The 47483-nt window shown below is 62.6% G+C and carries 38 protein-coding genes and 1 pseudogene; 29 read left to right on the top strand and 10 right to left on the bottom strand.

Annotation, left to right across the window (positions count from 1 at the left end):
• The 4 genes and pseudogenes from AEYBE204_RS0120400 to AEYBE204_RS32035 all read left to right on the top strand — a co-directional run.
• A pseudogene (locus tag AEYBE204_RS0120400) lies at positions 1 to 203 on the top strand (magnesium chelatase); the annotation flags it as partial.
• 217 nt (positions 204 to 420) lie between these two features.
• A complete protein-coding gene (locus tag AEYBE204_RS32045) occupies positions 421 to 1749 on the top strand; it encodes a DUF58 domain-containing protein (RefSeq protein ID WP_023462651.1) in 1329 nt (442 codons plus the stop codon).
• Entirely contained in the window at positions 1746 to 2765 is a 1020-nt protein-coding gene (locus tag AEYBE204_RS32040) for a stage II sporulation protein M (protein WP_023462650.1), read from the top strand. The genes AEYBE204_RS32045 and AEYBE204_RS32040 overlap by 4 nt, the downstream gene beginning before the upstream one ends.
• Entirely contained in the window at positions 2749 to 3672 is a 924-nt protein-coding gene (locus AEYBE204_RS32035) for an RDD family protein (protein ID WP_023462649.1), read from the top strand. Before AEYBE204_RS32040 ends, AEYBE204_RS32035 begins: the two co-directional genes overlap by 17 nt.
• Before the next feature lie 5 nt (positions 3673 to 3677).
• Here AEYBE204_RS32035 and AEYBE204_RS32030 read toward each other — a convergent pair whose 3' ends face one another.
• Positions 3678 to 4439, bottom strand: a complete 762-nt coding sequence (locus AEYBE204_RS32030) for a hypothetical protein (protein ID WP_023462648.1) — start codon at positions 4437 to 4439, stop codon at positions 3678 to 3680.
• A gap of 67 nt (positions 4440 to 4506) precedes the next feature.
• Complete coding sequence (locus AEYBE204_RS32025) at positions 4507 to 6195, bottom strand: EAL domain-containing protein (RefSeq protein ID WP_023462647.1); 1689 nt, start codon at positions 6193 to 6195, stop codon at positions 4507 to 4509.
• Between the two features lie 157 nt (positions 6196 to 6352).
• On the opposite strand from AEYBE204_RS32025, the gene AEYBE204_RS32020 reads away from it, so the two are divergent.
• The 6 genes from AEYBE204_RS32020 (at position 6353) to AEYBE204_RS31995 (ending at position 14939) form a co-directional block, all read left to right on the top strand.
• On the top strand, positions 6353 to 6937 hold the full coding sequence (locus AEYBE204_RS32020) for a TetR/AcrR family transcriptional regulator (RefSeq protein WP_023462646.1): 585 nt from the start codon (positions 6353 to 6355) through the stop codon (positions 6935 to 6937).
• A 139-nt stretch (positions 6938 to 7076) separates the two neighbouring features.
• The gene (locus AEYBE204_RS32015; RefSeq protein ID WP_023462645.1) at positions 7077 to 9866 is read left to right on the top strand and encodes an EAL domain-containing protein; all 2790 of its coding nucleotides are present in this window, start codon (positions 7077 to 7079) and stop codon (positions 9864 to 9866) included.
• Positions 9867 to 9944: 78 nt separating this feature from the next.
• On the top strand, positions 9945 to 10574 hold the full coding sequence (locus tag AEYBE204_RS32010; protein ID WP_023462644.1) for a TetR/AcrR family transcriptional regulator: 630 nt from the start codon (positions 9945 to 9947) through the stop codon (positions 10572 to 10574).
• Between the two features lie 254 nt (positions 10575 to 10828).
• A complete protein-coding gene (locus AEYBE204_RS32005; RefSeq protein ID WP_023462643.1) occupies positions 10829 to 13957 on the top strand; it encodes an efflux RND transporter permease subunit in 3129 nt (1042 codons plus the stop codon).
• A gap of 68 nt (positions 13958 to 14025) precedes the next feature.
• Positions 14026 to 14466: an antitoxin Xre-like helix-turn-helix domain-containing protein gene (locus tag AEYBE204_RS32000; protein WP_023462642.1), complete on the top strand. Its 441-nt coding sequence runs from the start codon at positions 14026 to 14028 to the stop codon at positions 14464 to 14466.
• Positions 14463 to 14939 carry an RES family NAD+ phosphorylase gene (locus tag AEYBE204_RS31995; protein ID WP_023462641.1) on the top strand — a complete coding sequence of 159 codons (477 nt, stop codon included), beginning with the start codon at positions 14463 to 14465 and terminating at the stop codon, positions 14937 to 14939. The genes AEYBE204_RS32000 and AEYBE204_RS31995 overlap by 4 nt, the downstream gene beginning before the upstream one ends.
• On the opposite strand, the gene AEYBE204_RS31990 is transcribed toward AEYBE204_RS31995, so the two are convergent.
• Both AEYBE204_RS31990 and AEYBE204_RS31985 read right to left on the bottom strand, forming a co-directional pair.
• Entirely contained in the window at positions 14929 to 17280 is a 2352-nt protein-coding gene (locus AEYBE204_RS31990; protein ID WP_023462640.1) for a glycoside hydrolase N-terminal domain-containing protein, read from the bottom strand. The two genes, AEYBE204_RS31995 and AEYBE204_RS31990, sit on opposite strands and share 11 nt — an antisense overlap.
• 300 nt (positions 17281 to 17580) lie before the next feature.
• Positions 17581 to 19155, bottom strand: coding sequence for an alpha-N-arabinofuranosidase (locus tag AEYBE204_RS31985; RefSeq protein ID WP_023462639.1), 1575 nt, complete (start codon positions 19153 to 19155; stop codon positions 17581 to 17583).
• 334 nt (positions 19156 to 19489) lie between these two features.
• Here AEYBE204_RS31985 and otsB point away from each other — a divergent pair, with 334 nt between their 5' ends.
• Genes otsB through otsA form a run of 3 tightly spaced genes read left to right on the top strand, consistent with a single transcriptional unit; the run spans position 19490 to position 23527 of the window.
• Entirely contained in the window at positions 19490 to 20236 is a 747-nt protein-coding gene (gene otsB, locus AEYBE204_RS31980) for a trehalose-phosphatase (protein WP_023462638.1), read from the top strand.
• A complete protein-coding gene (locus tag AEYBE204_RS31975) occupies positions 20229 to 22091 on the top strand; it encodes a glycoside hydrolase family 15 protein (protein WP_023462637.1) in 1863 nt (620 codons plus the stop codon). Before otsB ends, AEYBE204_RS31975 begins: the two co-directional genes overlap by 8 nt.
• A 29-nt stretch (positions 22092 to 22120) precedes the next feature.
• Positions 22121 to 23527: an alpha,alpha-trehalose-phosphate synthase (UDP-forming) gene (otsA, locus tag AEYBE204_RS31970; RefSeq protein ID WP_023462636.1), complete on the top strand. Its 1407-nt coding sequence runs from the start codon at positions 22121 to 22123 to the stop codon at positions 23525 to 23527.
• Positions 23528 to 23670: 143 nt separating this feature from the next.
• Here the strand turns inward: otsA and AEYBE204_RS31965 are convergent, their stop codons facing one another.
• The 3 genes from AEYBE204_RS31965 to AEYBE204_RS31955 all read right to left on the bottom strand — a co-directional run bounded on the left by AEYBE204_RS31965 (position 23671) and on the right by AEYBE204_RS31955 (position 25990).
• A complete protein-coding gene (locus tag AEYBE204_RS31965; protein ID WP_023462635.1) occupies positions 23671 to 24120 on the bottom strand; it encodes a hypothetical protein in 450 nt (149 codons plus the stop codon).
• A gap of 333 nt (positions 24121 to 24453) precedes the next feature.
• Positions 24454 to 25068, bottom strand: coding sequence for an FMN-dependent NADH-azoreductase (locus tag AEYBE204_RS31960; RefSeq protein ID WP_023462634.1), 615 nt, complete (start codon positions 25066 to 25068; stop codon positions 24454 to 24456).
• An 88-nt stretch (positions 25069 to 25156) separates the two neighbouring features.
• Positions 25157 to 25990: a pirin family protein gene (locus AEYBE204_RS31955; protein WP_023462633.1), complete on the bottom strand. Its 834-nt coding sequence runs from the start codon at positions 25988 to 25990 to the stop codon at positions 25157 to 25159.
• 291 nt (positions 25991 to 26281) lie between these two features.
• Between AEYBE204_RS31955 and AEYBE204_RS31950 the strand changes: the two genes are divergently transcribed.
• A complete protein-coding gene (locus tag AEYBE204_RS31950; protein ID WP_023462632.1) occupies positions 26282 to 27181 on the top strand; it encodes a LysR family transcriptional regulator in 900 nt (299 codons plus the stop codon).
• A gap of 215 nt (positions 27182 to 27396) precedes the next feature.
• Here AEYBE204_RS31950 and AEYBE204_RS31945 read toward each other — a convergent pair whose 3' ends face one another.
• A complete protein-coding gene (locus tag AEYBE204_RS31945; protein WP_023462631.1) occupies positions 27397 to 28131 on the bottom strand; it encodes an SDR family oxidoreductase in 735 nt (244 codons plus the stop codon).
• Between the two features lie 192 nt (positions 28132 to 28323).
• On the opposite strand from AEYBE204_RS31945, the gene AEYBE204_RS31940 reads away from it, so the two are divergent.
• Entirely contained in the window at positions 28324 to 29235 is a 912-nt protein-coding gene (locus tag AEYBE204_RS31940; protein WP_023462630.1) for an AraC family transcriptional regulator, read from the top strand.
• On the opposite strand, the gene AEYBE204_RS31935 is transcribed toward AEYBE204_RS31940, so the two are convergent.
• Complete coding sequence (locus tag AEYBE204_RS31935; RefSeq protein ID WP_023462629.1) at positions 29228 to 29425, bottom strand: hypothetical protein; 198 nt, start codon at positions 29423 to 29425, stop codon at positions 29228 to 29230. The genes AEYBE204_RS31940 and AEYBE204_RS31935 overlap by 8 nt on opposite strands.
• A gap of 207 nt (positions 29426 to 29632) precedes the next feature.
• Between AEYBE204_RS31935 and AEYBE204_RS40355 the strand changes: the two genes are divergently transcribed.
• The 14 genes from AEYBE204_RS40355 to guaD all read left to right on the top strand — a co-directional run bounded on the left by AEYBE204_RS40355 (position 29633) and on the right by guaD (position 46288).
• Positions 29633 to 29794, top strand: coding sequence for a hypothetical protein (locus AEYBE204_RS40355; RefSeq protein WP_023462628.1), 162 nt, complete (start codon positions 29633 to 29635; stop codon positions 29792 to 29794).
• Positions 29791 to 31110 carry an AtzE family amidohydrolase gene (locus AEYBE204_RS31930; protein WP_023462627.1) on the top strand — a complete coding sequence of 440 codons (1320 nt, stop codon included), beginning with the start codon at positions 29791 to 29793 and terminating at the stop codon, positions 31108 to 31110. Before AEYBE204_RS40355 ends, AEYBE204_RS31930 begins: the two co-directional genes overlap by 4 nt.
• A complete protein-coding gene (locus AEYBE204_RS31925) occupies positions 31107 to 32681 on the top strand; it encodes a gamma-glutamyltransferase family protein (protein ID WP_023462626.1) in 1575 nt (524 codons plus the stop codon). Before AEYBE204_RS31930 ends, AEYBE204_RS31925 begins: the two co-directional genes overlap by 4 nt.
• The gene (locus AEYBE204_RS0120395; protein ID WP_031230786.1) at positions 32675 to 34030 is read left to right on the top strand and encodes an allantoate amidohydrolase; all 1356 of its coding nucleotides are present in this window, start codon (positions 32675 to 32677) and stop codon (positions 34028 to 34030) included. Before AEYBE204_RS31925 ends, AEYBE204_RS0120395 begins: the two co-directional genes overlap by 7 nt.
• Positions 34023 to 35255: an alanine--glyoxylate aminotransferase family protein gene (locus tag AEYBE204_RS31920; protein ID WP_023462624.1), complete on the top strand. Its 1233-nt coding sequence runs from the start codon at positions 34023 to 34025 to the stop codon at positions 35253 to 35255. The genes AEYBE204_RS0120395 and AEYBE204_RS31920 overlap by 8 nt, the downstream gene beginning before the upstream one ends.
• A 181-nt stretch (positions 35256 to 35436) precedes the next feature.
• Positions 35437 to 36333, top strand: a complete 897-nt coding sequence (puuE, locus tag AEYBE204_RS31915) for an allantoinase PuuE (RefSeq protein WP_031230784.1) — start codon at positions 35437 to 35439, stop codon at positions 36331 to 36333.
• Entirely contained in the window at positions 36323 to 36703 is a 381-nt protein-coding gene (hpxZ, locus tag AEYBE204_RS31910) for an oxalurate catabolism protein HpxZ (protein ID WP_023462622.1), read from the top strand. Before puuE ends, hpxZ begins: the two co-directional genes overlap by 11 nt.
• A complete protein-coding gene (uraD, locus tag AEYBE204_RS0120390) occupies positions 36700 to 38697 on the top strand; it encodes a 2-oxo-4-hydroxy-4-carboxy-5-ureidoimidazoline decarboxylase (protein ID WP_023462621.1) in 1998 nt (665 codons plus the stop codon). Before hpxZ ends, uraD begins: the two co-directional genes overlap by 4 nt.
• A complete protein-coding gene (uraH, locus tag AEYBE204_RS31905) occupies positions 38694 to 39023 on the top strand; it encodes a hydroxyisourate hydrolase (protein ID WP_023462620.1) in 330 nt (109 codons plus the stop codon). Before uraD ends, uraH begins: the two co-directional genes overlap by 4 nt.
• Before the next feature lie 142 nt (positions 39024 to 39165).
• Positions 39166 to 40599 carry a xanthine dehydrogenase small subunit gene (gene xdhA / locus AEYBE204_RS31900; protein ID WP_023462619.1) on the top strand — a complete coding sequence of 478 codons (1434 nt, stop codon included), beginning with the start codon at positions 39166 to 39168 and terminating at the stop codon, positions 40597 to 40599.
• Positions 40592 to 42871, top strand: a complete 2280-nt coding sequence (gene xdhB / locus AEYBE204_RS31895) for a xanthine dehydrogenase molybdopterin binding subunit (RefSeq protein ID WP_023462618.1) — start codon at positions 40592 to 40594, stop codon at positions 42869 to 42871. Before xdhA ends, xdhB begins: the two co-directional genes overlap by 8 nt.
• Entirely contained in the window at positions 42868 to 43821 is a 954-nt protein-coding gene (xdhC, locus tag AEYBE204_RS31890; protein ID WP_023462617.1) for a xanthine dehydrogenase accessory protein XdhC, read from the top strand. Before xdhB ends, xdhC begins: the two co-directional genes overlap by 4 nt.
• Positions 43796 to 44821 (top strand): adenosine deaminase, encoded by a 1026-nt coding sequence (locus AEYBE204_RS31885; protein ID WP_023462616.1) that lies wholly within the window; start codon positions 43796 to 43798, stop codon positions 44819 to 44821. The genes xdhC and AEYBE204_RS31885 overlap by 26 nt, the downstream gene beginning before the upstream one ends.
• A gap of 120 nt (positions 44822 to 44941) precedes the next feature.
• Positions 44942 to 46288, top strand: a complete 1347-nt coding sequence (gene guaD, locus AEYBE204_RS31880) for a guanine deaminase (RefSeq protein ID WP_023462615.1) — start codon at positions 44942 to 44944, stop codon at positions 46286 to 46288.
• A gap of 50 nt (positions 46289 to 46338) precedes the next feature.
• Here the strand turns inward: guaD and rbsK are convergent, their stop codons facing one another.
• Complete coding sequence (rbsK, locus tag AEYBE204_RS31875; protein ID WP_023462614.1) at positions 46339 to 47256, bottom strand: ribokinase; 918 nt, start codon at positions 47254 to 47256, stop codon at positions 46339 to 46341.
• Positions 47257 to 47483 lie beyond the last annotated feature (227 nt).

Raw genomic sequence — 47483 nt, 5'->3', positions numbered from 1 at the left:
GGTCGGGGGCGCTGCTGGCCCGCGCGGCGCGGGCGCGTGCCACGCTCGATGGCCGCGACTATGTGCTGCCCGACGATATCAAGGCGCTGTACCTGCCCGCCATGCGCCACCGCGTGTTGCTGGCCCCGGCAGCCGAAATCGAAGGCCAGACGGTCGACGGCGTCTTGCAGACCCTTCTCGAACGCATCGAGATTCCGAGATGAGGATAAGGTCAGCCCTTTCTTATACCTCCCCAGCTTGCTGGGGAGGAGGACCGCGCCCGAAGGGCGGGGTGGTGGGGGCCTGCGCGGTTATTCAGCGTATACAAGGGCTAGCCAGGTTTTCTTTGTCGCCTACACGAGCCCCCCTCCGTCTTTTGTCACTTCGTGACAAAATCCACCTCCCCCAGCAAGCTGGGGGAGTAGATAGGGTGGTGTACCCATGATCTATCCCACCCCGCGACTGATCTGGCTGATGATCGCCGGTGTCCTTCTGGGCAGCGGTGTGGTCTTCGTCGCGCCCGCCCTGTGGTGGGTGGCGCCGGTCGCGATGGTGGTCCTGATCCTCAGCGCCCTGTTCGAGGGCGTCTTCGCGCCGGTGCCTTCACGCGTGAAACTCGATGTGCCTCTGCCGCGCCGGATCGGCGTCGGACGCGACTATGTGTTTCCCTATGCCCTCAGCTTCAAGGGCCCCAATTCATCAAGCAGGGGCCCGGCTAAACTGGACGTCCGCTGGGGCATTACGGCGCGACTGAAAACGCCGCAGGCAGGCGTCACCCTGATGCCGGACGACAACGGATACTTCAAAGGCGACCTGCCGCTGCGTGCGTCATCGCGCGGCGCGGCGGCGGTCGAGGCCGCCCATGTGCGCTGGAGCGGCTGGCTGGGGCTCGGTTACGTGCAGCGGGTGATCCCGCTCGACTGGCACCTTGTCGTTACGCCCGATCTGGAAGGCGTGCAACAGGACGCCTCGGCGCTGTTTTCGCGGGACTCGGTGTACGGCATCCGCGTGCAGAACCAGCTTCACAACGGTTCCGAATACCATGCCCTGCGCGAATACGACTCGTCGCAGGATCACCGACGCATCGACTGGCGTTCCTCGGCGCGGCACCTGAAACTGCTGTCACGCGAATTCCAGACCGAGCGCAACCACCATATCGTACTGGCCTTCGATACGGGGCGTCTGATGGGCGAACCGCTGCTCAACATCAAGAAGATCGACCGCGCCCTCTATGCCGGTCTGCTGCTCGGCTATTGCGCGTTAAAAGTCGGCGACAATGTGCGCAGCTTCGCCTTTGCCGCGCGGCCTTATCACAACGCGCCGCTCTTGTCGGGGACCAATGCTTTCGAGGGGCTGAAGGCGCAGTTGTCGGGCCTCGACGACGTGGCCGAGGAATCGAACCACACGCTGGCCCTGGCCGATCTGGGCTCGAAGATCGGGCGGCGGTCGCTGATCGTCCTGTTCACTGACTTCATCGACGAGATCAGCGCCGATCTGATGGTCGAGTCCCTGCAACGCCTGTCGAAAAAGCACCTGATCGTGTTTGTGGCCTTCCGCGACGAGGTGCTGGAAGGTCTGGCTGCCGACGTGCCGCACGAGGCCGACGACGTAACGCGCGCCATCTTCGCGCGGCGGCTGCTCAACCGGCGCGAGACGGTCTATGCGACGCTCAGACGCATGGGGATCGAGGTGCTGGAGGCGACGACCGAAGCCATGGCGGTGCATGTGGTGCTGAAATACCTCGAACTGAAACGGGAGGACCGGCTGTGAGCGACACGCCGCCGCTGCAACTCAAGAGCCAGAAATTCCGCGAAACGCGCGAAAAGGAATGGCGCGCTCTGGCGCGTCAGGTGGATCGCGCCGAAAAAGGGCAGGTGGGCAGCTTCACGACCGAGGAACTGCTCGAACTGCCGGTGCTGTACCGCGCCACGGTGTCGTCGCTGTCGATGGCGCAGTCGATCTCGCTCGACCGCAACCTGATCACCTATCTTCAGGCCCTGTGCGGCCGCGCCTATGTCTATATGTACGGTGCCCATGCCCGTCCGTGGCAGGTCGTCAAAGGCTTTTTCCTGCGCAGCCTGCCGCAGAGTTTTCGCACGCTCGGCATCGAGATGTGGCTGTCCTTTGCCTGTTTCTTTCTGGGGGCGCTGGGCGGCTGGCTGATGTGCGCCTTCGACCCCAGCTGGTACAATGCGCTGTTGGGCCAGTCGGCGCAGGGCCGCGACACCTCGGCGACGACCGAAGACCTGCGCAAGACCCTGGGCGGCGACGGAGATACGCCTCTGGCCGTCTTTTCGGCCTTCCTCATGTCGAACAATACGCGGGTGACCCTGCTGGCCTTTGCCGTCGGCGTCATCGGCGGCGTGCCGACGGCCTTCCTGATGATCTATAACGGCATGATGCTGGGGGCCATGATGTGGCTCTTTACGACGAAGGGTCTGGGGATCGACTTCGCCGCCTGGCTGTCGATCCACGGCACGACCGAGATCATGGCCATCATCATCGGCGGCGGGGCAGGGTTCCATCTCGCGCGGCGGCTGATGTTCCCCGGTCACCTGACGCGCAAGGCGGCTCTGGCCAGTGCCGGCCGCACGGCGGGGACGGTGATGCTGGGGGCCATGCTGATGCTGATCATCGCCGGGCTCATCGAAGGCATCGGCCGTCAGACCATCACCGATACCGTACTGCGCTATGCCTTCGGCGGCACGATGCTGGTGGGGTGGCTGGTCTATTATCTGGGGCTTGGACGCGACCGGAAGGGGGCGGACGATGGCCAAAAAGCCTAAACAGGACCTGATGAAGGGCGGCAGCGTGCCGCAAAGCGAGGGGCCGACGACCAGCGTCACCACCCCCGAAGGCGTCAGGCTCAGCTTCCGCACGGCGTCGTTCGGGACGCGGCTGGGAGCGCTGCTGATCGATCTGATCATCATGGCCCTGATCCCGGTCGCCCTGATCCTCATCTTCGTCCTGCTGCCGCTGGAAGACCTGCGTATCACGCAACCCGATCATCCGTTCTGGCAGATCATGGGCGTCATCTTCGTCCTGACGCTGTTCTTCGCGCGGACGGGCTATTTCATGTTCTTCGAGATGGGGCCGCGCGCTGCGACGCCGGGCAAGCGCGTGATGAAAATTCGCGTCATTTCGCACGACGGCGGTCACCTGACGCCCGCCGCGGTGATCACCCGCAATGCCCTGCGCGAAGTCGAGCTGTTCCTGCCCCTGACCCTGTCGGTTCAGGCGGCGGCGGGGGGCGGCTGGCTGGGGCTGATCGCGTTTCTGTGGGCGCTGGGGCTGGCGCTCCTGCCGTTGTTCAACAAGGCCAAGGCTCGGCTGGGCGACTTTCTCGGCGGGACGCGCGTCGTCCACGTGCCGCGCGAAGCCCTGAGTTTCGACCTGGTCGATCAGGCCGCCGTTTCGTCGTGGCTCGTGTTCACGCCCGAACAGGTCGCGGCCTATGGCGAAAAGGAACTGGGCGTGCTGGAGGAGGTGTTGCGCGAGCGCCGCGCCTCGACCATGCAGGCCGTGGCCGCCCGCATTAAGGCGCGCATCGACTGGACCGGGCCGAAGGCCGAGGCGGATATGCCGTCGGACGAGTCGTTCCTGCGCGCCTATTACGCGGCACTGCGGGCACATCTGGAAGGTCGGATGCTGATGGGCCGCCGCCGGAAAGACAAGTTCGATCCGACGGTGTGATCCCGTCAGGCGAACACGTCGGCAGCGGATTCTGGCGTCTTGCCTTCCTTGCTTTCGCGCAGAAGGACGTAGCAGGTGACGCTGAACACCAGGGTAATCGCGTTGACCGCGACGCCGACCAGGGTAGTCAGGCCCAGAAAGAGCGTTGGCGACAGGCTGGCCGACATGAACAGGAACGGCGCCTGCACGATATTCGACAGGATGCCGGTGGCGATTCCGACCAGAAGGCTGATGAAAAACAACGCCCAGCGATGGTTTTCAGTCAACGCCCAGCTTTTCGACACGGCGCCGGTAATGCCAATGCCGCGCTCGGCGATATAGATGGCGAAACAGGGGCTCATCGCGACCATGATGATGATGCCGGGGATGATGAGCAGGATCATACCGACGGCAACCGCCAGAAAATAGATTATACCGATGACGATCAGCGGCAGGATATTGGCAAAGGCCCGACCGATGGCCGCGCCGAGCTCGAATTTACGCCCGACCAGACCCGTCACCGCCAGTTCGGTCAGCATGGAATAGTTGATCAGGGACAGAATGATGGACACCAGACCCAGTACGAGCCCGGCTGAGCTGCCGGTCGGCAGGGTGAATCCGAAGCCGTCCGTATCGAGCGGTGCCTGACCCAGTATTTCGACCAGATAGGCGCTGAACGCAAAGGTCGGGATACCGACCGTGACGATGGCCATGCCGAAAATCAGCGCGAAATGCCGGCCCATCAGATCGAAGGCACGGCTGAAGACATTACCGATCGTGAATTTCATGACATCCCCCTGAATGACCAACCCTCAGGGTAGAGGTAACACCACGCTGCGCTTGATGACAAGCGCTTTAACCCCAACAGTCCTTCGCGCCCTTGCGGCGGGCGATGGCATGGGCGATGGCGTTGTTGCGCGGCGGGATCGTCGCGGCGGGCTTGCCGAACAGCCAGCCTTGACCGTGTTCGATGCCCAGATCGAGCGCCAGCCGCGCGATGTCCTCGTTCTCGATCATTTCCCCGATGCAGGCGCATTTCAGCTCCTTGCTGAGGACACTGATCGAGTGGATAAGGGCCTTCTGGCGCGGATGGGTAAGAGCGGTTTTCAGGAACGGCCCGTCGATCTTGATGAAATCGACATCGAACCGGCGCAGGTAATTATAGGCCGCAGCCCCGGCACCGAAATCGTCGAGGCAAATCTTGAATCCGCGACGGCGTACATCGGCGAGGAAACTGGCCGCCTCATCGAGGTTCTCGACCAGATGCGATTCGGTCAGTTCGAACATCAGCCGCCCGCGCAGGGACGGAACGTTGCGCAACATGCCGCTCAGGCGGTCACGGAACTGCGCGTCCTGCACCGACAGGCCCGACAGATTGACCGCGATCGACTCCGCCGGATAGAGGTGCAGGGCCTCGATGCCCTTGGCGCAGACGGCCAGGTCGAACTCCATCGCCAGCCCGACCTGCTCGGAAAAACGCACCGTGTCGAACGCGTCCATGCCACCGGTGAAACGCAACAGGGCTTCGTAGTGCTGGACATCGCGGGTTTTCAGGTCAACGACCGGCTGAAAATGCAGGGCAAACTGACCGGCGGCCAGCACCGCCTTGACCTTCGCGTATTGATCGACGGCGGCGGTCATGGCCGCACTGAGGCAGGCCTGTAACCCGCGCGCGTCGATGCTGGCGTTCTTCGTGAAATTGTCCATCACGTAGGACAGGGCCTTGGCGACGCTTTCCTCGTCCAGATGCGCCGTATCGAGCGACAGGGTGACGACCGACGGCGACACCGCACCGTCGCGGATTCCCGCCTTGCTCAGCGCCTGACCGATATCGGCATTGAGTTGCGCTTCGGCCTTTCCGTCGGCGTCAGGGGCGGCGAGAATACCGAACTCGTCGTCGCCGAGTTGCGCCGCCAGACCGCTGGGGCCGGACGAGGCCCGCAGCAAGGCGCCGATTTCGCCCATCAATTGCTCCGACCGCGATTGCGGCATATTTTCCATGGCCCCGCTCAGGCCGTTCAGGCGGACAAGCTGCATTTCGCGCAGCATGGCCGCGCCGGAATCCGGATCGGTCGGCTTGATCTGTTTGGCGGCCATGTGCTGAAAATCGCCCGCGCTGATCAGGCCGCTGACATCGTCGCGGTCGGGCAGGGCGCGGGCCAGCATATCCGACAGCACGGTGACCGTCACATAGGTATAGCCGGGGTTATTGTCCGGGCCGGGCAGATAACAGGCGCCCAGATTGACCTGCATGGCCTTGCGGTCTTCGGGTTGCAGCCTGACGGTGGCCGGGTCCAGCCGCCCGATATCGCGGGCGCGCTTCAGCAGGCGCGAAATCAGGGCGCGTTCGGAAGCGGGGAACAGGTCGGTGACGGGCTTTTGCTTCAGGCTCTGGGCCGTGCCGCTCAACAGGGCATTGGTGGCCCCGACGGTGCGCACAATGCGGTCTTCGGCGTTGATTTCAATCAGTAAATCGGCCGCCGCCAGAGAAAAGGCAATATAGCGGTCGCGTTGTGCTTTGTAGTCATCTACGCGATGGGGCATTCCGTCCTCGTGTCCGGCGCGCAAGTCGGGTGCGCCGGTATCCTCATGATTTAACCAGATAAAGTTTAATAAAGCCTCTGCGTAGGCGTGTTATATGACGATTGACAAGACAGACAAGTCTGTCACTATCGAGCGTGGTATCATACAGGGGACGGATATGAACAAGCCCGGCGTCAAGGATCGTATTTTACAGACGGCCCTGCCATTATTTGCTGCGTCGGGCTTCAAGGCCACCGGCATCGACCGCATCATCGCCGCGTCCGGCGTCGCCAAGGCCAGCTTCTACCGCCATTTTCCGTCCAAGGACGATCTGGTTCTGGCCTGCCTCGAAGGCTGGCACGTGTCGCAATTCGCGGCCCTCAAGATGAAGGTCGAGGAAAGCGACGACAAAAGCCGGCCTCTGGCGGTGTTCGAGGTTCTGGCGGGGGACAATGGCTTTCGCGGCGATCTGCTGATCACGGCCCTGATCGAATTGGGTGAAGACAAGGCCGCCGTGACCGCTATGGTCGCTTTGGCGCGGCGTCAGATGCGCGAATGGTTCGAAGCTCTGCTGCGCGCCGCCGATTTCGCCGACATGGCCGAAGTCCTGTCGCACGAATGGCTGCTGCTGTACGAGGGCGCGATGATCGCCACGGTTCGCGCGCCGCAGGAACACCCGGCCCGCCGCGCCCGCGCCGCCGCCGAACGCAGCCTGCAACAGATACAACTGAAACGGTTGCTCAGCAAAACCCTGCCGCAGTAAGCCGGGTTTATATCCGGCGCGAAGGGCGGCGCAATCACCGGTTGCCAATTCCTTAACCCAAAAGAAATCAATATATTGGAAATTACGGTACGCGCGTGAGTCTCACGTGCATAAATTCTGTCTGCCGGATACCGTAACCATGTTCAGAGTACTCACCTGCCTGCGCGATCAGCACAATTGGGCGCTGGTCTTGCTGGCCGCCGTCGTATGCGTGTCGGCGTCGCTTACCGCCATGACGCTAGTGCGGCGGGCGAAGAAAAGCGCGAGCGGCGAGCGGATGCGCTGGGTGCTGACGGCGGGTGCCGCCACCGGTTTCGGGATCTGGGCGACGCACTTCATCGCCATGATGGCCTACGATCCCGGCGTCGTCGCAGGGTACGATCTTGTGAACACTCTGGTCTCTCTGGTCGTCGCCGTGACGATCACCGCCGCGGGTATCGGTCTGGCGGCGATGGAATCGAAGCTTGTGTGGCGATCCGTCGGCGGGGCGCTGGTCGGGCTCGGGGTGGCGGGCATGCACTATACGGGCATGCTGGCGCTGGAGGTTCCGGCCCATATCCACTGGGCGAAGGATCTGGTGGCCGTCTCCATCCTGCTCGGCATGGCGTTCGGCGCCGCCTCGCTGTCTGTAGCCACCAGCGAGGCGAAGCACGGTCTGTGGGCCGGGGCCGGTCTGCTGGTGCTCGGCATCGTCGGCCATCACTTCACCGGCATGGGCGCGATAAACATGATCGCCGATCCGACGCGTCAACTGAGCGGCCTGACCCTGTCGCCCGACAGCATGTCCCTGACGATCGCCGCCGTGGCGCTGGCGGTCCTCGGCCTCTGTGCCGCGACCATCCTGCACCGTCAGAAGCTGGAGGATCTGGCGGAGGCCAATGAGCGGCATTTCGGCGCGCTGGTCGATGCCATTCAGGACTACGCCATCTACATGCTTGATCCGAATGGCCGCGTCAGCAACTGGAACACCGCCGCCCAGCGCTTCAAAGGCTACAGCGCCGAGGAAATCGTCGGGCAAGGCTTCGAGGTCTTCTATCCCGAAGCCCAGCGCCGCGCCGGTAAACCGCAACGCGCCCTGCAAACCGCCGTCGAGCAGGGGCGTTTCGAAGAAGAGGCGCTGCGTGTGCGCAAGGACGGTTCGCACTTCTACGCGCACGTCGTCCTGACCCCGATGTTCGAGCCGAACGGTCGGCTGCTCGGCTTCGCCAAGATCACCCGCGACGTCACCCAGACCAAGGCCGACCGCGAACGCCTGCGTCAGACGACGCACAATTTCGACACGGCGCTGCGCCACATGTCGCAGGGCCTGTGCCTGTATGATGCCGAAGAACGCCTGATTCTGGCCAATCCGCGCGTGATGGAAATCTTCAATTCCGACCCCGAAAAGGTTGTGCCCGGCGTTTTGTTCCGCGATCAGGTGATCCGCATCATGCAGGCGCGCGGCGCATCGCCGGAGATGATCGAAGAGCGTTATCGGGCGCACCGGGCCCTGATCGACCAACCCGGCGGCGGCAGCATGATCATCGAGGCCGGCGGGGTCGTCCTGTCGGTGTCGCACCGGCCCATGCCCGATGGCGGCTGGGTTTCGACCTATGACGATATCACCGAGCGCCGCCGCGATGAGGCGCGCATCGCGCATATGGCTCGCCACGACGGTTTGACGGGCTTGCCCAACCGCGAGCACTTCAACGCTCATCTCGATCAGGATCTGGAGCGGGCGGCGCGCCAGGGTCAGAAGGTCGCAGCCATCGCCATCGACCTCAACCGCTTCAAGGAAATCAACGATCTGCGCGGTCATGCGGCAGGAGATCAGGTGCTGAAAACCATCGCCGACCGCCTGAGCGGCATCTGCGGCGAAGCCGAGTTCACGGCCCGTCTGGGCGGCGACGAATTCGCCTGCGTCAAACGCTTTACCGAGACGCGCGACCTGACCGACTTCATTGCGCGCCTCCAGACGGCGCTGAACGCATCGATCGATCTCGACGGCTTCGAGGTCGCCCCCGGCGGATCGGTCGGCGTGGCCATCTATCCCGAAGATGCCGCCCAGCGCGAAAGCCTGATGAACAATGCCGATCTGGCGCTCTATCGCGCCAAGTCGAGCCCCAAATCCAGTCAGAGCGAAAACGTCTGCTTCTACGAAGCCCGCATGGACGAAGCCGCCCGCGACCGCCGCGCCCTGGCCAAGGACCTGTGGCAGGCCATCGCCCGCGACGAATTCACCGTCCACTATCAGGTCCAGAAGGCCGTCGATACGCAGGAGATTACCGGCTACGAGGCCTTGCTGCGCTGGAAACACCCCGAACGCGGTCACGTAAGCCCGGTCGACTTCATCCCGGTGGCCGAAGAATGCGGGGCCATCCTCGATATCGGCGAATGGGTCCTGCGCACCGCCTGTGCGGAGGCCGCGCGCTGGAACAATCAGGCCAAGATCGCCGTCAACCTGTCGCCGGTGCAACTGGGGCACGTCGATCTGGTGCATATGGTTCATTCGATCCTCATCGAGACCGGACTTTCGCCGCGGCGTCTGGAGCTGGAAATCACCGAATCGACCATCATCGGCGACAAGGCCCGCGCCCTGCACATCCTGCGTCAGATCAAGGCGCTGGGGGTAACCATCGCCATCGACGATTTCGGTACGGGCTATTCGTCGCTCGATACGCTCAATTCATTCCCCTTCGACAAGATCAAGATCGACCGTTCCTTCCTGATGGAGGCCGAACACAGTCCTCAGGCGCGCGCCATCATCCGCGCCATTCTGGCCCTGGGTAAAAGCTTGCAGGTACCGGTACTGGCGGAAGGCGTGGAAACTCTGACCCAGCTCGAACTGCTGCGGTCGGAAGGCTGCGACGAGGCGCAGGGTTACTATTTCGGCCGACCGGCGGCGCTCGTTCCGGATGAAGCCCCGGACAAGATCGCTCGCAGCGCGTAAAAGCCACAGAAAATATAGGGTAAAAGGCGTTGGTCTTCTAAAAGAACTATGCTATGCCGCCGCCTTCGGAGGGGCAGGATGACCAGTACAGTAACCGGCACGCCGTCAACGGCGGTCGAACGGCGTAAGCGTATTCTCGAAATCGCCCGCGATGCGTTTTTCCGCGACGGCTTTGCCGCGACCACCATGTCGGCCATCGCCGCACAGGTCGGCGGCTCTAAGACCACCCTCTACACCTATTTTCCGTCCAAGGAAGACCTGCTGGAGGCCTATATCGCCGACCTGTGTCAGCGGCTGCACGAGCTGGTCGAGTTCAGTGCCGATCCCGACAATCTCTCCGAAGCTCTGACCGTCATCGGCACGGGCGCCTTGCGCTTTCTGGGCTGCGAGGAACTGTCTCAGGCCGGTTTGCTGGTTATCGAAGAGTCCCGTCGCAATCCCGAACTGGCGCAACGGTTCTACGAGGCCGGGCCGGGGAAGGGGCGCATCCGCATGATACGCCTGATTCAGGATGCCCATGATCGTGGTCACATCTGCGCGCCCGATGCCCCTGTCGCCGCCGAGGCCTTTTCCGGCATGCTGTTCGGCGATCTGAACATGCGCCGGTTGTTCAACTTGCCTGCCCATCCCGACGACGCCGAGATCGAACGCCGGGTGAGCCACGCCGTGCGCGTCTTCATGACCGCCCATGCCGTACACGCCGCTTAAAAAGAACGCGGGTTTTTAGGCAAAAAACACCTTTTCCGCGACGGAATGCCGTTCGCCTTGCGTAACTCTGACTGGTGCACATCCTGATCTGGTCACGGGCGCACCCCTCTCTGACGCCCGTGACCCCTTTTTTCGATCGCGTGAACCCTACCGTCCGGCGTCAGTTTCGACTTGCCAGCGGTAAAATGCCCTGACAAAAGAACCTCATACCAAAACCTTCCCGCAGGTTTGAGGGACCGGAATAAAGGACAGCCATGCTTTCGCGTTTCTTCATCGACCGTCCCATCTTTGCCTGGGTCGTAGCCATCGTCATCATGCTGGCCGGCCTTTTGTCGATACGCACCCTGCCTGTAGAACAATACCCCGACATCGCCCTGCCGCAGGTGCGCGTCAACGCCTCCTATCCCGGCGCTTCGGCGAAGACCGTCGAGGATTCGGTGACCCAGATCATCGAGCAGGGCATGACCGGCCTCGACCGGCTGAAATACATGTCGGCGACCTCGTCCGACAACGGCTCGGCCAACGTCACCCTCGTCTTCGAAGCGGGTACCGACATCGACACCGCGCAGGTTCAGGTCCAGAACCAGGTGCAGTCGGTCATCAACCGCCTGCCGCAGGACGTGCAGACGCAAGGCGTCCGCGTCAACAAGGCCTCGAATAACCAGCTTCTGGTCTTTTCGCTCTTCTCCTCCGACGGCTCGCTGACCAATGCCGACCTCGGCGACTATCTGGTGACCAATATTCAGGACACTCTGGCCCGCGTCGACGGCGTCGGGGAAACCAACGTCTTCGGGTCGGGCTATGCCATGCGCATCTGGCTCAATCCGGACAAGCTTGTGGGCTATAATCTGACGCCGGCCGACATCGTCACCGCCATCCGCGCCCAGAACGCGCAGGTCTCCGCCGGTCAGTTGGCCGCCCAGCCGATCAGTCAGGATATCGCGCTCAACGCCACCATAACGTCTCAGTCGCGCCTGACCACGGTCGCCGAATTCGCCAATATCATCATCAAGAGCGATACCTCCGGCGCCACGGTTTACCTGCGCGACGTGGCCCGCGTCGAACTGGGGCAGCAGAGCTACGATCAACTCAGTCGCATCAACGGCAAGCCCGCGACCGGCATCGTCATCAACCTCGCTACCGGCGCCAACGCGCTGAAGACCGCCGATCTGGTCAAGGCCGAGATGGAGACCCTGTCTAAGAACTTCCCGAAAAACATCGAATACGCTATCCCGAACGACTCGACCGACTTTATCAAGCTGTCGATCCACGAGGTGGTGAAGACCCTGATCGAAGCCATCGTTCTGGTCTTCGTGGTCATGTACCTGTTCCTGCAAAACTGGCGCGCGACGCTCATTCCGACCATCGCCGTGCCGGTCGTGCTTCTGGGGACGCTGGGGATTCTGGCCGCTGCCGGGTTCTCGATCAACCTTCTGACCATGTTCGGGCTGGTGCTGGCCATCGGGCTGCTGGTCGACGACGCCATCGTGGTCGTGGAAAACGTCGAGCGCGTCATGCACGAGGAGGGCCTGAGCCCCAAGGACGCCACGCGCAAATCGATGGACGAGATCACCGGCGCTCTGATCGGGATCGGCCTGGTTCTGGCGGCGATGTTCGTGCCGATGGCCTTCTTCGGCGGCACGCAGGGTATCATCTACCGTCAGTTCTCGATCACCATCGTCTCGGCGATGGGCCTGTCGGTCATCGTAGCCCTGATCCTGACGCCGCCGCTCTGCGCCACCCTGCTCAAGCCGGTGGACCGCGATCACCATGCGGAAAAGAAAGGCTTTTTCGGCTGGTTCAACCGCTGGTTCGACAAGGCCAGCCACGGCTATATGCGCACGATCGGCGGTATTGTGGCCAAGCCGCTGCGCTATCTGGCCGTCTACGGCGCAGTGATCGTTGCCTGCGCCATGATGTTCCACGTCCTGCCGACCTCGTTCCTGCCGGACGAGGATCAGGGCTTCATGCAGACCCAGATCCAGCTTCCCGTCGGCACGACCGGCAATGTCACCAACGAGGTGGTCAAGAAGGTCGAGGCCTATCTGGCCAAGGATCCGACCGCGCGCTACGTCTTTGCCCGCTCCGGTACCAACGGTCAGAACCAGGGGCAGGTCAATATCCGCATGAAACCGTTCGAGGAGCGCAAGACCTCGGACCTGCGCGTCCCGGCGGTGATCGAGCGCGCCCGCAAGGAATTCGCCAAGCCCGAATACCGTAGCGCCCGCATCATCCCGGTTCAGCCACCCGTCGTGCGTTCTCTGGGCGATGCGTCCGGTTTCTCCTTCGTCATCAAGGACGTCGGCGGCGTCGGGGCGCAGGCCCTGCTGGCGGCGCGCAACGACCTTATCCGCCGCGCCGGTGACGATCCGCGTCTGGGCTCCGTCCGGTCGGGCGGACAGGACATTACGCCGCAGCTCAAGATCGACATCAACAAGACCGCCGCCGGGGCTATGGGCGTCAGCGTCAGCGACATCAACGCCATGCTGTCGGCAGCGTGGGGCGGTTCCTACGTCAACGACTTCATCGACCGCGGCCGCGTCAAGCGCGTCTATGTGCAGGCCGATATTCCGTATCGTATGCGGCCCGAAGACCTGAACCGCTGGTACGTGCGCAACAAGGACAGCCAGATGGTGCCGTTCTCGGCCTTCGGCTCGACGCGCTGGCAGTCGGGTGCGCCGTCGCTGGAGCGCTATAACGGCTCGCCGTCCACCGGTGTGCAGGGCGCTCCCGCCGAAGGCGTGTCGTCCGGCCACGCCATGCAGGCCATCGAGGAACTGGCCGCAGATCTGCCGCAGGGCACGGCGATCGAATGGACCGGCCTGTCGCTTCAGGAACGCGAGTCCGGCGCTCAGGCCCCGGCGCTCTATGCCCTGTCGGTGCTGGTCGTCTTTCTGTTGTTGGCGGCATTGTACGAAAGCTGGACGATCCCGTTCTCGGTCATTCTGGTCCTGCCGCTGGCGGTGCTGGGGGCGCTGCTGGCGACGTGGCTGCGCGGGCTCGACAACGACATCTTCTTTCAGGTCGGGCTTCTGACCACCATCGGCCTGTCGTGCAAGAACGCCATCCTGATCGTCGAATATGCCCGTACGCTTCAGGAGCAGGGCAAGAGCCTGATCGATGCCACGCTGGAGGCCTCGCGTATCCGTCTGCGGCCGATCCTGATGACCTCGTTCGCCTTCACCTTCGGTGTCCTGCCGCTGGCCCTGGCGACCGGGGCAGGGTCCGGCGCACAGCACGCCATCGGCACCGGCCTGATCGGCGGCGTTTTGTCCGCGACCCTGCTGGCCATCTTCTACATCCCGCTGTTCTTCGTGCTGGTGCAGAAGGTGTTCAATCGCAAGGGCAACGCCGCCAAAGAGGTTCAGGCCGAAAACGCCTGATCTTGCATCTGCTGCTCATTTGAGTTATTGTTATCGCTCAATCAAGCGAAGGCATGGGGAGCGATGACATGGCTGACGGCACCCTCGATTTCAGCGACCTCTACCGCGCCAGCCCTTTGCAGCGCGTGCGGCTGGTGCGCGACGGCGTCCCGGCCTCCGAGGTCAAGGACATGGCGCGCCTGATGGACATGCCGCAGGAGAAGCTGTTGCAATCGCTCGGCCTGTCGATGGCGACCGTCAACCGCAAGGCCAAGCGCGCCGAGGGCCTGTCGAGCGAGGATTCGGAACGCGTACTGGGCGTGTCGAACCTGATCGGTCAGGTGCAGGTCATGGTCGAACAATCCGGCCTCAGCGACGGGTTCGATGCCGCAAAGTGGTTAGCGCACTGGCTCGATCAGCCGCTGCCCGCGCTGGGTGGCGAGCGTCCGGCGGATTATCTCGACACCCTCGAAGGGCAGCGCCTGATCTCCAGCCTGCTGGCGCAATCGCAAAGCGGCGCCTACGCGTGACGCGTCATCTGTGGCGCATTGCCACCGATACGCCGGACTATACCGCCGACGACCGCTCAGGTGCCGGGGCCAAGACGACCGGCGGGCGCTGGAACCGCAAGGGTCTGGGCGTCGTCTATGCGTCGGAAACCATCGCGCTGGCCTGTCTGGAAACCTATGTCCACCTCAATGCCACAGGCCTGCCGTTCAACCGCTATCTGGCCCATTTCGACGTGCCGGACGAGGTCTGGGCGGCGGCCAAAACCTTCGATGCCAAACGCCATGTCGGCTGGGATGCGGTGCCGGCGGGACGCGTCAGCCTCGATCAGGGCGATGCCTGGCTCAAAAGCGCGGCCTCGCTCCTGCTGCGGGTACCGTCGGTCATCGTGCCTGAAGAATACAATGTCCTGATCAATCCGCAGCACCCCGACATCAAGCGCATCAAGGTCACCAAGTTGCGCAAATGGACCTACGATCAGCGGTTCAGGCCCTGACCAACTTGCCCGCCTGTCCCTTAAGCGTAACCGTTTCACCGGCCCTCAATGTCAGATCGAGCGCCGACTTCCCCCACACGACGCGGGTCTTGCCGCCGCGCACCGAGCTGATCGCCGCCTGCGTCACCTGACCGTCGCGCCAGTCGAGCGCCACTTCAAACCCGCCGCGCGCCTTAAGGCCGCTGAACGATCCCTGCGGCCAGACCGAGGGCAGGGCGGGCAGAAGCTCTATTCGCCCGCGATGGGTTTGCAGCAGCATCTCGGCAATCCCCGCCGCGCCGCCGAAATTGCCGTCGATCTGAAACGGCGGGTGGGCGTCGAACAGGTTGGGGTAGGACCGGCGCGGATGCAGCAGCAGCTTGATGACGTCGTGTGCATGATTGCCGTCCTTCAGCCGCGCCCACAGATTGATGCGCCAGCCGATACCCCAGCCAGTCGCATCGTCGCCACGAATCTCCAGCGATTTCCGCGCCGCCTTCGCCAGATCCGGCGTGTCTTCGACGGTAATCTGATCCGACGGGTAGAGCGCATAGAGGTGCGACACATGGCGGTGATGGATGTCCGGGGCCTCCATGTCCCAGTCGCCCTGCCATTCCTGAAGCTGACCGGCCTTGCCGATCTTTTCCGGCGGCAGCTTGGCGCGCATGGCCAGACACGCCTTAGCCAACGTCGCGTCGGTTTTCAGTATCTTAGCCGCTTCGGCGGTGTGGGCGAACAGATCGCGCAACAACTGATTGTCCATCGCCGGTCCGGCGCAGACCGACGAGCCGAAGGGGTGCTTGTTTTCCGGTGAATTGGACGGATTGGTGACCATGTAGCCGGTGTTCGGGTCTTTCAGCAGGGTCGCCAGATAGAACTCCGACGCCCCTTTCATCAGGGGATAAAGCCGCTTCAGCCACGCCACGTCGCCATTATAGAGCCACGGCTCCCACAGGTTTTGCAGCAGCCACGCGCCGCCCATCGGCCACAGCGCCCACACCGCGCCGTCCGGCGGCGTCGCCACGCGCCAGACATCGGTATTGTTGAACGCCACCCAGCCCGGCGCGTTGTACATGTCCTTCGCCAGCTTGGCGCCGGTCTCGCTGAGGTCTTCGACCAGACACAGCAGGGGCTCCATCGTCTCGTGCAGGTTACAGGCCTCGGCGGGCCAGTAGTTCATCTCGGCATTGATGTTGAGCGTCCATTTGGACTGCCACGACGGATTGAGCTTGTCGTTCCAGATGCCTTGCAGATTGGCCGGCTGCCGCGATCCGCGTGACGACGACATCAGCAGATAACGCCCATATTGCACATAGAGGGCGGCCAGACCGGGGTCCCTGCCTTCGTTGAATCTGGCGATGCGCTGATCGGTCGGCAAGGCGGCATTATCGCCGCTCCCCAGATCGATCGCCACGCGCCCGAACAGGCGTTTATAGTCGGCGGCGTGACCAGCCCGCAGTGCCGCATAGCCCTTGGCGGCGGCCTTGGTGATGACTTCGGCATTGCGCGCGGCGGGGTCGCCGGAAATGTCGTTATATTTGATGTAACCAGTGGCCGCCGAAATCAGGATGACGACGTCTTCGGTCCCGCTGACATAGACCCCGCCTTCGCGCGCGGTAAGGGTGCCTGACGGGGCGATGATCTTGGCGCGCAGTTCAAAGGGCAGCTTGCCTTCGATGCCCTGCTGGGGCGGGCTGATCCCCTTGATGACAATGGTGTCGCCGTCGACGGTTTCGATGTCGGCTTTTTGCGGCGTCGACAGGCTGAGATCGACCGTGACCGGCTTGCCCTTGTCGCCGGACAGGCGGACCACCATGACCTGATCGGTGGCGGAGACGAACACCTCGCGGCGGTGGCGGGTCGATCCGGCATTGAACTCGGTCACCACGATGCCCTCGCTCAGATCGAGGCTGCGCTCGTATTTCGAGGTATTGTCGAGACCGGGGAACAGCATGATCAGGTCACCGACCGGCTGATAGGCCATCTGCTTGATCGGCTGGCTGATCAGGGTCTGATTGGCCAGCTTCTCGGCCTCGGCATATTTGCCCGCGAAGACCAGTTTCTGGACCTGCGGCAGGCCTTCGCGCGACTTTGGATTGGTCGGATTATAGGGCGATCCGGCGTAGAAGGTGTCTTCGTTGATCTGAACGCGCTCGACCGCGATGCCGCCGAAGACCATGCCGCCCAGACGCCCGTTACCGACCGGCAGGGCCTTGACCCACTCGTCCGCCGGACGGTCGTACCACAGGCGCAAGGGCGAGGGCGGCGGGGTTTGTGCCGTGGTCTTGCTGGCGAAGGCCAGCGCGCCGACCGCCGTGGCGCTGATCATCAGGTGGCGGCGGTTGAGGCTAAAACCGGTCATGATTGTCTATCCCTGCGGCATTTGTATGATTTATATATGGTAGTTATTATCTTTCATGGAAATTGGCAAGCGTGAAAACAAAAACGGCCCCCGACATTGCCGGGGGCCGCTTTACTTACTCCTCCCTGCGCCTTGGCGTGGGGAGGTGGCGCGCCGAAGGCGTGACGGAAGGGGATGACTCCGAAATCCACAGCGCGTTGAATAGCTTGGCGTTATCCCCCTCCGCCTCAACGCTGCGCGTTTCGGCACCTCCCCATCTTCGCCCAAAAGGCTCGATAGAGAGGAGGGAGTGAACCGGTCTTAGTCCAACTTCACCACGACGACCGACTTGGCCGGGATAGTCAGTTCAAGGACGCTGCCCTTGATCTTGCCGCCCTTGAAGGCGACCGGGGCGATGACTTCCTTTTGACCCGGCACGTTGTGGGCGTCGAGTTTGTCGGCGGTGAGAACCTCACCCGATACCGATTTTGCTTTCAGCGTGCCGAGGTTGATGTTCAGCACATAGCCTTCTTTCGCGTTCATATTGGCGACGCCGATATAGACCTTACCGTCCTTGGCCTTGGCGGCGGAGACGTTGAACGCCGGGAAAGTCTGGTCCTTACCGTCCTTGTCCTTGCCGCCGATAAGCGTCGGCGCCGTCACGTCGAGCGGGATAGCGGTCGAATCCTGAAACGGCACGTACATTTTAAACGCGTAATAGGTCGGCGTCAGGGCCATCTTTTCCTTGTCGGTCAGGATCATAGCCTGAAGGACGTTCACCGTCTGCGCGATATTGGTCATCTTCACGCGGTCGGTATAGTGGTGGAAGATGTTGAAATTGACCGCCGCCACAATGCCGTCGCGCAGGGTGTTCTGCTGATAGAGGTGGCCCGGATTGGTGCCGGCCTCGACGTCGTACCAGGTGCCCCATTCATCGACATAGAGCCCGACGCGCTTTTTCGGATCGTGCTTGTCCATGACGGCGATATGCTTTTGCAGCAGATCGTCCATGCGATAGGTCTGATAGAAGGTCGAGTTCCACTGTTCTTCATTGAAGTTCAGCGCCGGGCCTTTCTTGGACCAGTTGGCGGTCGGCAGGGTATAGTAGTGCAGCGAAATGGCGTCCATGTTGCGGGTCGCCATCTTCATCACCACGTCGGTCCAGTTGGTGTCGAAGGCGTTGGCGCCCGATGCCACGCGGGCGCCGGAATTGTCCTTGCCCTTGTGGTAGAAGGCCTCGAAGCGGCGCAGTTCGTTGGCGTAATATTCCGGCGTCATATTGCCGCCGCAACCCCACGACTCATTCCCGATACCGATGAAGGGCACCTTGAACGGGTCCTTGCGGCCATTGGCGCGGCGCTCCTGAGCCAGGGTATCGTCGCCGGGTGAGGTCAGGTATTCGATCCATTCGCGCATTTCGGTCGGGTTCGAGGAACCGACATTGACCGACAGATAGGCGTCGGTGCCAACCTGTTCGACGAAATCGAAGAATTCGTGCGTGCCGAACTGGTTCGACTCAGGCGTACCGCCCCACCAGTTGTTCTTGCGCGACGGGCGTTTGGCGGGATCGCCGATGCCATCGCGCCAGTGGTATTCGTCGGCGAAACAACCGCCGGGCCAGCGGATGACCGGCACCTTGATCGCTTTCAGCGCGCCGACGACGTCGTTGCGGATGCCGCGCGTATTGGGGATAGGCGAATCCTTACCCACCCAAACGCCTTCATAGACGCCCGCGCCGAGGTGTTCCGAAAACTGCCCGTAGATATAGCGCGAGATTTCCGCGCCGGGCTGATCGGCCTTCAAAGTGGCGTCGATCTTGGTTTGAGCCGTGGCGCTCATGGCGGTGGCCGCCATCAAGGCACCCAGTGCCAGAGACTTGAATGGAGTAAATTTCATAGGCCGCTCCCTTTTATATTGTCCTACAATTTGCCGTCGATATGGCCTGATCGGTTTGTGAAAATCAAGGGGCAATAAACAGGTAACCGCCATGAAAACGATCGCAATCCATTGTGCGCTGCGGTAACGCGCCCGTCACGGGCTTTTGACCCCATGTGATCGCTGTACAGGCTAGGTTTAGCAAGGCTCTCCGGAACAGGGGAGGGTTTATAATGGCTTCCTTACGCCGCTTTGGGCCAAGTGAAGCCGGCTGAATCTCCGGCACTACCTTGTCGGATATGGGGTTAATCGTCCCCAAAGCCGTAATGCGAACCTGTAAAGACTGGCTAAGATCATGACCCACCCGCACCGACTTCTGCCGGACCGTGTCTCGCTTTTCCTCGATGTCGACGGCACTCTGGCGCAGATTCGCCCCCGTCCCGAAGACGTCGGACCTGATGTGCGCCGCAACATGCTTTTGCGGCGTGTCGTTAAAGCGCTCGACGGGCGGCTGGCGATTCTTAGCGGTCGCACCATTTCCGAAGTCGACTACATCCTCGAAAACGCCGTCCGCGCGGTGGCCGGCGTCCACGGACTGGAGCGCCGCGATGCCGAGGGCGAGCGCCGCGACTATCTGATTACCAACGAGGTGCGTCAGGCCCTAGATCAGGCGATTCTGGTGCTCAATGCCTTGGCCGAACAAAAACGCGGTGTCCTCATCGAAGCCAAGGGTAAGTCGGTCGGCGTCCATTATCGCCTCAACCCCGAAGCCGAGGATATGGTCCTCACCATCACCCAGAATATCGCGCAAAACTCGCCCCTGTCGCTGCAACTGGGTGATCGTGTCGCCGAACTGCGCGCGCCGGGGCCGGACAAGGGCGACGCGCTGAGGGCCTTCATGAACGAGGTGCCGTTCGAAGGCCGGATGCCGGTCTTTGTCGGCGACGACCTGACCGACGAGCACGCATTCAAGGCCGCGGTAGAGCTGGGTGGTTTCGGTATCCTCGTCGGGCCGGAGCGCGAAACGGCGGCGCGCTTCCGTCTGCCGAACGTGGCGGCAGTGCTCGACTGGCTCGAAGACGGCGTGGCCCACCATGCCTGATCAGTCGCAATCCCTGCATGTTGAAACCGCCACCGAGGTTCAGCCGCAACCGCGTCCGGCCTCGCACGACCTCAACCTCGCTTTGATTGGTAACGGCACGGTGTCGGCCCTGATCGACGCGCGCGCAAACTGGGTCTGGGCCTGCGTCCCGCGTTACGACGGCGACCCGATGTTCAGCAACCTGCTCAGTGGCGTGACGGCGGACAGCGACGACGCGCAGGGCCTGTGGGCCATCGACCTGATCGACTTCGCCACAAGCGAACAGGCCTATGAACGCAACAGCGCCGTTCTACGCACGGTCCTGACCGACCGGCACGGGGCGTCGCTGGAGGTCACCGACTTCTGCCCGCGCTTTACGGCGCATGAGCGGCAATACCGTCCCGTGGCGTGGTGCCGTGTCGTCAAGCCGCTGTCGGGCGCGCCGCGTATCCGTGTCCGTCTGCGGCCCATGCGCGACTACGGCAAGGCCCGCGCGCCGCATTCGTTCGGCTCGAACCATATCCGTTATCTCGGCACCGACACCGACCTGCGCCTGACGACCAATTGCCCTGTGTCGCATCTGATCAACGAGCGCACCTTCCGGCTGGAAGAGAGTTATGCCTTCTTCCTCGGCCCCGACGAATCCTTCTCGACCGGCCTGCTTCAGGGCGTGCGCGACATGCAGGAAAAGACCGACGCCTACTGGAAGCGCTGGGTGCGGACCCTGTCGCTGCCGCTGGAATGGCAGGACGCGACCATCCGCGCCGCCATCGCGCTCAAGCTGTGCGTCTATGAGGAAACCGGGGCCATCGTGGCGGCCATGACGACCTCGATCCCCGAAGCGCCGGATTCGGGCCGCAACTGGGATTACCGCTATTGCTGGATCAGGGACGCCTATTACGTAGTTCAGGCCCTGACGCGACTGGGCGCCGTGGATATCCTCGAAAACTACCTGAAATACTTACGGAACATCGTCGATCAGGCGGGCGAGGGGCCGATCCAGCCCGTCTATGGCATCGGCTTCGGGCCGGACCTGACCGAGACGGTGGCCGAAGACCTGCCCGGCTATCGCGGCATGGGGCCGGTGCGCGTCGGCAACCTCGCCTATATCCAGCATCAGCACGACGTCTATGGCCAGATCGTCCTGTCCTCGGTCCACGCCTTCTTCGACCAGCGCCTGCTGCGTACCGGCACGATCGAGGACTTCACGGCGCTGGAGGCGATGGGGGAACGCGCCTTCGAGGTCTATGACAAGCCCGACGCGGGCCTGTGGGAATACCGGACGCTGTCCAACATCCATACCTATAGCGCCCTGATGTGCTGGGCCGCATGCGACCGGCTGGAAAACGCCGCCGTGGCGCTGGGTCTGACGCAGCGCGCCGCCGTGTGGAAAGAACGGGCGCAGGTGATCCGTGAAGCTATCGAAACGCGTGCCGAGAGCGAAGACGACCAGTCCTTCAGCGCCTGTTTCGATCATGCGCAACTGGATGCCAGCCTGCTGCAAATGATCGACCTGCGTTTCATCACACCCGACGATCCGCGCCATCTGGCGACACTGAAAGCCGTCGAGTCCGGCCTGCGTCGTGGCGAACACATGCTGCGCTACGCCGTGCCCGACGATTTCGGCGAGCCGGAAACCGCGTTTAATTTCTGCACCTTCTGGCTGATCGAGGCCCTGCACTATGCCGGACGTACAGATGAGGCGCGCGAGCTGTTCGGGCAGATGCTGGCGCGGCGTACACCGTCGGGCCTGCTGTCGGAAGACACGTCGTATGAGGACGGCACCCTGTGGGGCAATTTCCCGCAGACCTATTCGCTGGTGGGGATCATTAACTGCGCCGGGCTACTCAGCCGACCGTGGCGCGACATCCGATAACTGTACATGCTTACCCTGAGGAACACCGTATGAGCCGACTGATCGTAGTTTCCAACCGCGTCAATCCCCCCGCCGACACCGCCGTCGGTACGCAGGGGGGGCTGGCCATGGCGCTGTCCGCGGCGCTCCGCGAAGAAAACGGTATCTGGTTCGGCTGGTCGGGGCAGGTGACCGACACCTATACCGGCCATTTGTCGATCCAGAAGATCGGCGGGGTGACCGTCGCCCTGACCGATCTGGAGCAACAGGACGTGCAGGAATATTACAACGGCTACGCCAACCGGACGTTGTGGCCGCTGTTCCATTACCGCACCGACCTCGTGGCCTTCGAGCGGACCTATGACGAGGGCTATCTGCGCGTCAATCAGCGCTTTGCCGATACGCTGTTTCCACTGATCGAGAAGGATGATCTGATCTGGGTGCAGGACTACCACCTGCTGCCGCTGGCGCAAAAGCTGCGCGAGCACGAGGTGAAGAACCGCATCGGCTTCTTCCTGCATATTCCGTGGCCGGCCATGCGGGTGTTTCAGACCCTGCCCAAGCATATGGAACTGGTTGAAACCCTGTTCGATTACGACCTGATCGGATTTCAGACCGAGGACAGCCTCAGCGCGTTTCAGGAATATGTCGTCAATTGCGCCGGGGGCGAATTACATGCTGATGGGCGGCTGACGGCTTTCGGCAAGACGATTCAGGCGGCGGCCTTCCCCATCGGCATCGACGCCGAAGAGTTCATTACGGCGGCCAATTCCGACAAGGCGCTGGCGTTTTACAACCTGATGCGCAATTCGCAGGCCGGGCGCAAGATGATTACCGGCGTCGACCGGCTCGACTATTCCAAGGGGCTGGAGGAGCGTTTTCTCGCCTACGAGCAGTTTCTCAATAACCACCCGCGCATGGAAGGCGAGGTCTTCCTGATGCAGATCGCGACCGCGACGCGCGAGGAGGTCGGCACCTATCAGGACCTGCGCGCGCGGCTCGACAGCCTGTCGGGGCGCATCAACGGTGAACACGCGACCATCGACTGGGTGCCGGTGCGCTACGTCAACCGTGCCTATCGGCGGGATGAGCTGGCCGGGATTTACCGCGCCTCGCAGGTTGGGCTGGTGACGCCGCTGCGCGACGGGATGAACCTCGTGGCGAAGGAATTCGTCGCGGCTCAGGACGAGCGCGATCCGGGGGTGCTGATCCTGTCGGAATTCGCGGGCGCAGCGGCGCAGATGAAGGCGGCGCTGATCGTCAACCCCTTCGACCGTCAGGCCATGGCCGAGGCGATTTCGGAAGCCGTGCATATGCCGCTGAAAGAACGCCGTCAGCGCCACGCGGATCTGCTCGAAGACGTCAAGGCCCGCGACGTGGTGTGGTGGCGCAACGACTTCGTCGCGCGTCTGAAGGGCGAGCCGGTGAGGCTGCACGAAGTCGAGGCGGTAGCCTAATCCCCTCGCCCCTTTGGGGAGAGCCGGGTGCCCGGTGGCGGCTAGGGTGAGGGGGAAACGGCCAGCTACGAGCTTGGTGTTACCATTTTCCCCCTCACCCTGCGCTACGCGCTTCCCTCTCCCCGTAGGGGCGAGGGGAAAGATCAAGGGCCATCTTCGTCACATGGGGCTTCCATCTCAACGCGCCTCTGCGCCAGATAGTCCTCCAGCGGAAGACCGGTGCGCTGCTCGATCAACTTGCGCGCCAGTTTCGGCTCGGTCCGCAGCATCTCGTCGTCGCGCATCCGTTCGCGGCGTTTACAAAACGCAGCGTGTTCGGCCTTACGCACGGTGTCGTCTTTCGCGCGTTGCAGGGCGTCCTCATGTTGATAAATCTCAAGCTTCGTCTTCGCCGCAGCCGCCTCCGATACATCAACACGAGCATAGAGCCGCTCGATGCGATCACCGACGCGCACCGCGCGTTCGATCTCAGGCAGGGTTTCCGGATCGGGCAGCTTTTCCGCACAGACCAGCATCCGGTCGGCGAAGGCGCGCAACCGCGCCCGGCGCTCGTCGGGGGTGAACTGTTCCTTGGGTAGCGCGATCTCTGACATGCGCTTATCATGCGCGCAGGTTTCAGGGGCGGGGATAAGTTTGACGCGTTCGAGCGTTTGTCATTGTCTGCGTCGTACCCCTCCGTCAGCCCTGCGGGCTGCCACCCGCACCGGCGGCCCGGTCCCCATCTTCGCTCATCGCTCGATAGGGAGGAGGAAGTACGCCCTCCTCCCTACGAAGTGGGGTATAGCGCCAGCGAAAGTATAGCTTTCGCAAGCGTTGGGCAGGCTGCGAAGCAGACTGACGGAGGGGTATAACGCAGGATGTTCGACACAAAAAAAGCCGGTCGGAGATGACTCCGACCAGCTGGGGCAGTTTTGGGGGGACGTTGATTAAGCGGCAGCGGCCAGTTGCGACAGTTCCTTCGTCGCACCTTCGATCGCGGCGGCCTTGGCATCCGGCCCGAAAGCCATCTTTTCCGAGCGCACGAAGGTCACGTCAGTGATGCCGATAAAGCCCAGCAGCGTGCGGATATGGCCTTCCTGATGGTCGAACGCCTTGGCGTCGCCTTCGGAATAGAAGCCGTCGCGGGTCTCGATGACCACGGCCTTCTTGCCCTTGACGAGGCCTTCCGGCCCGGCTTCGGTGTAACGGAAGGTGCGGCCCGAGCGCAGCACGTAGTCGAACCAGGTCTTGAGCAGGGCCGACATGCCGAAATTGTACATCGGGGCACCGATGACGATCAGATCGGCGGCTTCGAGTTCCGACACGCGGGCCTCGACGGTTTCGGCCAGTTGCGAGGCCTCGACGCTTTCGCCGATATTGCCGAAGAAGCCGTTGATATTGCTGGCCGACAGGACCGGCAGCGGGTTCACGCCGAGGTCGTTTTCGATGAAGGTCGTCTTGGGATCGGCCTTCAGCAAGTCGGCCTTGTACGACTCGACGAGGGTGCGCGAGACGGAACCTTCGCCCTTGATGGACGAGTTGATGATCAGAACCTTGGACATGGTGATCTCCTTTGATTTTATAACCGTAACAGTTACGATTATAAATAAATGCAGTTTGTGAGCGATGGCAAGAGGTTTGCCTGATTTATTAAAACTTTCCGGCCTGATAGTCGGCGAAGGCCTGATAGATTTCCTGCGACGTGTTCATGACGAACGGTCCGTGGCGGGCGATGGGTTCTTTCAGCGGTTGCCCCAGAACGATCAGCACGCGGGCACCGTCGATCCCGGCGCTCAGCGGCAGATCGGCCCCGAAACTCAGGACCGCCGCCTGACCGCGTTCGACGACCTGGCCGCCGATGGTCGCCTGACCGTCGAAGACGTAGGCGAAACCGGCATGGCCTTCGGGCGTCGGCACGGTGAGCGCGGCCCCGCCGTCCAGCGAGACGTCGGCAATGAAAGGCTTCGTCGTCGGCGACTGGATCGGACCGGTCTGGCCTTGGTACGAACCGGCCAGCAGCTTCACCCAGGCGTCCGAATGGCGGATGACGGGGATGGTCGCGGCGGGCACGTCCTGATAGGCCGGATCGAGCATCTTTTCCTTGGCGGGCAGGTTCAGCCACAGCTGAAAGCCTTGCATCAGGCCGTTTTCCTGCTCCGGCATTTCGGAGTGGACAAGGCCGCGCGCGGTCGTCATCCACTGCACGTCGCCGGGGCCGAGCAGGCCTTCATTGCCCTTGTTGTCGCGGTGGCGCATGCGTCCGGCCAGCATATAGGTGATGGTCTCGAAGCCGCGGTGCGGGTGGTTCGGGAACCCGGCGATATAGGCCTTGGGGTCGTCCGAGCGGAATTCATCCAGCATCAGGAACGGATCGACTTCGGGCAGGGCCTGCGTGCCCAGAACGCGGTTGAGCTTGACGCCGGCGCCGTCGGTGGCCGGGATGCCGCGCACGAGGCGGGTAACGGTACGGATTGAGTCAGACATGTGAATGCCTCCTTCTTGACCGTCTATATAGACCGCTATATCCGTTGTCAGAAGTCTGTCATTGCGAACCACGGTGTTGCATTTGGTGGAACGCTTTAGATCGTCGCGATTACATCCTTCCCTGTTTACGGGGAAGGTGGATTTGACGCGAAGCGGCAAAGACGGAAGGGGGAGGCGGTGTTTCAACCTGGTTTGAAAGCGTTTGTGGATTCTACGGTCTTCCCCCTTCCGTCTGCTCGTAAACTCGCAGCCACCTTCCCCGTAAACGGGGAAGGAGTTTAGGATATTCCCATGACCTCGACCGTAGACCTCGACGACCTTCAGGCCTTTTTCCTTGTTGTGGAAACGGGATCGTTCGCCCGCGCTGCCGACCGGCTGGGGGTCGCCAAGTCCATCGTCTCGCGCCGGGTCGCGCATCTGGAAGACGGCCTGAAAGCACGACTGCTGACCCGCACCGCGCGCGGCACGACGACCACCGAAATCGGGGCGCTCTATTACGAAAAATCGCGCGAGGCGATGGCGCAGCTTGAGGCCGCGCAGGAAGCCGTCACCTCGGCGATGTCGGAGGTCGCCGGGCCCATCCGCCTCTCCGCGCCCTTGAGTTTCGGCGTCTCGCATCTGGCGGAGGTACTGACGGAATTTGCCCTGCGTAATCCGCGTGTGGAACTCGATATCAGCTTCGACGACCGCCGCGTGGATATCCTCGGCGGCGGCTACGATCTGGTGGTGCGCATAGGGGACCTGACCGATTCCAGCCTCGTGGCGCGGCGCATCGGCCATATTAACGCCTTGACGGTGGCCAGCCCCGACTATCTGAGCCGCAAAGGCACGCCCAACGCGCCCGACGATCTGATCGATCACGACTGCCTGCTCTATACCAATGTTGCGCCGGGCGATGTGTGGAAGTTCGTCATCGACGGCGAGGTGCGCACGATCCGCCTACCCGTAAGGCTGCGCACCGACAGCGGCGAAATGCTGCTGCGGGCGGCGGTGGCGGGGTTGGGCGTGGCACGGTTGCCGGCCTTTATCACCAGCTCGGCGGTGGCCTCGGGCGCGGTCGTTCCGGTCCTGACCGCGCACAACACGACCTCGCCCCTGTGCGCCGTCATGCCGCCGGGGCGGGCCAAGACGGCGCGGGTCAGGGCGCTGGTTGATTTTCTGGCGCTGAAGTTTGCGAACGAAGTGCTGTAATCACTTATACCTCCCCGGCGTGCCGAGGAGCCGGTCGGCCGGTGCCGGGGACCGCACGAACGAACGCAGTGAGTGATCGGACCGCCGATGCGGATGTGATGGTGGGGGCTCTCGTTTACTTAAGACGATGTTCGTTGAAACATCGTAAGGCCCCCACCACCATTCGCTTCGCGAACGGTCCCCCTCCCCACGTAGTGGGGAGGTATGAAAGTGACTTAAATCGTCGCCTTGATCGGGCGGACGATGATCTCGTTCACATCGACGGTTGCCGGTTGCAGTAGGGCGTAGCGGATGGCTTCCGCGATAGCCGCGGCGGGGATAGCTTCGGCGCGCAGGTCGCTGAGGAAGGACTGCGTGGCTTCGTGCGTCGTGTGATCGCCCAGTTCCGACTCGGTGACGCCGGGGCAGATGGTCGTGACGCGCACGGTCTGGCTTTCCTGACGCAGGCCTTCGGAAATGGCCCACACCGCATATTTGGTCGCGCTATAGACCGCGCAGGTCGGCCACACACCGTGCGCCGCGATCGAGGCGATATTGATCATATGGCCCGACCCTTGCGCTTCGAAATGCGGTAAGGTGGCGGCGATACCGTGCAGGACGCCCTTCACATTGACGTCGATCATGCGGTTCCACTCGTCCATTTTCAGGGCGTTGAGCGGCGACAGCGGCATGACGCCGGCATTGTTGATCATGACGTCGATGCGGCCGTAAGCTTCGATGGCTTTGTCGGCAAAGTCTTTGGCGCTGTCGGGGTCGGTGACATCAAGTGCGGCGAACTGCGCCGTGCCGCCCTCGGCGGTGATCTCGGCGACCAGCGCTTCCAGACGGTCGGTACGGCGCGCGCCGATGAGCAGTTTGGCACCGTCTGAAGCCAGCAAACGGGCGGTCGCTTCGCCGATACCGCTCGACGCGCCGGTGATCAGGATGACTTTTGACGACAGATTAGACATGGAGGATTTCCTTTCAACAGGCGGTCGATCCGCCGTGCCCTCATCCTCGCCTATTCCAGGTCCGAGGCGGTAGAGCGATGCGCCGCCATGATTGCACGATCCTCCAAATTGTGCTGAGATGCGCTTTCGCCAGTCCGTCGCGTGAGGCATAAGCGGATCGCGTATAAGGAACCGCATACATGGCCAAATCTCATGGATAGTTTGAACCGCCTGAGCGACATCCTCATGGCCCATACCCCCGGCAGCGGGACGTTTGAAACAGCCTATCCGCGCCTATATCTGATCCGCAGCGATCAGCCCACCGAACCCATGCCGACCCACTATGTCGCGGCGGCCTGCGTCATGGTGCAGGGCGCCAAGGAAGTCATGGTGGGCAACCATCTCTATGCGTACAAAGGCGGGCAGTATCTCACTGTATCGGTCGATGTTCCCGCCACGGGTCAGGTGACGGTGGCCTCACCCGAAAAACCCTATCTGTGTCTGATGCTGACGCTGGACGCGGCCTTGCTGGGCGATCTGATTCTAGGCCTCAACGCCCCGTCGTCGGGCGAAATGCTGGAGGCCAGTCTGCGTGTCGACGAGGTGGATGAGCGTCTGGCCGATGCCTGTTTGCGACTGGCGGGCTTGCTTGATCGTCCGCGCGACCTGGCCATGCTGGCGCCGCTGGTCGAGCGCGAAATCCTCTATCTGTTGCTTCAGGGCGAACAGGGCCGCCGCCTGCGCCAGATCGCGGCTTCGGACGGGCGACTGACGCGGGTGAATCGGGCGATCCGCTGGCTGAAGGACAATTACAGCCGGCCGTTTCGCATGTCGGCCCTGACCGAAGCGGCGTCTATGTCGGCCTCGTCGCTGCATGCGCATTTCAAGGCCGTGACCCTGATGAGCCCGTTGCAATATCACAAACAGCTCAGGCTTCAGGAGGCCCGGCAGCTTATTCTGGTCCACGGCCTGGACGCCGCCAATGCCGGTCACAGCGTCGGTTACGACAGCCCGTCGCAATTTTCGCGTGAATACAAACGTCTGTTCGGCGCGCCCCCGATCCGGGATGCGGGGCTATGGGCGCAGAACCGCGAGCGCTTCGCGGTAACCGAAGCGGTCAGTTAGAGGAAGGTGATGTCTGCGAGCTTTGTTGCGCCAGTACATCGACGGGTCTCGGCTCGGTGCGCGGATCGGGGATCAGAAGGGCGACGGCGACGCTGACCACGATGATGACGGCCAGGGCGACGAGCACCAGCAAGGTCTGGCTGCCGGTATCGCGCGGCGGAATATCGTGTTCGGTCTGAAACATCGCCATGGAGGGTCTCCCTGAGCAGATAAGGTTTTACCCTTGCGGAAACCGCGCAAGGTTTCAGCGGATTTCAGACTTGTTATCTGTAAAGAACAGGTGCGGTGTCGCAAGGCGGGGCAAAAATGAAAATGCCGCTTGCCAGTGCCGCGCAATCTGTCCCTAATGGTTACCCCCGTAAGCATTTGGCGCACGGGCGGACGCAGAGGGATGAGCATGGACGACACCGCATATTCGGCCTTACGTAAGGGCGCGGCGGCTTACCTGCATCTCGATCTGCCGCTCGAATGCGAAGCCGGTGTCGTTGAAAATCTGACCTTGCTGGAAAAGCACGCGACCGTGCTTGAAGGCTATCTCTCCAAAGCCGAGGGCGAATGAGCGAATACACCTCAGCGCTGGACCTGGCCGACCGCATCCGCCGCGGTGAAGTCACCGCGCGCGCTGTGGTCGCGCAGGCGCTCGAGGCCGCGCGTACCGATCCGTTCAATGCCTTTACGCGAATGTTCGATAGCCCGCTTGACGACGCGCAGGCGGTGGACGAAGGCCGCATCACCGGGCCTTTGGCCGGGGTGCCGTTCGCGGTCAAGGATCTGTTCGACGTGGCAGGGCAGGTGACCACGGCAGGCGCGCGATTGCGGATCGGCGCCCCGGCAGCGGTACAAGACGCCGAGGCGGTGCGCCGGATGAAGGCGGCGGGCGCGATCCTGATCGGCACCCTGAACATGGACGAATTCGCCTATGGGTTCGCCACCGTCAACGCCCATTTCGGCACGACCAGAAATCCACACGATCCGGAACGGCTGGCCGGCGGCTCGTCCGGCGGATCGGCGGCCAGCGTCGCCGCGGGGTTCGTGCCCCTGTCGCTGGGCTCGGACACCAATGGCTCCGTGCGCGTTCCGGCGTCGCTCTGCGGCGTGTGGGGGATGCGGCCCGCCGACGAAGCCATCCCGCTCGACGGGGTGTTTCCATTTGTGGAACTGCTCGATGCGGTCGGGCCGTTTGCCCGCACCAGCCGCGATCTGAAAGTGTTGTACGAGGTTCTGTCCGGCACGACTTTGAGCGGTGAGGCTGACGGTTTGCGCGTGGCGCGGTTGGACGGGTTTTTCGAGCGCAACGCCGCACCAGAAGCGGTGCGCGCCGTAGACACCGTCATGACGCATCTGGGGTCGGATGGGGTGGCCGAATTGCCCGAAGCCGAGGGTGGACGTTCGGCGGGGTTTTTGATAACGGCGGCCATGGGCGGGGCTTTGCATCTGAACACCTTGCGGGGGCGGGCGATGGACTATGATCCGGCCGTGCGCGACCGGTTGATCGCTGGGGCCATGTTGCCGTCGGGGATACTGGCCAAGGCGCTGCACTATCGCGATATCTACCGCAAAATATTCGCCAAACTGTTTGATCGGTTTGATATATTGGTCGCGCCCGCGACCCCGGTCAGTGCGCCGCGCATCGATCAGGCGACGATCCTTATCGACGGCAAACCCGCCTCGGCACGCGCCAATCTCGGTATCTATGCGCAGGCGATTTCGCCGACCGGCGCGGCGGTCGTGTCGGCACCGGTGAAGACGTCGCGCCTGCCGATCGGACTGCAATTCATCGCCAAACCGGGCGCGGAAGGCGCGCTGTTTGCCCTGATGCACCGACTGGAAGACGAAGGCGTATTGGGCTTTACACAGCCGGGGGGCACCGCATGATTCACACGCCATCGTCTCTGAACGGCATGGTCACCTCGCCGCATCATCTGGCGTCGCAGGCCGGGCTGGATATCCTCAAGCGCGGGGGCACCGCGGCCGAAGCGGCGATTGCGGTGGCGGCGGCTTTGGCCGTCGTCTATCCGCATATGAACTCGATCGGCGGCGACAGCTTCTGGATCGTGCGCGAGCCGGACGGCAGGGTCCACGGTGTCAGCGCCTGCGGGGCGGCGGCACAGGCGGCGACGCTCGACCTCTATAAGGGCCACACAACCGTGCCATGGCGCGGGCCGCTGGCGGCCAACACAGTGGCCGGGACCATCTCCGGCTGGGAAGCCTTGCTGGCGACGGTCCACAACCCGCTGCCGCTGGAAAAGCTGCTGGAGCGCGCCATCGACTACGCCGAAACCGGCGTGGTGATCACCAAGGGCGGGGCGGAAATCGCCGCCGCCAAGGACGCCGAACTGCGCGATCAGTACGGCTATGGCGCGGCGTTCCGGCCCGACGGCGCACCCTTGCGCGAAGGGCAGGTGCTGAAACAGCCCGCCTTGGCGCGGACGCTGAAAAAGCTGGCCCATTACGGTTTGCGCGACTTCTATGATGGGCATGTGGCGAAGGAGATCGCCACCGATCTCAAGGCTGCCGGATCGCCGGTGTCGGCTGAGGATCTGAAAGCGCACGCCGCGACGACACCCGTGCCGCTAACAACGCGGATCGGCGGCGCGGACCTGTACAATATGACTCCGCCGACGCAGGGCTTTGCATCCTTGCTGATCCTCGCCCTGTACGACCGCTTGAAGGTTGTCGGCACCGAGCACTTCGCCCACGTTCACGGCCTCATCGAAGCCACCAAACAGGCCTTTTTGCTGCGCGACCGGCATATCGGCGACCCGGCCTATATGGATTTCGACGCGCAGGGTCTGCTGTCGGATTCGGCGGCGCTCGATGCTCTGGCGGCCAGAATAGACCGCGAACACGCTCTGCCGTGGCCGCACGTGCCTCAGGAAGGCGATACCGTCTGGTTCGGCGTCATCGACCGCGAAGGCCGCGCCGTCAGCGCCATTCAATCGACCTATTTCGAGTTCGGGTCAGGCATCGTCCTGCCGCAGACGGGGATCGTCTGGCAGAATCGCGGCGCATCTTTCCGTCTGACGGAGACGGGGTGGAATGCGCTGAAACCGGGTCGCAAGCCGTTCCATACGCTCAATCCGGCGCTGGCCGTGTTCGACGACGGACGGGTGATGAGCTACGGCACGATGGGCGGCGAAGGCCAGCCCCAGACGCAAGCCGCCGTGTTTTCGCGCTATGCCGCCGGCGTGCCGTTGCAGATTTCGGTGATCATGCCGCGCTGGCTGCTCGGAAAGACCTGGGGCGAGGAGAGCGTGACGCTTAAGCTGGAGGAGCGTTTCGATCCGGCCCTGATCGCGCAGTTGAAAAGTGCCGGGCATCAGGTTGAAATGGTGCCGCATTTTACCTCGGTCATGGGTCATGCGGGCGCTCTGGTGCGTCATGCGAACGGGCGTATCGAAGGCGCGTCCGACCCGCGCTCCGACGGGAGCGTGGCGGCATGGTAGGCGGTTCGCGTGCGGTCGAGCGTTGCGATGCGTTGAAACGCCCGCCCTATTCCGAGGCGGCGGATATGCTGTTTCGGCCTTATCTCAGCGCCGCGCATGACGCGACGATTGCGCAACTGACGGCGTGGATGGCAGAGGCCGGGATGGCCGTGCGCCTCGATCCCGCCGGGAATGTGGTGGGGCGGTACGAAAGTTTTATACCTCCCCAGCTTGCTGGGGAGGGGGACCGCGCTCGCATGGCGAGCGGGGTGGTGGGGGCCGACTCTTGCGTTAGCCCCCCCTCCGGCTTCGCCGGGGTCCCCCCAGTAAACTGGGGGGATATGAAGAGTCTCATCATCGCGTCGCACATCGACTCCGTGCGCGATGGCGGGGCCTATGACGGGCCGCTGGGCGTCATGCTCGGCATCGAGGTCGTGGCGGCGCTGAACGCGCATAATATTCGTCTGCCGTTCGCCATCGAAATCTACGCCTTCGGGGATGAAGAAGGCTCGCGCTTTCCGGCCTCGATGCTCTGTTCGCGCGCCGTGTGCGGGCAGATCGACTACAGTGCGCTGGATGTTGCCGACCGCGACGGCGTGACGCTGGCGGCGGCTTTGGAATCGTTCGGCCTCAACCGCGAAACCTTACTTACCGCTCGGCGCGATTCGTCGGAACTGATCGGCTATCTGGAGGCCCATATCGAGCAGGGGCCAGTGCTGGAAGCCGAAGGACTGGCGCTGGGGGTCGTGACGTCTATCGCCTGTCAGAAGCGGTTTGAAGTCACCGTCACGGGCGTCGCCGGTCATGCCGGGACCAATTCCATGGCCCTGCGCAAGGATGCTCTGACCGCCGGAGCGGAAATGGTGCTGGGTATCGAGGCCGTGGCGCAGGCCGGACCGGAAGACCTTGTGGCGACCGTCGGGCGGATGACCGTCGGCCCCAATGCGCCGAATGTCGTGCCGGGCGAGGTCGTCTTCACCATCGACGTCCGCGCCGGAACCGAAGCCCCGCGCGATCAGGCGGCAGACGCGATTTTACAACAGATTCAGCAGATTGCCGCCAAACGCGGAACGCCCGCCTCAACGCGTCTGATCCACGACCTGCCCGCCGCGCCGTGTGATAAATCAATGATGGAGAAATTGTCGCGCGCCGTCGCGGACGTAACCGGCCAAGCGGCGCGGCCCATCGTCTCCGGCGCGGGGCACGACGCCATGGCCTTTGCCGGGATCACGCCGACCGCCATGCTGTTCATCCGTTGTAAGGACGGTATCAGCCACAATCCGCTGGAGGCCGTCGATCCCGCCGACGTCGATCTCGCTTTCCGGGCCATGCTGGCCTTTGTACAGGACCTTGGAACGACCGATGAGTGACTTTTTTGGCGAGATCAATCCGCCGCAGCGGCTTTTAATGGGACCAGGGCCGGTCAATGCCCACCCGCGCGTGCTACGGGCCATGTCGGCGGACCTGCTGGGGCAGTTCGACCCGGAAATGACCGCCTATATGAACGAGGTGATGGCGCTCTATCGCGGCGTGTTCCAGACGCAGAACCGCTGGACCTTCCTGATCGACGGCACGGCTCGCGCGGGGATCGAGGCGTCGCTGGTGTCGCTGATCGAGCCGGGATCGAAGGTGCTGATCGTACGGTCGGGGCGCTTCGGGCTGCTGCTGACCGAGATCGCCGAGCGTCTGGGGGCGGCCTATTCGACGGTCGACGCGCCGTGGGGCGAGGTCGTGCCGATGGCGCGCATCCGCGAAGCGGCGCTCGATTACCGCCCGCATGTGATTGCCTGCGTCCATGGCGATACCTCGACGACCATGGCGCAGCCGCTGGAAGGATTAGGCGAATTGTGCCGCGAAATCGGGGCCTTGTCCTATGTCGATGCCACGGCGACTCTGGGTGGCATGGCGGTCGAAACGGATAAATGGGGTGCCGATATCGTCACGGGCGGCTTGCAAAAGTGCATGGGCGGACCGTCGGGCTCGGCGCCGATCACGATTTCCGATCGCGCCGCGGAGTTCATCTTCTCGCGCCGTCACACCGAAAAGGGCATCCGCACGACCGATGCCGAAGACGGCGACCGCGCGCGGATCGGCTCGAACTATTTCGACCTGGCCATGATCATGGACTACTGGTCGGACAAGCGGCTCAACCACCATACCGAAGCGACGACCATGCTATACGGCGCGCGGGAATGCGCGCGGCTGGTGCTGGCCGAAGGGCTTGAGGCGCGGTTCGAGCGTCACGCGAAGGCCGGGGCGGCGATGGCCGCCGGCGCGCGGGCGATGGGGCTCACGGTCTATGGCGACGACCGCTACCGCATGACCAATGTCACCGGCATCCATATTCCTCAGGGCATAGATGACGCCGCCGTGCGCCGCCGGATGCGTGAGGATTTCGAGATCGAGATCGGTACGGCCTTTGGGCCTTTGCAAGGGAAGATCTGGCGCATCGGCGCCATGGGCTACAACGCCATGAAGCATAAGGTGTTGATTACGCTGGGGGCTTTGGAGGCGTGCCTGCGCGCCGAAGGGTTTGTCGTGAAGGCTTCGGGGGTCGATGCGGCGCTTAGGTTTTATGAAGAGGGCCGGGGATGAGGGACGTACAGCTTATTCCCTTCGCCCCTGCGGGGTGTAGCGCCCGCGAAAGTACAGCTTTTGCCAGCGATGGGTGGCGCAAAGCGCCGGATGAGGGGACTCTTCAAGACTCCACTTCTACCAATTTCCCCCTCACCCTAACCCTCTCCCCACGGAGGAGAGGGGATAAAGAGCGTACGGCATGACTTACCCTCGCGACATGATCGGCTACGGCCAAACCCCGCCGGACGCCCACTGGCCGAACGGTGCGCGCATCGCCGTGCAGTTCGTCATCAACTACGAAGAAGGCGGCGAGAACAACGTCCTCCACGGCGACAAGGGCTCGGAGGCCTTCCTGTCGGAAATGGTCGGCGCACAAAGCCATATCGGCACGCGGTCGATGGCCATGGAAAGCCTGTATGAATACGGCTCGCGCGCCGGGTTCTGGCGACTGCATCGCCTGTTCACCGAACGCGGCGCACCTGTCACGGTCTATGGCGTGGCGACGGCGATGGAACGCCATCCGGATGCGGTCGAGGCCATGCTGAAAGCCGACTGGGAGATCGCCACGCACGGCTATAAGTGGATCGATTATCAGTATATCGATGAAAGCATCGAGCGCGAACATATCGCCAAGGCCATCGATATCCACACGAGCCTGACCGGATCGCGGCCGCTCGGCTGGTATCAGGGCCGGACCTCACCCAACACGGCGCGGCTGGTAGTCGAGGAGGGCGGCTTCACCTACGACGCGGACTCTTACGCCGACGATCTGCCCTATTACGACACGCGCTACGGTAAGCCGCAGCTGATCGTGCCCTATACGCTCGATGCCAACGATATGAAGTTCGTGGCGTTGAACGGCTTCGAGGATGGCGAGCCGTTTTTCCGCTATCTGCGCGACACCTTCGATCAGTTGTATGCCGAGGGCGGGCGCATGATGTCGATCGGGCTGCATGGACGCGTCGCTGGTAAGCCCGCGCGGGCGGCTGCCGTGGCGCGCTTTCTCGATCATGTGCTGAGTCATGACGACGCCTGGGTGGCGCGCCGCATCGACATCGCCAACCACTGGCTCAAGGTGCATCCTCATGCAGATTAATGATCCGGTTTTGCTGAAAGAGGTGACCGCCGCCTTCTACGCCTACGAAGCGGCGCTGATGGCCGACGACATCCCCGCGATGGATGTGCTGTTTCGGGCCGCGCCGGAAACGGTGCGTTACGGCGTCGGCGAAGTGCTGTACGGCATCGAGGCAATCCGCGACTTCCGCAAAGGCCGGGGCGGTTCGCCGCAGCGTAAACTGGGCCGCGTCGAAATTACGGTCTACGGCGAGACGTTTGCCACCGCCAATGCCGAATTTTTCCGCGAAGGGTCCGACCGAAGGGGCCGTCAGTCGCAATCGTGGGTGAAATTCCCTGACGGCTGGAAGGTCGTCTCGGCCCACGTCTCGCTCGAAGGGGCAACCTCATGAGCGACATTAACACCCTGACTCGTAAAGCCTTTATCGAACGTTTCGGCCTGTTGTTCGAACACAATCCGTGGATCGTCGCGCAGACTGAGACGATGCGGCCTTTTGCCGATCTGGAGGCCCTGCACGCCGGGTTCATGAAGGTCGTGGCGCATTCCGGCCCCGAAGCGCAACTGGCGTTATTGCGCGCGCACCCCAAGCTGGCCGACAAGGCGCAGGTCAAGGCGGGATTGACGAAAGAGTCGGCGTCCGAACAGGCCTCGGTGGGTCTCAACGCGCTGACCGAGGCGGAATTTGCGCGCTTTCACGAGCTGAACACGGCCTATGAAAAGCGTTTCGGCTTTCCGTTCATCATCGCCGTGCGGTTGGCCGGCGGCAAGGCGGGTATCCTAGAGGCGATGCAAACGCGGCTCGGCAACGACGCGGAAACCGAATTTGCGACGGCCCTGTCGGAAGTCGGCAAGATCGTCTGGTTGCGGCTGAAAGACGTGGTGAACATCCCCTCTCCCCCACGGGGAGAGGGGGGTCCGAAGGAACGGGTGAGGGGGAAAACCACAGGCTCGGAGTCGCCCCCTCACCCTAACCCTCTCCCCGCAGGGGAGAGGGGACTTAATGACCACAATGCCCGCGTCCGTCACGATCTCGACTGCCTGAACTATCCCGGCAGCGACTGGACGACGCCGCAAACCTCACCCGAAGGTCATGTCTATGACGTGATCATCGTCGGCGGCGGGCAGTCGGGGCTTGGCGCGGCGTTTGGTCTGAAGCGCGAGCGGATCAGCAATATTCTGATCCTCGACGAATGCCCCGAAGGCTTCGAAGGACCGTGGGAAACCTATGCCCGCATGGTGACGCTGCGGACGCCGAAGACGATCACCTCGATCGATCAGGGTGTGCCGTCGCTGACCTTCCGCGCCTTCTGGGAAGCCCAGCACGGGCCGGACGGCTGGGCGAAGGTCGACAAGATTCCGCGCGGCGACTGGATGGCCTATCTGCGCTGGTTCCGTCAGGTGCTGGGTTTGCCCGTGGTGAACGACGTGCGATTGACGCGCGTCGAGCCGCTGAACGGTCAGTTTCGTCTGCATACTAGCGGCGGCACCTATCTCGCGCGCAAGGTCATTCTGGCGACCGGCATTCAGGGCGGTGGCGAATGGCATACGCCGGACATGATCAAGGCCCTGCCGCGTCATCTTTATGCCCATACGTCCGAAGCCATCGATGTTGAAGCGCTGAAAGGCAAGCGCATCGGTATTCTCGGCGGTGGGGCGTCTGCGTTTGACAACGCGCACCATATTCTCGACGCCGGTGTGGGCGAGGCGCATGTCTTTGTTCGACGTTCAGTCCTGCCGCGCATCAACCCGATCCGCCATATGGAAGCCGCAGGCCTGATCCCGCGCTTTGCGGCTTTGTCGGACGCCGACAAGTACGCGGCCATTTCGCACTTTTTCAAATTCAATCAACCGCCTACAAACGATACCTTCGCCCGCGCCGCAGCGCACAGCGGCTTCCATCTGCACACTGGTGCGCCGTGGCAGGCGGTCATCGAGCGCAACGGTAAGGCCGTGGTGACGACGCCGCAGGGCGAGCACGTCTTCGATTTTCTGATCATCTCGACGGGTCTGGTGACCGATCCGGCTCTGCGTCCGGAACTGGCCGACCTTGAACCCGGTATTGCGCGCTGGGGCGACGTCTATGCCGCGCCGGAGGATGTGAAGAGCGCACTGCTTGACGCCCACCCCTATCTGGGCGCAGGCTTTGCGTTCAAGGGGCGCGATGCGGCCGCGCAGGCGAAATTGCACGGCCTGTTCGCCTTCAACTATTCGGCCCTGATCAATTTCGGTCTGTCGGCCTCGGCCCTGTCGGGGCTCAAATATGCTCTGCCTAAGCTGTGCGGAGCGGTGGCCGATCAGCTGTTTCTCGATGACCGCGACACCCGTTTGAGCGCCTATTTTAGTTATGACGAGCCGGAATTTACCGGCGAATGGAGCCCGAAATGAGCCTGTCCACCCACGTTCTCGATACGGCCAACGGCGTCCCGGCAGCGGACATGGGCCTGCACCTGCTGCGTGGGCGCGAGGTGCTGTTCGCCGGGCGGACCAATGACGACGGGCGTTGCAACGGCTTGCGTGAGCTTGAGTTGGAAGCCGGGGTGTATCGGCTGGAGTTCGATGTCGCCGACTATTTCCGCAGCAAGGGCGCAGACCTGCCCGATCCGCCGTTTCTCGACCGCGTCGGCATCGATTTCGGCATGAGCGGCGCGGGGCATTATCACGTGCCGCTGTTGGTCAGCCCTTACGGCTATTCGACCTATCGGGGGAGTTGAAGGATGGGAATAGGTATTCTATCCCCTCGCCCCTGCGGGGAGAGGGCTAGGGTGAGGGGGCTAAACACCGAGTTTGTTGCTTTCCCCCTCACCCGGCGCTTTGCGCCACCCTCTCCCCGTAGGGGCGAGGGGGAGGTTGTTCATGCCGCATAAACTCCGTTTCTATCTCGATGGTGAGGTCGTCACCCTGAGCGATATCGACCCGACGATGACGCTGCTCGACTGGTTGCGCTATCGCGCGCAGCGCACCGGGACCAAGGAAGGTTGTGCCGAAGGCGACTGTGGTGCCTGTACGGTGCTGGTCGGTGAATTGAGTGGCGAGCGTCTCGATTGGCGCGCGCTGAATGCCTGCATCCTGTTTATGCCGATGCTCGACGGCAAGGCGCTGATGACGGTCGAAAGCCTGAAAGGGCAGCACCCGGTACAGTCGGCCATGGTCGATCTGCACGGATCGCAGTGCGGGTTTTGTACGCCGGGAATCGTCATGTCGCTGGTCGGGCGGACCATGGGCGCATGCGGAACGGTCAATGTTGATTCGGCGGATGTGCTGGCCGGGAACCTGTGCCGCTGCACGGGTTACGGGCCGATACTTGAAGCTGCAGAGCAAAATCCAGCGGCGGCATTCGATGATGCGCATGTGTTTGATACGCTTAAGAAAATTCGTCGCGACGATATGCTGATCCTCAGCCATGAAGACATGCTTTCGGGCCTGACGCGGCGCTGGTTCACGCCGCGCAGCGTCGACGATCTGGCGGCCTTGCGGCTGGAAATGCCCGACGCGCGCATCGTCGCCGGGGCGACTGATGTCGGTTTGTGGGTCACCAAACAGCACCGCGTGCTGGACACTATCATCTATGTCGGTGGGCTGATGACCGATATCGACGAGACCCCGCAAGGCCTGACCATCGGCGCGGGCGTCCGTTATGCCGAGGCGCAAACCGCTCTGGCGCGGCTGCATCCGGATTTAGGCGAACTGGTCCGCCGGATCGGTGCGGTTCAGGTGCGCAATGCCGGGACTATCGGCGGCAATATCGCCAATGGCTCGCCGATCGGTGACACGCCGCCCGCCCTGATCGCGCTGGGGACCGAACTGACGCTCCGCCACGGCGAAACGCGACGGACGATCCCGCTGGAGGACTATTTCTTGACCTACGGAAAGCAGGATTTGCAACCGGGCGAGTTTGTCGAAAGCGTCTTCGTCCCCGCGCTCGATGCCACCGATTTTGTCCGCGTGGTGAAGCTGTCCAAGCGCTTCGATTCTGATATTTCGGCGGTGTGCGCGGCGTTTCATCTGCGCATCGCGGGCGGTATCGTGACCTTTGCGCGACTGGCCTTCGGCGGCATGGCCGGAACGCCCAAACGCGCGCATGCCACCGAAAATGCCTTGACCGGTAAGCCGTTCACGCCGGAGGTCCTGGCCGTTGCCGCCGAAGCCCTGCGGCAGGACTTTACGCCCCTGACCGACGTGCGCGGCTCTTCGGAATATAGGTTGGAAGTTTCCGGCAACCTCTTGAAACGGCTGTGGTTCGAGTATCATGGCGAGCGCGGCATGACGCAAGCGGTGGCGCATGGCTGACGCAAAAGTCCACGCCTCGATCACACACGACAGCGCGCCGCTGCACGTGTCGGGCACGGCGCTCTATACGGATGATGTCGCCGAACCCGCCGGGATGCTGCATCTGGCGTTCGGGCGCAGCACCCACGCCCATGCCAAGATCATCTCCATCGACCTCGACGCCGTCCGTTCGGCGCCCGATGTCGTCGCGGTCTTCACCGCTGCCGACATCCCCGGCGACAACAATGTCGCGCCGGTGGCCAAGGACGACAAGTTGATGACGAGCGACGACGTCATCTTCATGGGCCAGCCGATCTTCCTCGTCGCGGCGAAATCGGCTAAGGCCGCGCGGGTGGCCGCCAAACTGGGACGCATCGAATACGACATTCTGACGCCGATCCTGACCATCGCTGAGGCCCGTGGGGCCAACAGTCTGATTGAGGCGACGCAGGTCATGAAACGCGGCGCGGTCGATTTCGACGCCGCGCCGAATCGTGTGACGGGCTCGCTGGAAATCGGCGGGCAGGATCACTTCTATCTCGAAGGCCAGATCACCATCGCCACGCCGATGGAGCAGGGCGGGATGCACCTGCTTTGTTCGACACAGCACCCTTCCGAAGTTCAGCATCTGGTGGCGCATTTGCTGCACGTCAATTCCGCCGACGTGACGGTTGAGGTGCGGCGCATGGGCGGCGGCTTCGGCGGCAAGGAGACTCAGGCCTCGCTGTTCGCGGCAGCCGCAGCGCTGGTGGCGGCGAAAACCGGCAAACCCGCGAAATACCGCGCCGACCGTGACGAGGACATGGAAATCACCGGCAAGCGCCACGATTTCACCGCCGATTACGACGTAGCTTTCGATGATAACGGGCGGATCACGTCGTTGAGGCTGGAACTGGCCTCGCGCTGTGGCTGCTCGACCGACCTGTCCCCGGCGATCAACGACCGGGCGCTGTTCCATGCCGACAACTGCTATTTCCTCGAAAACGTCGAGCTGATCTCGCACCGTTTCAAGACCCACACCGTGTCCAACACTGCCTTTCGCGGCTTCGGGGGCCCGCAGGGGATGCTGGCCATCGAGCGCGTCATGGACGCCATCGCCGTGCATCTGGGGCGCGATCCGCTGAGTGTGCGGCAGGCTAATTTCTATGGTGCGGGCCGTGACGTGACGCCGTACCAGATGCCGGTTACCGACTTTGTCGCCGACCGCATTGTGGCGGACGTCGTGGCTGCGTCGGACTATAATAACCGCCGACAAGCCATTGAAAAGTTTAACAATACCCACCCCTATCTGAAGCGCGGTATCGCCGTCACGCCGGTCAAGTTCGGCATCTCCTTCACCACCTCGCACCTCAATCAGGCCGGGGCGCTGGTCCATTGCTACGTCGACGGTTCCGTGTCGCTGAACCACGGCGGCACCGAGATGGGGCAGGGTCTCAACATCAAGGTGGCGCAGATCGTCGCCGACGTGTTTGGGCTCGGTTTGGATAAAATTCGCATCACGGCGACGCGCACGGACAAGGTGCCCAACACCTCCGCCACGGCGGCGTCGTCGGGGACCGATCTCAACGGCTGGGCAGCCTATAATGCGGCCATGACGATCCGCGAACGGCTGGCTGGATTTATGGCCGGACGCAATGGCGGCGAGGCCGAAAACGTAACCTTCGAAGGCGGCGTGGTGCGGGCGGGCGACGAGGTTCTGGGCTTTGCCGAGGTCTGCCGGTTGGCGCATTTCAACCGCATTTCGATGTCCTCGACCGGCTACTACGCGACGCCGAAGATCCATTACGACCGCAAGACGCATACCGGGAGGCCCTTCCTCTATTTTGCCTACGGGGCCTCGGTGTCGGAGGTCGAAATCGACACATTCACGGGCGAATACAGGGTCTTGCGTGCCGATCTGCTCCACGATGTCGGGCGCTCGATCAATCCGTCCATCGATCTGGGGCAGGTGGAGGGCGCCTTCGTTCAGGGGATGGGCTGGCTGACCTTCGAAGAGCTGGTCTATAACGACAAGGGGCGGCTTCTGACCCACGCCCCGTCGACCTATAAGATACCGTGCGCGTCGGATCGGCCTAAAATCCTCAATGTCGAACTGTGGCGCGCGGGTGAAAACCGTGAGCCGACGATCCATCGTTCCAAGGCTGTCGGCGAGCCACCCTTCATGCTGGCCAACAGCGTCTTTTCGGCCCTGTCGTTCGCGGTGGCGGCGGCGACAGGCAGCCGCACCCTGACGCTCGATGCCCCCGCGACGCCGGAACGCATATTGCGCGCGCTGAAGGATGGCCGCGCATGAACTGGGCCGGTAAAGCTATTGAATGGATGGATAAAAAATCGGTCGCGCTGATCTCGCTGCTGGCCGTCGACGGCTCGACGCCGCGTGAGGCCGGGACGCGGATGCTGGTCACGTCAGATGAGATTTTCGGCACGATCGGCGGCGGTAATCTGGAATTCCAGTGCATCGATCAGGCGCGTCAGGCGCTGAAACACGCGCCCGGCACCTGGCGGATTCAGGACTATCCGTTAGGGATTTTGCTGGGCCAATGCTGCGGGGGTCGGGTGCGGGTGATGATCGAACGGCTCGATCCGGCAGATACGGCGTGGCTGGCGGCCATCCGAGACCTCGACGTCTTTACTCTGCGCAGCGATTTGCGCGTCGATGGCATAAGCCGTTGCCTGACCTCTGAGACGGCCAATGTCGCCGCGCGCGGCGTAATCCCCGTTGCCGGTGACACTCTGATCGAGCGGATCGGCGAGCCTTTGACGCCGGTCCTGATGTTCGGTGCGGGGCATGTCGGTATTGCCATCGCGCGGGTTTTACAGGGCCTGCCGTTTCGTCTCGACTGGTACGACGACCGCACCGATGTGCCCGACGCGGCCATTGTCGGCGATGCGCAAGCCCTGTGCGCCGTGGCGGAGAAGGGCCGGGGCCTGACCCTGATCCTGACCCATGACCACGCGCTCGATTACGAATTGACCAAAGCCGCTTTGGCCTCCGAGGCCCGATTTATCGGTCTGATCGGTTCAGCAACCAAACGCGCGCGGTTTTTCTCGCGTCTGCGCAAAGATGGGTTCACCGAAGACCAGATCGCGCGGATCGTCTGCCCCATCGGCCTGCCCGGCATTACCGGCAAGGCGCCGGAGGTCATCGCGGTCGCCGTCGCCGCACAATTGCTGCAAATCATCAGTCAGAATAAAAGTTTATCCGAGGGACTTCATAATGAACAAGCCGCTCATCTCGCTTGATGCCTTCATCGCCGGCCTGCCCAAGGCCGAACTGCATCTGCATATCGAAGGGTCTCTGGAGCCCGAACTGATGTTCGCTCTGGGCCAGCGCAACACCATCGACCTGCCGTTCAAATCGGTCGAAGAGGTCCGCGCGGCCTACGAATTTTCCAACCTTCAGGACTTCCTCGACATCTATTATCAGGGCGCCAATGTCCTGCAAACCGAACATGATTTTCACGACCTTGCCAAGGCCTATTTCGACCGCGCCCATGCCGACAGCGTGCGTCATGCCGAGATTTTCTTCGATCCGCAAACCCATACGGATCGCGGTATCCCGATGCAGGTCGTCATGGACGGCCTGACCTCCGGCATGAAGGCCGCCGAAGCCGAATATGGCCTGACATCGAGTCTGATCCTATGTTTCCTGCGCCATCTGGATGAGGACGCGGCATTTGCCACATTGAAAGCCGCCGAGCCGTTCCTAGATCGCCTGACCGGGGTGGGGCTCGATTCGTCCGAGGTCGGACATCCGCCGTCGAAATTCGCCCGCGTGTTCGAAGCCGCTGCCGCGCTGGGTCTGAAGAAGGTCGCCCATGCCGGTGAGGAAGGTCCACCGGACTATGTCTATGAAGCGCTCGATGTGCTGAAAGTCGATCGCATCGACCATGGCAACCGGTCGCTGGAAAATGCGCACCTGACCTCGCGTCTGGCGCGGATGGGCATGACCCTGACCGTGTGTCCGCTGTCGAATCTGAAGCTCTGCGTGGTTGAGGATATGGGGGCTCACCCGATCCGGACCATGCTCGACAAGGGTTTGCGCGCGACGCTCAATTCCGACGACCCGGCCTATTTCGGCGGGTATGTGAACGACAATTACCGCGCTGTAGCGGCCAGCGGACTGGTCGACCGCGACGATCTGATTACGCTGGCGCGCAACTCGTTTCTGGGCTCGTTCCTCAGCGATGAAGCGGTATATAAACACCTCGATGAGATCGACGCTTACGTAGCGCAAAACTAAGTACCTCCCCTGATTTCAGGGGAGGGTGGCCCGCAGGGCCGGGTGGGGTTAAACCCACTTTTAACCCCCTCCGCCGTCCCGGCGGTATCCCCCCTGAAATCAGGGGGGAGGCTGTGATAAATGACCATAACCTGTTCTTTCAAAGGCACCTTTTTCCACGCCCCTGTCTGCGGCCAGATCGAGGTTCTCCGCGATGTCCTGATCCGCTGCGACGATGAGGGCCGGATTGCGGATATCGTGCATCCGGACACGCCCGGCTATGCCGAAGCGGTATTCGAAGACCGCTCGGCGGGGCGGCTGGAGATTCTACCCGATGGCACTTACGGCCTGCCGGGGTTCTGCGACCTGCATATCCACGCGCCGCAATGGCCGCAACTGGGCAAGGCGCTCGACGTGCCGCTGGAGGTCTGGCTGCAAAAACATACCTTCCCGCTGGAGGCGCGTTATTCGGACCTCGGTTTCGCGCGTCGGTCCTATGAAGGGCTGGTCGACGACCTGTTGTCGAACGGGACGACGACGGCGCTTTATTTCGCCACCCAGCATCAGGATGCGACGCGGCTTCTGGCCGACATCTGTCTTGAAAAGGGCCAGCGCGCCCTGATTGGCAAGGTGGCGATGGATAACCCGCAGGAATGTCCGAACTTTTACGTCGAATCGACCGATTCGGCGCTGCGTGGGACGGCGGATTTCATCGACTATGTGCGTAGCCTGAAAACCGAACGCATCAAGCCGGTCGTCACGCCACGCTTCATCGCGTCTTGCACCGACGCGGCGCTGGAAGGGCTGGGCGATCTGGCCAAACGCTGTGGCTGCCACATCCAGACCCATTGTTCCGAAAGCGACTGGGAGCACAATTACGTGCTGGAGCGGCACGGGATGGAGGACACCGACAGCCTCGACCGCTTCGGGCTCCTGACGCGACACACGGTGCTGGCACACGCCAATTTCATTTCCGAAGCCAATATGGACAAGATTTCCGCGCGCGGGGCGGGGATCGCGCACTGTCCGCTGTCGAACTACTATTTTTCCAATGCGGTGTTCCCGCTGAAACGGGCGCTGGAAAAGGGCCTGCGCGTAGGCTTGGGGACCGATATTTCCGGCGGACCGTCGGCCTCGATCTTCGATAATATGCGCTGGGCCGTAGCCTCGTCGCGCGCCTTGCACGACGGCGTCGATGCGCGGCTGCACTGGGATAATCGCGGCCTGCGCGGCAGTCAGATCGACTGGCGCACGGCGTTCCACATCGCCACCAAGGGCGGCGCCGAGGCGCTGGATTTGCCGGTCGGGACGTTCGAGAAGGGCCGTTATTTCGACGCGCAACTGATCGATCCGCAGGCGAAATCCGGCACGATCCGGCTCATGGACGACCTCGATAGCGACGAAGAGGTGCTGCAAAAGATCGTCTATACGGCGTCGAAGGCCAATATCGCGAAGGTCTGGGTCGCGGCGGCGTGTGTGGTGGGATAGCGGCTCACTATGCCTCCCTGGCTATGCCGGGGAGGAATGAAGGGGTGAGGCTATGGTCTTTCCGCCAGAAACGCCTCGACCTCGGCCATCGTGGGCGCCGCATCGGCCGAATAACGCGTGACCGAGATCGCCGAAGCCGCCGAGGCATAGCGCATGGCGCGGACGTAATCGTCGCCCAGCACCAGTCGCGCCGCCAAAGCGCCGTTGAACACATCGCCCGCGCCGACCGCGTCCACCGCCTCCACCTTGAAGGCGGGCAAACGGATCAGTTCACCGTCGATCAGGCCCGCACAACCCTTGTCGCCCAGGGTTACGATGACGGTTTCCGCGCCATGTGCACGCAAGGTCTGCATGGCGGTAATCAGCGCCGCGTCGTCCTGACCGTCGATACCGGTCAGCTTGGCCAGTTCGGTCTCGTTCGGTGTCACCACCTCGCACAGTGGCAGGAGATCGAAAACACCCTGATCGACCGGGGCCGGATTGAGGATGGTCTTGACGCCCGCTGCCATGGCGATTTCCAGCGCGGCTTTCAGCGTCTCAAGCGGGGTTTCCAGTTGCACGACCAAGGCACCCGCGTTTTCGATAAGCGATTGGTTTTGTTCGGCATGATCTGGCGTCAGGCGCGCATTGGCGGCGGACGAGACGACGATCATGTTCTGACCGTCAGGCGCGACGAGGATATTGGCCATGCCGGTGCCGACGCCGTCGAGTGCCACGACATGATCGTCATTGACGCCGCGCGCTTTGAGAAAGTCGCGGGCCATAACGCCGAAATTATCGCTGCCGACCGCACCGATCATCCGCGCCTCGACACCGGAGCGCGCGGCGGCGACGGCCTGATTGAGGCCCTTACCACCCATGGCGACGGCGGTGTCGTGGCCCATGATCGTCTCGTTCGGCTTCGGCAGCGCGTCTACGCGGATGAAGAAATCAACATTGATGGAGCCGAGGACGACGATGGACGACATCAGGGTAAGGCCTTGAGAATAAAAACGGAATAACGGGTTTTGGCGAAACCGTTACCAGAGACCACACAAAGGGGGCGCGGCTCAGGCGACAGGTTCATCCGACTGTAACCTCAAAGCTCACGGGAAAGAAATGGGTTCCACGCCTTTTCCCCTTGAAAAGCGGTGGCTTACCTAAGGAGAGGCTTGCGCGTCGCCGCCGGGTCTGGTTTCCTGTGAAATTGAATACT

This window comes from Asticcacaulis sp. YBE204 (genome assembly GCF_000495855.1).
GTDB lineage: Bacteria > Pseudomonadota > Alphaproteobacteria > Caulobacterales > Caulobacteraceae > Asticcacaulis.
The sequence above is the reverse complement of the archived record's forward strand: the minus strand, read 5'-3'. Positions and strand labels throughout refer to the sequence as shown.

Coding starts and splice junctions, on each gene's coding strand:
- AEYBE204_RS32045 (WP_023462651.1), top strand. CDS start 421: ATGATCTATCCCACCCCGCGACTGATCTGGCTGATGATCGCCGGTGTC.
- AEYBE204_RS32035 (WP_023462649.1), top strand. CDS start 2,749: ATGGCCAAAAAGCCTAAACAGGACCTGATGAAGGGCGGCAGCGTGCCG.
- AEYBE204_RS32030 (WP_023462648.1), bottom strand. CDS start 4,439: ATGAAATTCACGATCGGTAATGTCTTCAGCCGTGCCTTCGATCTGATG.
- AEYBE204_RS32025 (WP_023462647.1), bottom strand. CDS start 6,195: ATGCCCCATCGCGTAGATGACTACAAAGCACAACGCGACCGCTATATT.
- AEYBE204_RS32020 (WP_023462646.1), top strand. CDS start 6,353: ATGAACAAGCCCGGCGTCAAGGATCGTATTTTACAGACGGCCCTGCCA.
- AEYBE204_RS32015 (WP_023462645.1), top strand. CDS start 7,077: ATGTTCAGAGTACTCACCTGCCTGCGCGATCAGCACAATTGGGCGCTG.
- AEYBE204_RS32010 (WP_023462644.1), top strand. CDS start 9,945: ATGACCAGTACAGTAACCGGCACGCCGTCAACGGCGGTCGAACGGCGT.
- AEYBE204_RS32005 (WP_023462643.1), top strand. CDS start 10,829: ATGCTTTCGCGTTTCTTCATCGACCGTCCCATCTTTGCCTGGGTCGTA.
- AEYBE204_RS32000 (WP_023462642.1), top strand. CDS start 14,026: ATGGCTGACGGCACCCTCGATTTCAGCGACCTCTACCGCGCCAGCCCT.
- AEYBE204_RS31990 (WP_023462640.1), bottom strand. CDS start 17,280: ATGACCGGTTTTAGCCTCAACCGCCGCCACCTGATGATCAGCGCCACG.
- AEYBE204_RS31985 (WP_023462639.1), bottom strand. CDS start 19,155: ATGAAATTTACTCCATTCAAGTCTCTGGCACTGGGTGCCTTGATGGCG.
- otsB (WP_023462638.1), top strand. CDS start 19,490: ATGACCCACCCGCACCGACTTCTGCCGGACCGTGTCTCGCTTTTCCTC.
- AEYBE204_RS31975 (WP_023462637.1), top strand. CDS start 20,229: ATGCCTGATCAGTCGCAATCCCTGCATGTTGAAACCGCCACCGAGGTT.
- otsA (WP_023462636.1), top strand. CDS start 22,121: ATGAGCCGACTGATCGTAGTTTCCAACCGCGTCAATCCCCCCGCCGAC.
- AEYBE204_RS31965 (WP_023462635.1), bottom strand. CDS start 24,120: ATGTCAGAGATCGCGCTACCCAAGGAACAGTTCACCCCCGACGAGCGC.
- AEYBE204_RS31960 (WP_023462634.1), bottom strand. CDS start 25,068: ATGTCCAAGGTTCTGATCATCAACTCGTCCATCAAGGGCGAAGGTTCC.
- AEYBE204_RS31955 (WP_023462633.1), bottom strand. CDS start 25,990: ATGTCTGACTCAATCCGTACCGTTACCCGCCTCGTGCGCGGCATCCCG.
- AEYBE204_RS31950 (WP_023462632.1), top strand. CDS start 26,282: ATGACCTCGACCGTAGACCTCGACGACCTTCAGGCCTTTTTCCTTGTT.
- AEYBE204_RS31945 (WP_023462631.1), bottom strand. CDS start 28,131: ATGTCTAATCTGTCGTCAAAAGTCATCCTGATCACCGGCGCGTCGAGC.
- AEYBE204_RS31940 (WP_023462630.1), top strand. CDS start 28,324: ATGGATAGTTTGAACCGCCTGAGCGACATCCTCATGGCCCATACCCCC.
- AEYBE204_RS31935 (WP_023462629.1), bottom strand. CDS start 29,425: ATGGCGATGTTTCAGACCGAACACGATATTCCGCCGCGCGATACCGGC.
- AEYBE204_RS40355 (WP_023462628.1), top strand. CDS start 29,633: ATGGACGACACCGCATATTCGGCCTTACGTAAGGGCGCGGCGGCTTAC.
- AEYBE204_RS31930 (WP_023462627.1), top strand. CDS start 29,791: ATGAGCGAATACACCTCAGCGCTGGACCTGGCCGACCGCATCCGCCGC.
- AEYBE204_RS31925 (WP_023462626.1), top strand. CDS start 31,107: ATGATTCACACGCCATCGTCTCTGAACGGCATGGTCACCTCGCCGCAT.
- AEYBE204_RS0120395 (WP_031230786.1), top strand. CDS start 32,675: ATGGTAGGCGGTTCGCGTGCGGTCGAGCGTTGCGATGCGTTGAAACGC.
- AEYBE204_RS31920 (WP_023462624.1), top strand. CDS start 34,023: ATGAGTGACTTTTTTGGCGAGATCAATCCGCCGCAGCGGCTTTTAATG.
- puuE (WP_031230784.1), top strand. CDS start 35,437: ATGACTTACCCTCGCGACATGATCGGCTACGGCCAAACCCCGCCGGAC.
- hpxZ (WP_023462622.1), top strand. CDS start 36,323: ATGCAGATTAATGATCCGGTTTTGCTGAAAGAGGTGACCGCCGCCTTC.
- uraD (WP_023462621.1), top strand. CDS start 36,700: ATGAGCGACATTAACACCCTGACTCGTAAAGCCTTTATCGAACGTTTC.
- uraH (WP_023462620.1), top strand. CDS start 38,694: ATGAGCCTGTCCACCCACGTTCTCGATACGGCCAACGGCGTCCCGGCA.
- xdhA (WP_023462619.1), top strand. CDS start 39,166: ATGCCGCATAAACTCCGTTTCTATCTCGATGGTGAGGTCGTCACCCTG.
- xdhB (WP_023462618.1), top strand. CDS start 40,592: ATGGCTGACGCAAAAGTCCACGCCTCGATCACACACGACAGCGCGCCG.
- xdhC (WP_023462617.1), top strand. CDS start 42,868: ATGAACTGGGCCGGTAAAGCTATTGAATGGATGGATAAAAAATCGGTC.
- AEYBE204_RS31885 (WP_023462616.1), top strand. CDS start 43,796: ATGAACAAGCCGCTCATCTCGCTTGATGCCTTCATCGCCGGCCTGCCC.
- guaD (WP_023462615.1), top strand. CDS start 44,942: ATGACCATAACCTGTTCTTTCAAAGGCACCTTTTTCCACGCCCCTGTC.
- rbsK (WP_023462614.1), bottom strand. CDS start 47,256: ATGTCGTCCATCGTCGTCCTCGGCTCCATCAATGTTGATTTCTTCATC.